The 57,671-nt window shown below is 35.6% G+C and carries 58 protein-coding genes and 1 other annotated feature (1 of these 59 running past the window's edge); of the genes, 36 read left to right on the top strand and 22 right to left on the bottom strand.

What is annotated here, in order from left to right; genetic code table 11:
• The 5 genes in view from P6936_RS00290 to larE are tightly spaced (at most 53 nt apart) and all read right to left on the bottom strand, a layout consistent with a single transcriptional unit that may run on beyond the window.
• Positions 1-972 carry the 5' portion of an ABC transporter substrate-binding protein gene (locus tag P6936_RS00290; RefSeq protein WP_276880529.1) on the bottom strand. Its footprint begins 252 nt before the window's first position, so the window shows 972 of its 1,224 coding nt (coding positions 1-972); the start codon lies at positions 970-972; the stop codon falls past the left edge of the window.
• Positions 959-1,336, bottom strand: coding sequence for a nickel insertion protein (gene larC / locus P6936_RS00285; protein WP_004836588.1), 378 nt, complete (start codon positions 1,334-1,336; stop codon positions 959-961). The genes P6936_RS00290 and larC overlap by 14 nt, the downstream gene beginning before the upstream one ends.
• A gap of 53 nt (positions 1,337-1,389) precedes the next feature.
• The gene (locus P6936_RS00280; protein WP_276862098.1) at positions 1,390-2,214 is read right to left on the bottom strand and encodes a LarC family nickel insertion protein; all 825 of its coding nucleotides are present in this window, start codon (positions 2,212-2,214) and stop codon (positions 1,390-1,392) included.
• Positions 2,215-2,961 (bottom strand): nickel pincer cofactor biosynthesis protein LarB, encoded by a 747-nt coding sequence (larB, locus tag P6936_RS00275; protein WP_060928904.1) that lies wholly within the window; start codon positions 2,959-2,961, stop codon positions 2,215-2,217.
• The gene (gene larE, locus P6936_RS00270; RefSeq protein ID WP_004836591.1) at positions 2,954-3,811 is read right to left on the bottom strand and encodes an ATP-dependent sacrificial sulfur transferase LarE; all 858 of its coding nucleotides are present in this window, start codon (positions 3,809-3,811) and stop codon (positions 2,954-2,956) included. Before larE ends, larB begins: the two co-directional genes overlap by 8 nt.
• Before the next feature lie 171 nt (positions 3,812-3,982).
• On the opposite strand from larE, the gene P6936_RS00265 reads away from it, so the two are divergent.
• From P6936_RS00265 to P6936_RS00250, 4 genes are all read left to right on the top strand, one after another.
• Positions 3,983-4,429 (top strand): DUF3842 family protein, encoded by a 447-nt coding sequence (locus P6936_RS00265; RefSeq protein ID WP_040349381.1) that lies wholly within the window; start codon positions 3,983-3,985, stop codon positions 4,427-4,429.
• Positions 4,430-4,586: 157 nt separating this feature from the next.
• The gene (gene sppA, locus P6936_RS00260; RefSeq protein WP_276862460.1) at positions 4,587-5,570 is read left to right on the top strand and encodes a signal peptide peptidase SppA; all 984 of its coding nucleotides are present in this window, start codon (positions 4,587-4,589) and stop codon (positions 5,568-5,570) included.
• Entirely contained in the window at positions 5,563-6,048 is a 486-nt protein-coding gene (locus P6936_RS00255; protein WP_004836594.1) for an RDD family protein, read from the top strand. Before sppA ends, P6936_RS00255 begins: the two co-directional genes overlap by 8 nt.
• Positions 6,049-6,223: 175 nt before the next feature.
• Positions 6,224-8,752: a ribonucleoside-diphosphate reductase subunit alpha gene (locus tag P6936_RS00250; protein WP_276880528.1), complete on the top strand. Its 2,529-nt coding sequence runs from the start codon at positions 6,224-6,226 to the stop codon at positions 8,750-8,752.
• A gap of 141 nt (positions 8,753-8,893) precedes the next feature.
• Here P6936_RS00250 and P6936_RS00245 read toward each other — a convergent pair whose 3' ends face one another.
• Complete coding sequence (locus P6936_RS00245) at positions 8,894-9,238, bottom strand: hypothetical protein (RefSeq protein ID WP_155811725.1); 345 nt, start codon at positions 9,236-9,238, stop codon at positions 8,894-8,896.
• 96 nt (positions 9,239-9,334) lie between these two features.
• Between P6936_RS00245 and P6936_RS00240 the strand changes: the two genes are divergently transcribed.
• Together P6936_RS00240 and P6936_RS00235 are read left to right on the top strand one after the other, a co-directional pair.
• Positions 9,335-9,661, top strand: coding sequence for a phage holin family protein (locus P6936_RS00240; protein WP_276880527.1), 327 nt, complete (start codon positions 9,335-9,337; stop codon positions 9,659-9,661).
• Positions 9,662-9,671: 10 nt separating this feature from the next.
• On the top strand, positions 9,672-10,730 hold the full coding sequence (locus P6936_RS00235; protein WP_004836598.1) for a ribonucleotide-diphosphate reductase subunit beta: 1,059 nt from the start codon (positions 9,672-9,674) through the stop codon (positions 10,728-10,730).
• A gap of 39 nt (positions 10,731-10,769) precedes the next feature.
• Here the strand turns inward: P6936_RS00235 and P6936_RS00230 are convergent, their stop codons facing one another.
• Together P6936_RS00230 and P6936_RS00225 are read right to left on the bottom strand one after the other, a co-directional pair.
• Positions 10,770-12,146, bottom strand: a complete 1,377-nt coding sequence (locus tag P6936_RS00230) for an alanine/glycine:cation symporter family protein (RefSeq protein ID WP_004836599.1) — start codon at positions 12,144-12,146, stop codon at positions 10,770-10,772.
• A gap of 135 nt (positions 12,147-12,281) precedes the next feature.
• Positions 12,282-13,367: a glycosyltransferase family 1 protein gene (locus P6936_RS00225; protein WP_040349382.1), complete on the bottom strand. Its 1,086-nt coding sequence runs from the start codon at positions 13,365-13,367 to the stop codon at positions 12,282-12,284.
• A gap of 139 nt (positions 13,368-13,506) precedes the next feature.
• Between P6936_RS00225 and P6936_RS00220 the strand changes: the two genes are divergently transcribed.
• Genes P6936_RS00220 through P6936_RS00200 form a run of 5 tightly spaced genes read left to right on the top strand, consistent with a single transcriptional unit; the run spans position 13,507 to position 17,560 of the window.
• On the top strand, positions 13,507-14,481 hold the full coding sequence (locus tag P6936_RS00220; RefSeq protein WP_004836601.1) for a metal ABC transporter solute-binding protein, Zn/Mn family: 975 nt from the start codon (positions 13,507-13,509) through the stop codon (positions 14,479-14,481).
• Positions 14,482-14,489: 8 nt separating this feature from the next.
• Complete coding sequence (locus P6936_RS00215) at positions 14,490-15,197, top strand: metal ABC transporter ATP-binding protein (protein WP_004836602.1); 708 nt, start codon at positions 14,490-14,492, stop codon at positions 15,195-15,197.
• A gap of 1 nt (position 15,198) precedes the next feature.
• The gene (locus P6936_RS00210; protein ID WP_004836603.1) at positions 15,199-16,041 is read left to right on the top strand and encodes a metal ABC transporter permease; all 843 of its coding nucleotides are present in this window, start codon (positions 15,199-15,201) and stop codon (positions 16,039-16,041) included.
• Positions 16,042-16,050: 9 nt separating this feature from the next.
• Entirely contained in the window at positions 16,051-16,920 is an 870-nt protein-coding gene (locus P6936_RS00205) for a metal ABC transporter permease (protein WP_081445717.1), read from the top strand.
• Complete coding sequence (locus P6936_RS00200) at positions 16,901-17,560, top strand: metal-dependent transcriptional regulator (protein WP_004836605.1); 660 nt, start codon at positions 16,901-16,903, stop codon at positions 17,558-17,560. Before P6936_RS00205 ends, P6936_RS00200 begins: the two co-directional genes overlap by 20 nt.
• A gap of 45 nt (positions 17,561-17,605) precedes the next feature.
• Here the strand turns inward: P6936_RS00200 and P6936_RS00195 are convergent, their stop codons facing one another.
• On the bottom strand, positions 17,606-18,757 hold the full coding sequence (locus P6936_RS00195) for a hypothetical protein (protein ID WP_155811726.1): 1,152 nt from the start codon (positions 18,755-18,757) through the stop codon (positions 17,606-17,608).
• A 105-nt stretch (positions 18,758-18,862) separates the two neighbouring features.
• Here P6936_RS00195 and P6936_RS00190 point away from each other — a divergent pair, with 105 nt between their 5' ends.
• From P6936_RS00190 to P6936_RS00145, 10 genes are all read left to right on the top strand, one after another.
• Positions 18,863-19,186, top strand: coding sequence for a hypothetical protein (locus P6936_RS00190; protein ID WP_004836607.1), 324 nt, complete (start codon positions 18,863-18,865; stop codon positions 19,184-19,186).
• Positions 19,173-21,110, top strand: coding sequence for a V-type ATP synthase subunit I (locus P6936_RS00185; protein WP_004836608.1), 1,938 nt, complete (start codon positions 19,173-19,175; stop codon positions 21,108-21,110). The genes P6936_RS00190 and P6936_RS00185 overlap by 14 nt, the downstream gene beginning before the upstream one ends.
• Positions 21,103-21,573, top strand: coding sequence for a V-type ATP synthase subunit K (locus tag P6936_RS00180; protein ID WP_004836609.1), 471 nt, complete (start codon positions 21,103-21,105; stop codon positions 21,571-21,573). The genes P6936_RS00185 and P6936_RS00180 overlap by 8 nt, the downstream gene beginning before the upstream one ends.
• Before the next feature lie 15 nt (positions 21,574-21,588).
• Positions 21,589-22,140 carry a V-type ATP synthase subunit E gene (locus tag P6936_RS00175; protein ID WP_004836610.1) on the top strand — a complete coding sequence of 184 codons (552 nt, stop codon included), beginning with the start codon at positions 21,589-21,591 and terminating at the stop codon, positions 22,138-22,140.
• A 9-nt stretch (positions 22,141-22,149) separates the two neighbouring features.
• Positions 22,150-23,214, top strand: coding sequence for a V-type ATP synthase subunit C (locus P6936_RS00170; RefSeq protein WP_004836611.1), 1,065 nt, complete (start codon positions 22,150-22,152; stop codon positions 23,212-23,214).
• Positions 23,207-23,518 (top strand): V-type ATP synthase subunit F, encoded by a 312-nt coding sequence (locus tag P6936_RS00165; RefSeq protein WP_004836612.1) that lies wholly within the window; start codon positions 23,207-23,209, stop codon positions 23,516-23,518. Before P6936_RS00170 ends, P6936_RS00165 begins: the two co-directional genes overlap by 8 nt.
• A gap of 11 nt (positions 23,519-23,529) precedes the next feature.
• Entirely contained in the window at positions 23,530-25,287 is a 1,758-nt protein-coding gene (locus tag P6936_RS00160; protein WP_276880526.1) for a V-type ATP synthase subunit A, read from the top strand.
• A complete protein-coding gene (locus tag P6936_RS00155; RefSeq protein ID WP_004836614.1) occupies positions 25,287-26,654 on the top strand; it encodes a V-type ATP synthase subunit B in 1,368 nt (455 codons plus the stop codon). Before P6936_RS00160 ends, P6936_RS00155 begins: the two co-directional genes overlap by 1 nt.
• A 9-nt stretch (positions 26,655-26,663) precedes the next feature.
• Positions 26,664-27,302, top strand: a complete 639-nt coding sequence (locus P6936_RS00150) for a V-type ATP synthase subunit D (RefSeq protein WP_004836615.1) — start codon at positions 26,664-26,666, stop codon at positions 27,300-27,302.
• 247 nt (positions 27,303-27,549) lie between these two features.
• Entirely contained in the window at positions 27,550-28,884 is a 1,335-nt protein-coding gene (locus P6936_RS00145) for a hemolysin family protein (RefSeq protein WP_276880525.1), read from the top strand.
• 159 nt (positions 28,885-29,043) lie between these two features.
• Here the strand turns inward: P6936_RS00145 and P6936_RS00140 are convergent, their stop codons facing one another.
• From P6936_RS00140 to galE, 3 genes are all read right to left on the bottom strand, one after another.
• Entirely contained in the window at positions 29,044-29,517 is a 474-nt protein-coding gene (locus P6936_RS00140) for a PTS system mannose/fructose/N-acetylgalactosamine-transporter subunit IIB (RefSeq protein ID WP_004836617.1), read from the bottom strand.
• A gap of 89 nt (positions 29,518-29,606) precedes the next feature.
• Positions 29,607-30,527: a nucleotidyltransferase family protein gene (locus P6936_RS00135; RefSeq protein WP_276880524.1), complete on the bottom strand. Its 921-nt coding sequence runs from the start codon at positions 30,525-30,527 to the stop codon at positions 29,607-29,609.
• Positions 30,527-31,555: a UDP-glucose 4-epimerase GalE gene (gene galE / locus P6936_RS00130; protein ID WP_276880523.1), complete on the bottom strand. Its 1,029-nt coding sequence runs from the start codon at positions 31,553-31,555 to the stop codon at positions 30,527-30,529. Before galE ends, P6936_RS00135 begins: the two co-directional genes overlap by 1 nt.
• Before the next feature lie 369 nt (positions 31,556-31,924).
• Between galE and P6936_RS00125 the strand changes: the two genes are divergently transcribed.
• The 6 genes from P6936_RS00125 to P6936_RS00100 all read left to right on the top strand — a co-directional run bounded on the left by P6936_RS00125 (position 31,925) and on the right by P6936_RS00100 (position 37,727).
• Entirely contained in the window at positions 31,925-33,199 is a 1,275-nt protein-coding gene (locus P6936_RS00125) for an ABC transporter substrate-binding protein (RefSeq protein ID WP_004836620.1), read from the top strand.
• A 26-nt stretch (positions 33,200-33,225) separates the two neighbouring features.
• On the top strand, positions 33,226-34,137 hold the full coding sequence (locus P6936_RS00120; RefSeq protein WP_004836621.1) for a carbohydrate ABC transporter permease: 912 nt from the start codon (positions 33,226-33,228) through the stop codon (positions 34,135-34,137).
• A complete protein-coding gene (locus tag P6936_RS00115; protein ID WP_004836622.1) occupies positions 34,124-34,957 on the top strand; it encodes a carbohydrate ABC transporter permease in 834 nt (277 codons plus the stop codon). Before P6936_RS00120 ends, P6936_RS00115 begins: the two co-directional genes overlap by 14 nt.
• 40 nt (positions 34,958-34,997) lie before the next feature.
• The gene (locus tag P6936_RS00110; RefSeq protein WP_004836623.1) at positions 34,998-36,092 is read left to right on the top strand and encodes an ABC transporter ATP-binding protein; all 1,095 of its coding nucleotides are present in this window, start codon (positions 34,998-35,000) and stop codon (positions 36,090-36,092) included.
• 40 nt (positions 36,093-36,132) lie between these two features.
• Complete coding sequence (locus P6936_RS00105) at positions 36,133-36,426, top strand: PTS sugar transporter subunit IIB (protein WP_004836624.1); 294 nt, start codon at positions 36,133-36,135, stop codon at positions 36,424-36,426.
• Between the two features lie 68 nt (positions 36,427-36,494).
• The gene (locus P6936_RS00100) at positions 36,495-37,727 is read left to right on the top strand and encodes a Gfo/Idh/MocA family protein (RefSeq protein WP_004836625.1); all 1,233 of its coding nucleotides are present in this window, start codon (positions 36,495-36,497) and stop codon (positions 37,725-37,727) included.
• A 168-nt stretch (positions 37,728-37,895) separates the two neighbouring features.
• Here P6936_RS00100 and P6936_RS00095 read toward each other — a convergent pair whose 3' ends face one another.
• Positions 37,896-38,282, bottom strand: coding sequence for a PTS sugar transporter subunit IIA (locus P6936_RS00095; RefSeq protein ID WP_276880522.1), 387 nt, complete (start codon positions 38,280-38,282; stop codon positions 37,896-37,898).
• Positions 38,283-38,659: 377 nt separating this feature from the next.
• Between P6936_RS00095 and thrS the strand changes: the two genes are divergently transcribed.
• The 3 genes from thrS (at position 38,660) to P6936_RS00080 (ending at position 43,188) form a co-directional block, all read left to right on the top strand.
• Positions 38,660-40,582, top strand: coding sequence for a threonine--tRNA ligase (thrS, locus tag P6936_RS00090; RefSeq protein WP_276880521.1), 1,923 nt, complete (start codon positions 38,660-38,662; stop codon positions 40,580-40,582).
• 1 nt (position 40,583) lies between these two features.
• On the top strand, positions 40,584-41,759 hold the full coding sequence (locus P6936_RS00085) for an ATP-grasp domain-containing protein (RefSeq protein WP_276880520.1): 1,176 nt from the start codon (positions 40,584-40,586) through the stop codon (positions 41,757-41,759).
• Between the two features lie 67 nt (positions 41,760-41,826).
• Positions 41,827-43,188 carry an MATE family efflux transporter gene (locus tag P6936_RS00080; protein WP_276880519.1) on the top strand — a complete coding sequence of 454 codons (1,362 nt, stop codon included), beginning with the start codon at positions 41,827-41,829 and terminating at the stop codon, positions 43,186-43,188.
• Positions 43,189-43,245: 57 nt separating this feature from the next.
• On the opposite strand, the gene P6936_RS00075 is transcribed toward P6936_RS00080, so the two are convergent.
• Entirely contained in the window at positions 43,246-44,109 is an 864-nt protein-coding gene (locus tag P6936_RS00075) for a hypothetical protein (protein ID WP_276880518.1), read from the bottom strand.
• A gap of 68 nt (positions 44,110-44,177) precedes the next feature.
• On the opposite strand from P6936_RS00075, the gene P6936_RS00070 reads away from it, so the two are divergent.
• Together P6936_RS00070 and P6936_RS00065 are read left to right on the top strand one after the other, a co-directional pair.
• Positions 44,178-44,792, top strand: a complete 615-nt coding sequence (locus P6936_RS00070; protein ID WP_276880517.1) for a hypothetical protein — start codon at positions 44,178-44,180, stop codon at positions 44,790-44,792.
• The gene (locus P6936_RS00065) at positions 44,782-45,705 is read left to right on the top strand and encodes a CPBP family intramembrane glutamic endopeptidase (RefSeq protein ID WP_276880516.1); all 924 of its coding nucleotides are present in this window, start codon (positions 44,782-44,784) and stop codon (positions 45,703-45,705) included. The genes P6936_RS00070 and P6936_RS00065 overlap by 11 nt, the downstream gene beginning before the upstream one ends.
• A gap of 73 nt (positions 45,706-45,778) precedes the next feature.
• Here the strand turns inward: P6936_RS00065 and ilvD are convergent, their stop codons facing one another.
• From ilvD to P6936_RS00040, 5 genes are all read right to left on the bottom strand, one after another.
• On the bottom strand, positions 45,779-47,440 hold the full coding sequence (ilvD, locus tag P6936_RS00060; protein ID WP_276880515.1) for a dihydroxy-acid dehydratase: 1,662 nt from the start codon (positions 47,438-47,440) through the stop codon (positions 45,779-45,781).
• Positions 47,441-47,449: 9 nt separating this feature from the next.
• Positions 47,450-48,442 (bottom strand): ketol-acid reductoisomerase, encoded by a 993-nt coding sequence (gene ilvC, locus P6936_RS00055; protein WP_211204679.1) that lies wholly within the window; start codon positions 48,440-48,442, stop codon positions 47,450-47,452.
• Positions 48,443-48,455: 13 nt separating this feature from the next.
• Positions 48,456-48,935, bottom strand: a complete 480-nt coding sequence (gene ilvN, locus P6936_RS00050; protein ID WP_004836635.1) for an acetolactate synthase small subunit — start codon at positions 48,933-48,935, stop codon at positions 48,456-48,458.
• Positions 48,936-48,937: 2 nt separating this feature from the next.
• Positions 48,938-50,602 carry a biosynthetic-type acetolactate synthase large subunit gene (ilvB, locus tag P6936_RS00045; RefSeq protein WP_004836636.1) on the bottom strand — a complete coding sequence of 555 codons (1,665 nt, stop codon included), beginning with the start codon at positions 50,600-50,602 and terminating at the stop codon, positions 48,938-48,940.
• A 56-nt stretch (positions 50,603-50,658) separates the two neighbouring features.
• Positions 50,659-50,886, bottom strand: a binding site (T-box leader).
• A gap of 162 nt (positions 50,887-51,048) precedes the next feature.
• A complete protein-coding gene (locus P6936_RS00040) occupies positions 51,049-52,326 on the bottom strand; it encodes a glucose-6-phosphate isomerase (protein WP_276880514.1) in 1,278 nt (425 codons plus the stop codon).
• 315 nt (positions 52,327-52,641) lie between these two features.
• Between P6936_RS00040 and rbr the strand changes: the two genes are divergently transcribed.
• The 4 genes from rbr (at position 52,642) to P6936_RS00020 (ending at position 55,172) form a co-directional block, all read left to right on the top strand.
• On the top strand, positions 52,642-53,232 hold the full coding sequence (gene rbr, locus P6936_RS00035) for a rubrerythrin (protein ID WP_004836638.1): 591 nt from the start codon (positions 52,642-52,644) through the stop codon (positions 53,230-53,232).
• A gap of 204 nt (positions 53,233-53,436) precedes the next feature.
• On the top strand, positions 53,437-54,159 hold the full coding sequence (gene nagB / locus P6936_RS00030; RefSeq protein ID WP_004836639.1) for a glucosamine-6-phosphate deaminase: 723 nt from the start codon (positions 53,437-53,439) through the stop codon (positions 54,157-54,159).
• A gap of 112 nt (positions 54,160-54,271) precedes the next feature.
• Positions 54,272-54,481 (top strand): helix-turn-helix transcriptional regulator, encoded by a 210-nt coding sequence (locus tag P6936_RS00025; protein ID WP_040349456.1) that lies wholly within the window; start codon positions 54,272-54,274, stop codon positions 54,479-54,481.
• Positions 54,474-55,172, top strand: coding sequence for a DUF3169 family protein (locus P6936_RS00020; protein WP_276880513.1), 699 nt, complete (start codon positions 54,474-54,476; stop codon positions 55,170-55,172). Before P6936_RS00025 ends, P6936_RS00020 begins: the two co-directional genes overlap by 8 nt.
• A gap of 197 nt (positions 55,173-55,369) precedes the next feature.
• Here P6936_RS00020 and P6936_RS00015 read toward each other — a convergent pair whose 3' ends face one another.
• From P6936_RS00015 to P6936_RS00005, 3 genes are all read right to left on the bottom strand, one after another.
• A complete protein-coding gene (locus P6936_RS00015; RefSeq protein ID WP_276880512.1) occupies positions 55,370-55,795 on the bottom strand; it encodes a DUF3021 domain-containing protein in 426 nt (141 codons plus the stop codon).
• A gap of 8 nt (positions 55,796-55,803) precedes the next feature.
• On the bottom strand, positions 55,804-56,244 hold the full coding sequence (locus P6936_RS00010; RefSeq protein ID WP_276880511.1) for a LytTR family DNA-binding domain-containing protein: 441 nt from the start codon (positions 56,242-56,244) through the stop codon (positions 55,804-55,806).
• 138 nt (positions 56,245-56,382) lie between these two features.
• Positions 56,383-57,615: an aminopeptidase gene (locus P6936_RS00005; protein WP_276880510.1), complete on the bottom strand. Its 1,233-nt coding sequence runs from the start codon at positions 57,613-57,615 to the stop codon at positions 56,383-56,385.
• Between the last annotated feature and the right edge of the window lie 56 nt (positions 57,616-57,671).

The raw sequence follows: 57,671 nt of genomic DNA, 5'->3' as shown, positions 1-57,671 counted from the left end.
AACTTCTTTTTTGTTGACGTCAAAGCCCATTCTTACTGCATCAGGTTTGTCAACCCATTGAGATCCAGTAACTACAATTATATCTGGGTCCTTGCTTAGGACAAATTCTTCTGAAAGTGGGCTTGCTTGTTTGGCCTCTAGGGCATCACCTGCTAGGTTGTGACCACCACAATCATTTACAATCTTACCCCACATAGTGTTGTTTCCATAAGAGTTGCCGAATTTTACTTCTCCATCTTGGCCACATTCAAGAAATACATTTGGTTTATCTTTTGCTTCCTTTAGAGTGTTTGCAACGTGTTCTCTTTTTTCCTTATAGAAGGAATATAGTTTGTCGAAATTTTTGTCAAGACCTGTAGCCTTTGATATTATCTCAGTTGACTTTAGGTGCTTGTCTAAATCTTGGCTGTGATAGTCTACATAGATAACTGGAAGATTTAACTTATCTTGGATAGAATCTAGTTGAGCCTTGTAAGAAACAGGAGCAATGATACCATCTGCATCGATAGATAGGAGCTCTTCTACTGAAAAGTCGTTGTCTGTAAAATTAGAAACTCTTTTAATCTTATCAAGCTCTGGAATTTGCTTTACTAATCTTTGATACAAGTCATTTCTATTTTTTCTTAGGCCATCATCCATGGCTGCGATTTTCTTGTAGAAATTATCCTTGTCTAGATACATCATTTGCATGAAAGGTCCACCAGAACCAGAGCCTTGGATAATTACCTTATCAAGAGGCTTATCTAGCTCAACTTTTCTACCTAGGACATCTTCTATTACGATTTTTCCTTCAGTCTTCTTGTCGTCTTTCTTTTCAGAAGATTCTTTTTTGCTGTCATCTTTTACATTTTCTTCTACTTTTGTTTCTTCCTTGTCAGTTTTTTCTGACTTTTGATTATTAGAGCCACAAGCACTTAGCATAAGAGCTAATATTGCTATTAGGCTTAAATTTCTTAAATTAAATTTTTTCATAATATTCTCCATAAATCATCTTCATTTTTTCAAATGCTTCTTTTATCGATAATTTTTTTGTCTTTGCCAAACTAAGGGCAGATTCATATTCAGGATAAACATAAGTCTTATCCTTGTGAAAAACTTTTTTGTAGGAAATTTCTAGACCTTCATGGTCTATCTTAATAATCTCTCTTTCAAGAGTAGATCTTTCTACTTCAATTTTTCTAATACCAATTGAGGTCGTGTTTGAAAATATAAGGTCTTCAACTTTTTCTATATTTTCCTTATCGCAAAGGATGGAAAGTTTGTAAGCGGGCCTGTTTTTTTTCATATAGATTGGTGTATAAAAGCAATCTCTAGCGATTTTCATAGCTTCACCCATCACATAGCCTAAAACTTCGCCACTTACATCATCAAGGTTAGTTTCCGCCAGAATTAAGCTTTTTTTTTAGGATTTTCTATCTCCATTACCCTTAGGATGTTGGCGGATTTTTCAAAATCCTTATTGCCAGCACCCAGACCGATTTTCTTTATTGTAAATTCAGAAAGGCTTTCACCTTTAGAAAAATATCTTACGATTGCTGCACCAGTTGGAGTGACGTGCTCTCCATAGTCATCTACAATATTTATGCTGATATCAGAACCCTCAAGGATATTAACAACAGCAGGAACTGGTATTGGCATATAGCCATGGGCACATTTTTGCATGCCACAGCCCTCGAAGAGCTTGGAGAAGTAAATATTATCAACCCCCAAGTCTTCAAGGAGCACACAAACTCCAAGAACATCTATTATAGAGTCGATTGCTCCAACTTCGTGGAAGTGAACTTCTTTTTTGTCAATTCCATGAGCCTTGGCTTCAGCTTCTGCTATGATATTGAAAATTCCTAGGGCATCTTTCTTGACCCTATCGCTAAGAAGGTCTGAAGATGAGATGATTTTTTCGATATCGGAAATATTTCTGTGAAGATGGTGGTGGCAATGATCATGGTCATGATGATGGCCGTGATGGTGGTCGTGGTCCAAGTCACATTCATGATTATGATCATGATCTTTTGAAAGTTCATCTTCTAGGATTACATCAAAGTTATAGGCACAGATTCCCTTCTTATTAACTCTATCAAAGACTAGCTCGTAGCCTTTTATATTAAGAGATTCAATAGCCTTGATTAATTTTTCCTTGGAGGCTCCTAGGTCTAAAAGAGCTCCTATAGTCATGTCTCCAGCTATTCCTGAATACATTTCAAAATATAAATCCATTTACTCCTCCTCTATTAGTTTATTTATTTGACAGCTAGCATAGGCTGCTCCGTAGCCATTGTCGATATTTACTACAGAAATTCCTTCGGCACAGGTTGATAGCATAGTTAAAAGAGCTGATATGCCCTTAAAGCTTGCTCCGTAACCTACTGAGGTAGGAACTGCTATGATTGGTTTATCGACTAGACCTGCAAGGACAGTAGCAAGGGCTCCTTCCATGCCAGCTATGGCTATTATTACATTAGCTTTTTTTATCTCATCAATTTTACTTAACATCCTGTGGATGCCAGATACGCCAATATCATAGTATCTGTTAACCTTGGCTCCGAAAAATTCTGCTGTGAGGGCAGCTTCTTCTGCGACGAATAAGTCAGCTGTTCCTCCAGTGCATACTGCTATATTGCCGATTTTCTCTCTGTTTTCGTATTCTAGGGAGATTATCCTAGCTGTTGGATTATACTTAGCATCAGGCAAGGCTTTCTTTACTAAGTTGTATTGGTCTTTGCTTGCCCTAGTGCCAATTACCGATTCATTTCTTTGGGCGAAGGCTTTAAATATTTCGACTAAGGCGAAGTCCTCCTTGCCTTGGCAGAAGATAGTTTCAGGAAAGCCCCTCCTATTTTTTCTTTGGAAATCTAATTTTGCTATATCTATATCCTTGAAATTAAAATCCTTTAGGTAGGCTAGTCCTTCATCTATGGACATTTTTCCATTTTTGATATTTTCTAAAAATTCTTTATCATTCATAATCTAACCATGGATTAAGCTTTAGCTTATCTTCCTTTTTTATTACTTCATCCATTGACCCTGACCTATAACCTTCCAAATCTAAATTTACATATTTAAAACCGAGCTTTTTTAGGGTCTTTACAATCTCACTTGTATTTTTGAAAACTACATCAAAATCATCCTTATCTACTTCAATCCTGCTATTATCCCCATAGACTCTAACACGAACATTTTTAAGTCCCAAACTTTTAAGGAAGGCTTCAGCCTTATTGATAGAATCGAACTTTTGTGTATCTATTAGTTGGTTATAGGGAAATCTCGTCGCAAGGCAAGGAGCGGATGGTCTCTTGTAAACTTCTAAGCCTAACTCCTTGGCATAGGCTCTAACCATTTTTTTACTAAAGCCAGCGTCTTTTAGTGGGCTTATTACTCCCTTATCATTAAGGGCCCTAACACCAGGTCTAAAAACCTTGTAATCATCTAGGTTCGACCCATCTACTACATGCTTATAACCCAGCTCATCTCTAAGCTTAAAGGCTTGTTCAAATAGAAAGCTCTTGCAGTGATAGCACCTATCTATACTGTTATTTTTGATGTGATCATTATCAAAAACATCTATATTAACAATCCTTAGCTCTACATCCATCTCATCAGCTAAGTTTTGAGCATTTTCTAAGTCGCCATCTGGTGTAGTATTAGTATTATACATAATAGCTACAATGTCGTTTCTTTTCTTTCTAAAATCACTCGCAAGCTTTAAGATGAGGCTTGAATCTACTCCTCCAGAGAAGGCTAGGACAAACTTATCTTCTAATAAGTCTTTGATTATCTTATCTAACTTTTCTTTTTGTGAATTAAAATTTTCCATATTCTTCCTTACTTCAAAACAAAAAAGGGCATAGGATTACCTAGACCCTCATGGTTGTATTTTAGTTTTAGCTAAAAGCCAGCTTCATACTGGCAGTCTTATATTAACACATAAAAAAAACTAGGTCAAGGTGTTGAAATTATGATAAAATATAATGATAAGGAGACATGTATGAAAATTGTAGTGATAGATGGTCAAGGTGGATCAATAGGTGCCAGCCTAATAAGTAAAATTAAAAAGAATAATATAGAAGCTCTTGTCTATGGACTTGGAACAAACTATTTTTCAAGCAAGGCCATGAAAAAAGCAGGGGCGGATGTAATAGCGACCGGAGAAAATGCAATTGTTGTAAATACTAAAGATGCAGACTTTATAATGGGAACAACAGGCATAGTCATAAGCGACTCCCTCCACGGAGAAATCAGCAAAAAAATTTCAAGAGCTATAGGAAAGGCTAAAGCCACAAGGATATTAATCCCCTTTGATTGTTGCAGGACTTATATAGTAACAAAAGAAAAAGCTTCCATAGAAGAGTTACTAGATAGTGCTGTTACAAAACTTGTTTATGAAATGACAAAAGAAAAAGGGCCTTGTGATAGCCCTGATATATGTAAATAGCTCCAAGAGGAGCTATACATAAACATGTATCTAGTGTTAACGATACTTGTAATGCATTAATATTGTACTTAATTTAAAAGAAAAAAGCAATTAATATCTTACTTAACAGATTATAAGCTTTGTGTTAGAATGTTAATAGGAAAACTAAGGAGAATTTATGAAAATTAACGTTAAGAAATTGATAGCCTTGGCTATAACTTTGCTAGTCCTCGTTATGTCGGGCTTTGCCAAAGATAAAGAAAATGAAGCCAAGGAAAGTTTAAGGGGTAAGTACCTAAAAAGCCTTACAGATTTTTCTGATTATACAGAAGAAGTAATCCAAGGTAGCAACCCTAAAGAAAAAATAAAAGTGGTAGATGTCGATGGGGTCATTAAAGCAGATGATGCAAATGACTTTGTAGTAAGTGAACTAAAGGATGCCAAAGATGATCCTTTGGTTAAGGGAGTAATCTTAAATGTAAACTCTCCAGGAGGATCAGTCTATGCCTCAGAGCGTATAGCTAACGCAATCAAGGCCCTAAAGAAGGCTAAAAAACCAGTTTACACTGTAATGGGACAGATGGCAGCAAGCGGTGGATATTATATATCTGCTCCAACTAATAGGATTTATGCTTCAAATGAAACATGGACAGGTTCAATTGGTGTAATCATTCAATCTTATTCCCTCCAAGGTCTTTTTGACAAATACGGAATAAAGGAACAAAATATCACAACTGGCAAGATGAAAGATGCTGGAAGCCAGGGTAGAGATATGAACAAGGAAGAGAAGGAATACTTCCAAGGACTCGTTAATTCTGCCTTTGATAGATTTGTAAAGATAGTTGTAGAAGGCAGGGGACTTTCTGAAAAAGAAGTTAGAAAAATCGCAGATGGTAGGGTCTATGATGGCAGCCAAGCCCTATCCCTAGGTTTAGTTGATAAGATAGGTGATATTGATTCAGCTATTAGCGATATGATTAGTGATAATAAGTTAGATGATCCTATGGTTATAAGAAATGATAATGTAATGGGCTCGCTTTCTTCTTTATTCTCCAAGGCCAGGGACCTAAGAAAGAGTTATTCAGACCTAGCCGTTCTTGAGAAGCTTATGAAGGAAAATAATATAGGTCCAATGTATTTGTATGGAGCTTACCATGACTGAGCTAAAGGAAGTGAGAGCAATGGATGATTTTAGGGAAAGAGATTATCCTTACTCTTATGCTGGATTCTTTTTAAGACTAGTGGCTTTTTTGATAGACATGATGGTAGTCTATGCTTTGTTTAATATCCTAAAGGTCTTTGTCCCTTTTGATATTAAGGCTTCGGTATTTTCCTTTACTATCGAAGAAATTCTAAAGACCCTTCTAACCCTTGCCTATTTTTCTTTGATGACCTTTTTTACAGGGGGAAGAACCCTAGGCAAGATGCTTTTAGGTCTTAGGGTAATATCTCTTAGCTCGGATAAACTTAGCTTTTCACAAGTAGTCCTAAGAGAAATTTGCGGTAGATATGTCCAAAACAAATTTAAGCTTATTTATATAATTGTAGGAATTAGTCCTAAAAAACAAAGCTTATTTGACATCCTTCTTGATACAACAGTAGTTAAGGAAGATTTGTTTAGACATTTGTACGAAAAATAAAATAAAATTTGATAAAAAAATAAATATAAACAGCAAGAATTTATAAGAATCGCTAGTTCTTGCTGTTTTTTCTTGTTTTAAAAAACCACAAGATATGGTATGATAATAAGCGATTGAGATAAAAAAGCACTATATCTAGTATAGATTTATATATAACTAATAGCAAGGAGAGCTTATGGAGATAATTAAAAGAGATGGAACTAGGGCTAGCTTCGAAAGAGTTAAGATAGAAAAGGCAATAGCCAAAGCCTTTAATTCGGTTGACAGTATTATAAGCAAGGATGATTTGGAAAAAATGTCCAAGAGGATAGAAGAAACTATAAGAGAAAAATATCCAAAAGATCATATAGTGAGTGTCGAAGAAATTCAAGACTTGGTGGAACTTACCCTAATTGACGAAAACTATTATAGGGAAGTTAAATCTTTTATCCTCTATCGTGCCAAACACAATATGGACAGGAAAATTATAGGAGATTTTTCCAAGTATATAAGTGATAAAGAGGTTCTAGCCATTATAACAAGGATTCAAACAGAGTTTGATAATCAAAGATATCCTATAGAATCCCTTCTTTTTAAGTTCGAATCCTTCCTTAAAGCTAATATGACAGAAGAAGACATGCTAAAGGCTATAACTAGGGCTGCAAGCGAGCTTACTAGCAAGGAAGCTCCTGATTGGGAAATTATTGCAGCTAGATTTTTGATGTATCAAATAAATCTTGAGATAGAAAAAAGTGAGGAGAGATACGAACTTTTTGACTTTAAAGCTAAGATAGCTTTTCTTACGGAAAATGGACTCTATGGCAAGTATATCCTAGAAAATTACAGCAAAGATGAGATAGACGAGCTAGAAAGCTATATGGACTTTACTAGGGATGATATTTTCACCTACTCTGGTCTAGACTTGGTCAAAAAGAGATATCTAATTACCAACCATCAAGGAGATTTAATTGAAAAGGTTCAAGAGATGTTTATGGGAATAGCCATGCACCTTGCCATTCCTGAGAAAGATAAGATATCTTTTGCGAAAAGACTCTATGATATCCTATCAACCCTCAAAGCAACCATGGCTACACCAACTATGACTAATGCGAGAAAGCCTTTCAACCAACTATCCTCTTGCTTCATAGATACAGTTCCAGACACCTTAAAGGGAATTTATAGATCCATTACCAACTTTGCAGAAGTTTCTAAGCATGGGGGTGGTATGGGCCTTTATTTTGGAAAAGTAAGGGCTAATGGCTCAGATATTCGTGGCTTTGAGGGAGTTGCAGGTGGAGTCATCCGATGGATAAGACTTGCTAACGACACAGCTGTTGCAGTAGATCAACTTGGAGTAAGACAAGGGGCAGTTGCAGTTTATCTTGATATTTGGCATAAAGATATGCCAGAATTTTTGGGGCTAAGGACAAACAACGGAGATGACAGGATGAAGGCTCATGACGTCTTTCCTGGAGTATGCGTGCCAGATCTATTCTGGAGACTAACCCGTGATGATATAAATGCAGATTGGCACATGTTTGACCCTCATGAAGTCGAGAAAAAATACGGCAAGGCCATAGAAGATACCTATGGAGAAGAATTCGAGGACTTTTACAAAAAACTTGTAGAAGATAAGGATATATCAAGAAGAACTATGTCTGTAAAAGATATGGTAAGGCTTTTGATTAAGTCTTGGACTGAAACAGGCACTCCTTTTATCTTTAATAGAGATGCTGTAAATAGATTAAATCCAAACAAGCACATGGGTATGATTTACTCATCAAATCTTTGTACAGAAATTGCCCAAAATATGAGCCCATCAGAGTCAGTTTCAACTGAAATTATAGACGAGAATGGAGATACAATTATAGTAAATAAGACAAGACCTGGAGATTTTGTCGAGTGTAACCTAGCAAGTCTAACCCTAGGAAAAGTCGATGTAAATGACGCCTCAGAGCTTGAAGAAACTGTAAGAACTGTAGTAAGGGCCCTTGATAATGTAATTGACCTAAACTACTATCCAACTCCATATGCTAAGGTAACCAACAAAAAATATAGGGCCATAGGCCTTGGCACAAGCGGTTATCATCATATGCTTGTTAAAAACGACATTAGCTGGCAAAATGAACAAGCTCACGGAGAATTTGTAGATAGGGTTTATGAAGATATAAACTATTATGCTATCAAAGAATCTTTAGAAATCGCTAAGGAAAAAGGAGCCTATTCTTGCTTTGAAGGAAGCGATTGGGAAAGCGGAGCCTACTTCGACCTAAGAGACTATAAGAGCCAAAGATGGGAAGAATTAAGAGGCGAAATTAAGCGACATGGTCTAAGAAATGGTTACCTAATGGCCATAGCCCCAACAGGATCAACTTCGATTATATCTGGTACATCTGCAGGAGTAGACCCAATCATGAGTCGTTACTTCCTAGAAGAAAAAAAGGGTGCAATTGTTCCAAGGGTTGCTCCAGGACTTACCACAAAGACCTTCTGGCTTTACGAAAATGCCCACGACATAGACCAAAATATATCTATGAGAATGGCAGGCATAAGACAAAGACACATCGATCAAGCCCAATCAGTAAATATTTACATCACCACAGAATATTCCATGAGGCAGCTACTAAACATCTATATAAGTGCCTGGGAAAGTGGAGTTAAGTCTATTTATTATGTGAGGGGAAAGAGTCAGGAAGTGGAGGAATGTGATTCCTGTGCAAGTTAGAAAACAAAAAAAGTAGTTAGTAGTATTTCGCAGTTAATGAAATATTGTGAAATTTAAAAATAAATAAGAAAAAGAAAAGACCATTGGAAAGGGCCCAAAGCTAGGCTAAAACTAACTTTGTGCCTATTTCATAGAGGTCTTTTATTTTTCTTTAAGGGCAGATAGGCCATCTAAGATGAAATTTATCACAAAATATCCAAGCCCCAAGTAAATCCTATTGAATTTATATTTATCATTTATAAAGCTAAAGGATTTTATACCGAGTTTTTCTTGGATGATAGATAAAATAAGGATTAGGAAAATCGAAATAAGAAGGGCTATAATCATATTTATCTTAGACTTCTTAGAAAGATGAACCAATCCTCTTTCCCTAAAGATAGCAAATGTAAATAAAAGCATAAAAAATACTAGCAGGCCCCTAGGGATTTCTATAAAAAAACCAACTATTAAAGCCAATAAATACAATATTCCACTTATAAAAATCATGCCGACTCCTTTTTGTTTTATTATATCAAAAACTTTCAATCTTGCCCTTATTTTTTATTCTAATATAATAATATCAAAAGAAAAAAAGGAGATTTTATGGTTCTATTTGTAGCAAATGCCCTAGCCTTATGGCTTATGAGCAATTTTATTTCACATATTTCATTTGATAAACCATCTGCCCTAGTTCTAACGGCAGTGGTATTAACTATATTACAGAAAATTGTCACACCTGTTCTAAAGTTTTTATCATTCCCTATAAGTTTCTTAACTTTGGGCTTGTTTAACCTAGTGATAAATGCTTTTGTCTTGTATCTGGCATTCAAATTTGTAGACGGTGCTAATATTGCTAGCCACCCAGGAAGTCTTGTTGTAGCAAGTGTTATCCTTTCAATAATAGTATCTAGCGTACAATATATTTTATAAGGAGTAAAAAATGGAAGAAAGTAAAAAAAGAGAAGTCGCTAAACGTGGTATCTTCAATGAGGATGGAGATATAGACCTTGGCAAGAGAAAAATCATCCAAGGAAATACTACCAACTTAAATGATTTCAACAACTTAAAATATACATGGACAAGTGATTGGTATAGGCAAGCAATGAATAATTTCTGGATACCGGAGGAGATTAACCTAAACCAAGATATCAAGGATTATAGAAAGCTTGACCAATACGAGAAAAAGGCTTACGACAGGATTCTTTCCTTCCTAACCTATCTTGATTCAATCCAAACAGCCAACCTACCAAACCTACAAACCTACATCACAGCAAACGAGATTAATCTTTGCCTATCAATTCAAACCTACCAAGAATCAATCCATTCTCAATCTTATTCCTATATCTTAGATACAATTTGTTCGCCTGAAGAAAGAACAAGGATCCTTTACCTATGGAAGGAAGATGAACACCTCCTAAAGAGAAATGAATTTATAGGAGAGCAATACAATGAATTTTTGGAAAATGATGATGAATTTAGATTCATGAAAGTCCTTGTGGCCAACTATATTCTAGAAGGAATCTATTTCTATTCAGGCTTCTCCTTCTTCTACAATCTAGGGAGAAACGGCAAAATGCCAGGAACTGTCCAAGAGATAAGATACATCAACAGGGACGAAAACACCCACCTTTGGCTCTTTAGGTCTCTGATAAACGACCTTAAAAAAGAAAGAGAAGACCTCTTTGTACCAGAGCTTCAAAATTATTATAGGAATATGCTAAAAGAGGGTGTAGAACAAGAAATAGCCTGGGGTAAATACGCCATAGGCAATGAAATAGCAGGTCTTAACGAAAAGATGATAGAAGATTATATAAAATATTTAGGCAATCTTAGGGCCAAGGGCCTAGGTCTTGAAGCTCTCTATGAAGGATTCGATGAAATTCCAGAATCTATGAAATGGGTTGACGAATACTCAGATCCAAACGGAGTAAAAACTGACTTCTTCGAAGCCAAGGTAACAGCCTACTCTAAATCATCAATCATAGAAGACGACCTATAAAATAAAGCCGACTTAAGCTAAGCTTAAGTCGGCGATTTTTTATTTTAAGCAAGCCTCATATTCTTTGCTGGACTTTCTTATCCTTTCTGGATCTTGAAAGAAGTCCTTTATAAGCTTAACAAGTATAGGGCTTAGGCCTATAAGAGCTATCAGGTTTGGTAGGGCCATTAGACCATTTAAGATATTCGCTATAGTCCAAACAAGACCTAGGTCTATGTTTGCACCCAAGAATACAAAAATAACATAAACTATCCTATAAGGGATAATTATTTTTCTGCCAAAGATAAAATCAAGGCTGACTTCTCCATAATAAGCCCAACCGAGTATGGTTGATAAGGCAAAGAGGCTAAGACCTATGGTTACTATAATAGGGCCAAAGCTTGAACCACTGGCGAAGGCTTCTGATACAAGAGTACTTGCATCGACATTAGTCTTTGTGTTAGCCCCTGTTGTAAGAATAACTAGGGCTGTCATTGAACAAATTATAATTGTATCGACAAAAACCTCTGCGATTCCCCAGATACCTTGGCGGATGGGGTGATCTGTTTTAGCCGAAGCGTGGGCTATAGGTGATGAGCCAAGGCCTGCCTCGTTGGTAAAGACTCCACGAGCAATTCCCGCACTTATTACTTGTCTTATAGAAAGGCCCACCAGTCCACCACCAAGAGAGCTTGGTCTAAAGGCTCCAACAAAAATAGAAGAAATTGCTGGAAGGATATGAGTCCTATTAATAAAAAGAATACTCAAGCAACCAACTATGTAGAGGATGGACATAAAAGGGACTAACTTTTCTGTAACCTTGCTTATAGAATTTATGCCTCCTACAACTACTACAGCACAGATTATGCTTAAAACAATACCAGTTATTAAGGGATTTATATTGAGGTTTTGCTTTAGGACTCCTGCTATGGCGTTGGATTGGGTAGAATTTCCTATACCAAATACAGCAAGACCTGCAAAAATTGCGAAGGACTTGGCGAGCTTCTCATTTCCAAGACCATTTTTGATATAATACATAGGCCCACCCACAAAACGGTCTCCTTTTTTTTCTCTGAAGGCAACAGCAAGACTTACTTCAGCAAACTTAGTTGCCATACCGAAAATCGCAGCAAGCCACATCCAAAAAATTGCTCCAGGACCTCCTATGAGGATTGCTAGAGAAACACCTACTATGTTTCCAGTTCCGACAGTACCAGCAAGGGCAGTCGCGAGAGCTTGGAAGGATGAAATATCACCTTTTTTGTGGAAAGGATCTTTCTCGAAAACTCTTCCTAGGGTATTTTTTAAGGAATAGGAGAGTTTTCTAAATTGTATAGCTCTGGTTTTTATAGTTATGTACATACCACATCCCAAGATGCCTACTATCAGCGGTAGACCCCAGAGGAATGCTTCAAATGCCTTCAAATAATCTATCATAATTTCCTCCAAATATGTTTATTTATTATTTTATTCCTATAATTATAAATTACAATGCGGAAATAAAGTTTTTTTATGATAAAGAAAAAGAGAATATATAAATTATTTCAAAATAATCCATATATTCTCAGTAAACTACAGATGTAAATAAAAATTAGAAAGCCAATTTGCAGTTTCTTTTATATCAAAGCCTGCTTCTTTGATTTCTTTTCTGGTATCCTTTCTTTCATAAGCTCCAGTAGCTAGGATAGCTCTAAGCCATGGACCTGTCCCCTCATCAATTGGAATAAATTCAACAAGGTCGGTTATCTTTGAATTTTTATCAATTGTATCAGCTAGAAGGCACTTAAGGCCTGCTGCCTGAGCTTCTATTGTTGATACTGCAAGACCTTCATAAAGAGAAGGGAGGATGAAGATATCTATGGCCTGCAAGAGTTCGTTTACATAGCCAATAGAACCCAAAAATCTTACATTTTCCTCTATGCCCAAATCCTTTACCTTTTTTTCTATATCAGCCTTTAACTCTCCAAGACCTGCCATTACTAGGAGGTAGGAATTATCTTCTTTAAGTAAGTCATTGAAAATATCTATGAGAAAGCTGTGGTTTTTCTGCTTATTAAATCTAGCTATGTGGCCTAAGACTTTTTTATCCCCGAAATTTAGCTTTTTTCTTATTTTCTCTCTAACTTCTGGATTGAAAGCAAATTTTTCAAGCTCGATACCATTGTTTAGGACTTTAAAATCAGAGCCTGGGCCAAACATCCACTCACCAGCATCCTTTGAGCAAGCAAATCTGTAGCTTGCCTTATTATCGACATTTTTGTTTAGCATATCCATAATTTTGCCCTTAAAACCTGGTATATTTTGTGTGTTGTGGCTGTGGGCAAGGCCAATACGCTTATTTTTCTTACAAGCATCCATCACAAGGGCTACTATGGATTCCTTATGGCAGTGGACTATCCTATATTCGGGATGACTTTTAAGCAAATCGTCCCAAGCTTTCTTGTAAGCAAAGTGGTTTGTCCCCTTGTAGTTGGGAATCCTAAAAATTTTTCCGCCAAGCTTTCTTACTTCTTCTTCGTAGGCACCTTCCTCCTTGTGATGGACTACGAAGTCAAACTGGATTTTCTCTCTGTCTATATTTCTGTAAATGTTCATAACTAGAGTCTCAGCGCCTCCACGATTGAGAGTGCCAAAGACGTGCAAGATTCTAATGCTCATTATTACCTCCATTTCTATTAATTATATCATAAAGAAGTTTCTTAGCTAGAGGCAATATATTAGGTTAACCTAAAAAAATAATTTGACGAGCAAAATCGATGTGATATAATAAACTTATAAAACTTTAGGAGGATAAGAAATGAAAAAAATTTTCATGCTTCTTGCTCTATCACTAGCCCTCGTTTCTTGTAAGGGAGCTAGCAGTCCTGATACGAACAAAGAAGCTAATGATACAAAAAAAGAAGTTACACAAACAGCTAAGGATGATTCAAAAAAGACTGTTACAGTTACTACATCCTTCATAGCTGATATGGTTAATGAACTTGTTGGCGATAAGGTCAATGTAGAGATGATTATTCCAGCAGGAGAAGATCCACATCTTTATGTTGCAAAGCCAGAAGATTTGACCAAACTTAAAGAGGCCGACCTTGTTTTGTACCACGGACTTCATTTTGAAGGCAAGATGGTTGAAGCACTCGAGGCAGTAGGTTATCCAATCACTCAAAATTTTGATGAATCAAAAATCGGCAAGATGGATGAGGGTGGTACAGAGGTTATCGACCCACACTTTTGGTTTGATATTTCCCTTTATAAGCAAGCTTTCTCAAATACATCAGCCAAGCTTCAAGAGCTTCTAAAGGATGATCCAGAAACTGTAGCTAAGATTAAGGAAAATGAGAAAGCCTACCTAGCTAAATTAGATGATCTTGATTCTTATATCAAAAAGAGAATTGCAGAAATTAATCCTGAATCAAGATACCTAATAACTCCTCATGATGCCTTTAATTATTTCTCAAGAGCTTATGGGATGCAAGTAATGGCTCCACAGGGAGTAAGTACCGATTCTGAAGTTTCTAATAAGGACCTTGAGGATACAGCTAAATTTATAGCTGAAAAGAAAATAAAGGCTATTTTTGCCGAGTCAACAACAAATCCAGAGAGAATGGAAAAGTTAAGAGAAGTTGTAAAGGCAAATGGTTTTGATGTAAAGGTTGTAAGTGGAGATGGTCAAGAACTATTTTCTGACTCCCTCGCTAAGAAGGGCGAGCTTTGCGATAATTACATTGATATGTATAAGCACAATGTTGATTTGATGGTAGAAAACCTAAAGTAGGAGTAGATATGGCCTATGCAATTGATATAAAGAATCTTGACCTATCCTATGGAGAAAATAAGGTCTTGGAAGATATTAATTTACAAATAAAAGCGAATACTAAGACAGCCATAGTTGGAGCCAATGGTGCAGGTAAATCTACCCTCATAAAGGCAGTAATAGGCTTTGCAAAAAAGGATAAGGGAGAGATTAAAGTTTTAGGAAAAGATATCGAACTAGCTAAGACTGATATTGCATATGTTCCACAAAAAGATTCAGTTAATTGGAATTTCCCAATAAGTGTTATGGACGTGGTTTTAATGGGAAGGTACAAAAAGGGCAAGCTCTTTAAAAAATATAGCAATGAAGACAAAGAGCTTGCTATCAAAGCCCTTGAGCAAATCGGCATGCTTGATTTCAAAGATAGGCAAATAGCTTATTTATCTGGAGGTCAAAAGCAGAGGGTCTTTCTTGCCAGAGCACTCGCTCAAGACGCTGAGCTTTATATATTAGATGAGCCTCTTACAGGTGTCGATATCAAGACAGAAGATATAATCGCTAGTGAATTTGATAGATTGAAAGAAAATGGAAAGACTATCGTATGTGTTCACCACAATATTTATTCACTAACAAAATATTTTGACGATATAGTCGTTCTAAATAGAAATGTTAAGTTCCATGGTCCTATCCATACCGACAGCGTATGTAGATATATTGAACAAGGCTTTAGGGGATAGTATGGATGTTTTGATGTCTTATTCTTTCAGAGTTGTACTGATGGGAACGAGCCTGCTCGCCATCGTTGCAGCCCTTGTTGGAAGCATAAATGTTTATAAAAATCAATCCCTCATAGGCGATGCTATGGGCCATTCTAGTTTTTTTGGAATAGTCCTAGCCTTCATTTTAATAAAAGAGAGGAATCCACTCTTTCTCTTGTTTGGAGCTATGTTTGCGGCAGGAATTTGCTTTTATTTGGTGAATTTCGCCAACAAAAATTCAAAAATTGGTGCAGATGCTAATATGGCAATAAGCCTTTCAGGTTTGTTCGGTCTTGGTCTTGTCTTGAAATCATACATTCAAGCTAACCCTTCTTATCAAAAGACTAGCCAAGCCGGTCTAAACAATTATATTTTTGGGCAAGCTGCCTATCTGATGGAAGCTGATGTGAAAGTCATCTTTATAGCCTTGTTGATTTGCCTTTGTATATTTCTTCTTTTCTTTGAAGATTTTAAGGCTTATATCTTTGATAAGAACTTCTCTATGATGATTGGAGTAAATACCAAGCTTCTAGATTATTTGATACTCTTTATGACAATTCTAGTAATTGGTGTGGGTATTAAGGCTGTTGGAGTAATACTTATTTCATCATTTTTGATAATACCAACTGTAAGTGCAAGCAAGTTTGCTAGAAGCTATGAAGGACTCTTAGCTATCTCTTCTATATTTGCCTTGCTTGCTGCCTTCGTTGGAACCTTTATATCGACAGCTTACAAGGGATTCTCTACAGGGCCATCAATAATAATTGCTGCAAGTCTTATAGGCTTTGTATCATTCGTATATGCTATTAGGAAAGGAAAATAAGGAGGGCTAATGTTTGAAACACTATTAATATTAATCACTACAGCTTTATCCTGTTCTCTCTTAGGGGTATTTCTAATTCTAAGGAAGCTTTCTATGCTTACTGATGCCATAAGCCATACTGTACTTTTGGGAATAGTTCTAGGATTTTTTATCACCCATGATTTAAGTTCTCCTTTTCTAATCATAGGTGCAAGCCTTATGGGGATATTTACTGTTTTTATGATTGAAACCATAGGCAAGAAAAAACTATCTAAATATGATGACGCCATAGGCATGGTTTTTCCCTTCCTATTCTCATTGGCAGTCATACTCATAAGTAGGTATTTTAGAAATGTTCACCTTGATACAGATGTAGTACTCTTAGGAGAACTCTTGTTTTCGTCAATAGTAAAGATAAATATACTTGGCTTTCCAATAGCTAAGAGCCTAGTTGAAGCTATATCCATCTTATTTTTGGTAATACTATTTATAGGTCTTTTCTATAAAGGCCTAAAAATATCGACCTTTGATCCGGATTTTGCCAAGCTAGTAGGCATACCTACTGGGCTAATATTTTATATGCTGATGGCCCTTACCTCCCTAACAGCGGTAATCTCCTTTAATAGTTTGGGGGCAATACTTGTTATTTCTTGCTTCATAGGACCTGCAGCTTGCGCTTTGCTTTTAAGTGATTCTCTCCTTAAAGCTCTCTTCTTATCAGCGCTAATATCAATCATTAGTCCAAGCCTTGCCTTCTTTTTGGCTATGAGGCTTAATGTATCCATATCAGGAATGGTATCCTTCTTCAATCTCCTTTTATATTTTGTCCTTCTACTAATCAAGAAGTATATTAATCTAAGCAAAGTAAAGAGGATGAATTATGGAAAAGCCACTAATTAACCCCCAGAGGGAAGAATATCTAGTAACAATTTTCAAATTGATGCGAGATAAGAAAAAAATAACAAACAAACAAATAAGCGAGAGCTTAAATCTATCGCCCCCTTCAGTAACAGAAATGCTAAAAAAACTCAAGGAGGATGGCTTAATCGAAGATGGCAGAAGCAATGCTTTGACCGACCAAGGAATGAAGATTGCTAAACTCATAATCTCCAAGCATAGGCTTTGGGAGTATTTCCTCCAAGAAAAGCTAAAATACAATTGGACAGATATTCATGAAATAGCAAACAATCTTCAGTCAGTTACAACAGATGACCTCTTAAATAAGCTAAATGCATATTTGGGTTATCCTGATTGCTGTCCTCACGGCTCTAGCATATATATAAATAACGAAGAAAAAAACGAGATGCTAATAAAATTAAAGGATGCCACAGTCGGCGATAGCTATATAATAAGAAGAATAGCCGACGATAGGAAACTTTTGAAATATTGTGAATCAATGGGCATAAATATTAGCAAAAAAATTCTAATAGAAGGCTTCGATGACTTTGACAACACAGTTCTTGTAAAAATCGAAGATAAAAATATAAGAATATCACCCCTAGCAAGCAGTGATATATTCCTCAAAAAATTAGATGATTAATAAAGGGAAAGCCTAGTGAAAACTTAATTCATTAGGCTTTTCCTTTTATTTTTCTATAGAATTGATAATAGATGTCGACATAATATTGGTTTGATTATTATCATTAATAGGGCCTAGGACAAAAAGACTTAGATAGCCCTTATCTGTATCTATTACGATTTTATCGCCTTTTAGGCTATAAGAAGGCATATACAACCTTGCCTTGCCCTTCATAAAGGAAACCTTGTTAATCCTACCAAAACTTGCAAGGTCACTTGTTACGATGTTGGCTGGATAAATTATAGAACCTGAGTTAATATCATAGGCATCTTCAAGTTTGATTTCATCCTTATTGTCATATTTCATGATAATCTCTGAAATTACATTTCCGTTTTTCTTGGAGATGAAGGCTTTGATTCCGTTTTTGTCTTGGCTTAGCTTAAAATCTTCAGGTATCCTTATTTTCAAATCATCCAAATCTATTTTCTTACTAGCAAAGACGTTGATATCTTTCGTATAGTCCGTAAAGTCTTTGCCGATTTCTAGGGGATCGTCCGCTTCTTTGTACATAGCGATTAGTAAATCGCTCATAATATCCTTGGACTTATCACTAAGCTTTTTGTTCTCGTTGATTGCAAAATGGATTATTCCATTTGGACTATCAACCAAAAGATGGGTAATCCTTCTATCTTTTTTATCAGTAACAAAGTAGGCAGAGTCTATATTAGTCATTTTATTTCTAATTGGCTTACAAAGTCTAGTTTCTTCATAGTTTATGGTTTTAGAAAAAATTTCGGCTGCCCTTAATATATCCTTGCTTTTTAAGATTTCATCATTTTTTATTTTATCAAAACTTATAAAAATATTGTAAGATTCGCTATAAGGAAAATCTATGTAATATTTATTTCCGTCTGTAAAAATCTTTGACCTTTTCGGTAATCTTATATAGATATTAGAAAATAAAATTTCCTTGTCATAGTCTAGATTAGCTAGTTCATCTTTAGAATAGGCCTTGTCTTGATCTGTTTTTATATCTGAAGGAAGGCTGAAGGAGTTCGATCTAGTATAAAGACTATCATCTTCTTTTACACCATCAATCTGACAGAAGGGATAATTTGTATTTGTTTTTTCTTCTTGGCTAGGAGAATTTTTTTGCTGATTCCCCTTACATCCTAACAAAAAAATAGCTAAAAAAAGTAGGCTAATTTTCTTAATCATAATTTTTTCCTCAAAATGTTGTTTAAAAATCATCTTTGTTGGTTAATTATATCATATATAGGTATTTTATGATATAATTTTAATAAGGCAAATAGGGGGTGAAAGATGGCTGACGATATTTTATTGAAAGTTAAGGAAGCTGAAGATAAGGCAACCGAAACTGTCGATAATGCGAAAATTAAAGCTCGTGATATTATAGAGCAAGCTAAGGCTAAGGCCGAAGAAGAATACAAGGGTATTATTGCGAGTGCCAAAAGTAAAGCTAAGAAGATTCTTGAGGATGCAGAAGATACTGCAAAAAAAGAAAAAGAGCCTATTCTCAAAGAAGCAGAAGCTAAGAGGGAAGAAATCAAGAATCAAAACAGGGATACAATTGATAGTATCGTAGAAAGTTTGGGGGAAAGGATTATAGAAAATGGCAATAGTTAAAATGAATAAGTTTAACTTGCTAGCTTTTAAATCTGAAAGGGATGACCTACTAAATATTCTCCAAGGTTTTAATTATGTTCACTTTAACGACCTAGAAAGGGATGAGGATAAGACTTATCTTTCCGAGGTTAGAAATACAGAAAAATTGCAAAAACTCGACTCAGATATAAACAAAGTTGACTATGTAATCTCTGTAATCGACTCCTATATGAAAGATAGAAATCTTCCCCTTGATACAAGTTTTAGTGAGATGAGCTTAGAAGATGTCAAATCCAGGGGCAAAAACTTCGATTTCAACTTAATCTATGCAAATATGAGAACATTAATTGAAAAAAGAGAAAAAGCCCTAGGTCATAAAAATGAATTGACAAACAAGCTTAATGGCCTTAAACCATGGCAGGATATAGATGTAGACATCAACGAACTTTATAATTCTAAGAGGGTCTTTGTGGAAAGTGGATCTATTTCAGATCAATTCTATGACGAGCTAAAGAAAGCTATAGTCGAGAAAAACCTGGAAAAATCCTTAGTCTACAAGATTTCTGAGGCTGATAAAACAAGCTATATAGTAGCCATATCTAGCAATGAAGAAAAAGAAGACCTAATAGAACTTCTAAGAGAGTTCGGATTTAGCAGGGTTAAAATTAATTCAAGTACAAGGATTGTAGATGAAATTGACGATTTGTCTACTAAACTTGAAGAAAACACAAAAATCATAGATAATCTCGAAAAAGAAATCTTAGATTTTAAGAAATACTTAAAGGACCTATATATCTATAAGGCTTATGTCTTAAACCGTAGAAGAAAAGAAGAATCAAGTGAATATTTCCTTGAAACTGGGCTTATGAATGTCATTGAAGGCTACATTCCAGTTAAAGATACTGAAAGATTTAAAAAAGACATCAAAAGTGTCTTGGGTGATACCTACATACTTGATATCAAAGAAGCTGACAAAGATGACAGCCTGGTACCAATTATACTGAAGAATAACAAGCTGGTAGACCCATATGAGGAAGTAGTCAAAACATATTCCTTACCAAAATACAATGAACTAGACCCAAGCGGGCTTGTAGCGATATTTTATACAATCTTTACAGGCTTCATGATAGGGGATTTAGGATATGGAGCTCTTGCAACTATTGCAATCTTACTTGCTCTTAAACTAAAGAAATTCCCAGAATCCACAGAAAAGAACCTAAGACTATTCCTAAGAATATCAATTTCTGCCTGTGTATTTGGGGCTATTTTCGGTTCAGTCTTTGGTGGAATAATACAAGTGCCATTTGGCTTAATAGATACAGCAAAAGATATAAACGAGCTTATAGTCATGAGTTTGGTAATCGGTGCAATCTCACTTGCCGTTGCCCTAGGAGTTAAGGGCTACATGTATCTAAGAGATGGTAAGCCAATGGATGCTCTCTACGATGTAGGCTTTATGTATATGGCAGTTGGTGGAGCTGTGGGCCTTGCCCTTACAAAAGCACCTCTTGCTAAGTGGATTATGATTATTGGTATGGTGGGCATCTTCTTGTTTGCAGGAAGAGCTGTCAAATCAATAGGTGGAAGAATCGGTTCAGGAGCTTATGAAGTTTATGGTCTAACAAGTTGGATAGGAGATTTTGTATCCTTCCTAAGACTTATGGCCCTAGTTCTCTCAGGAAGTTTCGTAGCCTATTCTGTAAACTTAATTGTAAAATTGGTTGCAGGAGCTGGTCTTGGTGGACTTGTAGCAGGAATCATAATTTTTGTAATATTCCAATTATTTAATATGTTCCTATCCTACCTATCAGCTTATGTTCATGGTCTAAGATTGATATATGTAGAGATGTTTAATAAATTTTATGAAGGTGGCGGAGTTAAGTTCCGTGAAATGATAGAAGATACAAAATTTGTCAAAGTATTAAGAGGAGGAGACAATGAGTAATTTTTTAGTTGAAAATGGTGGTTTGATATTTGCAGTTCTAGGAGCAGCACTTGCTACATTCTTATCAGGAATGGGTTCTGCAAGAGGAACAGGTATGACAGGTGAGGCAACAGCTGCCCTAACAGTAGAAGAACCAGAAAAGTTTGGTAAAGCACTTATCTTGCAACTTCTTCCAGGTACTCAAGGTCTATATGGATTCGTAATCGGATTTTTCATCTACCAACAAATCATAGCTGGAAATGTAGACACAGCTAGGGGCCTATATTTATTAATGGCAGCACTTCCAGTAGGAATAGTTGGTTATTTCTCAGCAATAGCTCAAGGTAGAGTAGCTGTAGCTGGTGTAAATATCCTAGCAAAAAAAGAAGATGAGTTTATCAAGGGTGTAATTTACGCTGTAATGGTTGAGTTATACGCTATCCTTGGATTCGTTATATCCCTATTACTAGTACTAAACGTTTAATATTAGGATAAGATTATGAATAATCTTGATTTAATATTACAAAGCATAAAAGATAAGGCTAACAAAGAAGAAAATCAAATATTAGAAGCTGCCAAAGCAGAAGCTAAGACAATCCTAGAAGATATGAACAAGAAGGCTAAAGCTGAAGCAGAAAAAATCACAGCTGATGCAAAAAAAGAGGCAGAACTAATTCTTTCCAATGAGAAAGTTTCAGCTAAAAGACAAGCAAGAGATATTATAATCTCTGGCAAAAATGAAGTTATAGACGATGTCATAAAAAGACTTGAATATCATCTTAAAAAAATGGACGCAAACTCCTATAAGAAATATGTCCTAAACACAATCAAAAACTCACAAATCAAGAGGGGAGAAGTTCTTCTAGAAGAGAGCTTTAAGGATATCTTTACTTATAAGGAGATGGAAAACTTTACAATCATTGATGAAAGTGTTGACGAAGGCTTCATAGTTAGGGATGGCAAAGTCGAATATGATAATAGATTTTCTTCCTTAATCAAATACAAAATCGACGATATTAAAAAGCAAATATCAGATTCTTTATTTAAGTGAGGTGATTAGATGAATAAAGATGACTATATAAGCGCATCTATTTCAACAAGAATGTATGAAAAAAACCTCCTTACTAGGACAGATTTTGAAAGACTCAATGATTATGATTCTGTAAGAGAAGTCCTAAATCAGCTAAATGATACAATTTATAGAGAATCAATCAATAATCTAGACAGGGCAGAAGAATACGAAAGAATCCTAAAAAATGAATTAAAAAGGGTCTACGATCTTATAAGAGATATTGCTCCAGATAAGGAGATTATCAATTATATGTTAGAAAAATATATCTTCCACAACTTGAAAGTTCTAGTAAAAGAACTTATTCAAGATAAGGACTATTCAAGCTTATACTTGGATATGGGAGATGTTGATCTAGCTTATATCAAGAAAAATCTAATCAAAGAAGATAGGAAGAATGATTTTTTTGATAAGATTTCTAGCTTAAAACCATCAGAAGGTTTAGATATTTCCAAAAACACTGATGATTTATATCTAGACTATGCCCAAAAGGCGCTTTCAGCTTTCAATGAGAGCAATAATCCACAAGATATCGATATTAGCCTTGATAAGTCCTACTATGAAAAACTCTTGTTGGACGCAAGGGCATTAGAACTTGATAGCCTAGTAGACTTCACAAGAGAGAGTATTGACTTGATTAATCTAAAGAGCCTACTTAGGGTTAAAAGCCAAAATGAAGGGATGGATACTCTAGAAAAGGCCCTAGTAGAAGGTGGATTCATAGAAGGGGAAAAGTTTAAAGAATACTTCTCCTATGACCTTAATAAGCTTATAGGAAGCCTTAATAATACTAAAATTGGAAACTATGTAAAAGAAGCATTAAAAGATGATAAGGCACTTGATGATAATATTCTTTCCCTAGAAAAGGCAATAGATGCTCATAGCACAGATTATACTAGGGATGCTAAGATGATAACTTTTGGGCCAGAAGTCTTGATGAATTATGTAATTTCCAAGGAAACAGAGATTAAAAACTTGAGGATTCTCCTTGTATCTAAACTTAATAATCTTGATAAGGAATTTACTTTAGAAAAGTTGAGGAAGTCTTATGTATAAAGTAGCGGTAATAGGAGATAAGGACTCAATCCTTGCTTTCAAGGCTTTGGGTGTTGAAGTATATACAGCGATAGATGGATCTGATGCTGAAAAAAATATAAAAGAATTGGCTAAGGAAAACTTCGGGGTAATTTTCATTACAGAAGATTTAGCCAAAGAGATTCCATCTACAATTGATAAATATAGACAAGAAATGACTCCAGCTATTATCCTAATCCCATCCAACAAGGGATCTATGGGGATTGGCCTTTCTGACATTAACAAGTCAGTCGAAAAGGCAGTTGGAGCAAACATTCTAGATTAAAGGAGCTTAATTTGAACAAAGGTAAAATTACAAAGGTATCTGGACCATTGATAGAGGCAGAGGGCCTATCCGATGCTAATATTTACGATGTGGTCGAGGTATCAAAAGATAAGCTCATCGGCGAAATAATTGAGATGAGAGGTGATGTTGCCAGTATCCAAGTTTACGAAGAAACAACAGGAATTGGCCCTGGTGATGAAGTAATTTCTACAGGACATCCCCTATCAGTAGAACTTGGACCAGGCATGCTTGAAAGAATGTATGATGGTATCCAAAGACCACTTGAAAAACTTCAAGATCTTGCGGGAGAATTTCTAAAAAGAGGTGTAACTAGCAAGGCTCTTGATCGTGACAAAAAATGGGACTTTAAAGCAACAGCTAAGGTTTCTGATAAGGTAAAAGCTGGAGATATCATAGGTGAGGTAGAAGAAACATCAGTTATAACTCACAAGATAATGGTTCCTTATGGTATAGAAGGCGAAATCAAGGATATACTTTCAGGTGAATTTACAGTCGATGATACAATAGCTATAGTAGAAACAAAAGATGGCGACAGAGAAGTAACAATGATGCAAAAATGGCCAGTAAGAAAGCCTCGTCCTGTTACAAGAAAACTTGATCCTAATGAGCCACTTATTACAGGTCAAAGAGTAATAGACACCTTCTTCCCAGTTGCAAAGGGTGGTACTGCTGCAATTCCTGGACCATTTGGTTCTGGAAAAACTGTAGTTCAACACCAAATAGCTAAGTTTGCTGACGCTGACATAGTAATCTACGTTGGTTGTGGTGAGCGTGGAAATGAGATGACAGATGTACTTAACGAATTTCCTGAACTTATAGATCCAAAAACTGGCGAATCAATAATGAAACGTACAGTTCTTATTGCAAACACATCAAATATGCCAGTAGCTGCCCGTGAGGCTTCTATCTATACTGGAGTAACTCTTGCAGAATACTTTAGAGATATGGGCTACAATGTAGCTATGATGGCGGATTCTACATCAAGATGGGCAGAAGCCCTTCGTGAGATGAGTGGTCGTCTTGAAGAGATGCCAGGAGATGAAGGATTCCCAGCATATCTTGCAAGTAGAATTGCAGACTTCTACGAAAGAGCTGGTAAGGTTGAAGTACTTGGATCTAGGGATGATATAGGTTCACTTTCTGTAATTGGAGCTGTAAGCCCTCCAGGAGGAGACTTATCAGAACCTGTTACCCAAGCGACACTTCGTATAGTTAAGGTCTTCTGGGGACTAGATTACGACCTATCCTACCAAAGACACTTCCCAGCTATAAACTGGCTATCCTCATATTCTCTCTACCAAGAGAAGATGGATAAATATATAGACGGAGAAGTTGATGAGGACTTTTCGAAAAATAGAAAGAGATCAATGAGTCTTTTGCAACAAGAATCAGGTCTTCAAGAAGTAGTAAGGCTTGTAGGTCGTGACGCCCTATCTGATGATGACAAGTTAAAACTTGATGTTACTAAGTCAATCAGAGAGGACTACCTCCAACAAAACGCCTTCCACGATGTAGACACCTACTGCTCACTTAACAAGCAAGATAGGATGCTCGATGCTATTTTATACAACTACGATAAGTCCCTAGAAGCCCTAGCAGCTGGAGTAGATCTTGATAAAATTGAGAAACTTCCAGTTCGTGAGAGAATTACAAGACTAAAACTAATTTCGGAAGATGACCTAGGAAGCATCAAAGAAATTAAAGATGAAATTGATAAGCAAATAGATGAGCTTATAAGGGAGGCATAATGTTAAAAGAATATAAAACAGTTTCTGAAGTAGTTGGCCCTCTTATGCTCGTTGAAGGAGTAGAGGGTGTAAGCTTTGATGAGCTTGTAGATATAGAAATGCAAACAGGCGAGCGTCGTCGTGGTCGTGTAATAGAAATAGAAAAAGATCGTGCCATGGTTCAACTTTTTGAAGGCTCTACTGGTATTAACCTTAAATCTACTTCTGTAAGATTTTTAGGTAGACCTCTTGAGCTTGGCGTATCGGAAGATATGATAGGCCGTGCTTTCAATGGTCTAGGAGAGCCAATAGATGATGGCCCTGCAATAATACCTGAAGAAAAAAGAGATGTAAATGGTACAGCTATCAACCCTGTATCAAGAGATTACCCATCAGAGTTTATTCAAACAGGAATTTCCACCATAGATGGTCTTAATACCCTAGTTCGTGGACAAAAGCTTCCAATATTTTCTGGAAACGGACTTCCACACAACCAAGTAGCAGCACAAATTGCAAGACAAGCTAGAGTTTTATCAGATGATGAAGGCTTTGCGGTAGTCTTTGCTGCCATCGGTATTACCTTCGAAGAAGCACAATTCTTCATGAATGACTTTAGAAAAACTGGAGCCTTGGATAGGTCAGTTCTTTTCATGAACCTTGCTGATGACCCAGCTATAGAGCGTCTATCAACACCAAAGATGGCCCTTACAGCTGCAGAATACCTTGCCTTCGAAAAGGATATGCAAGTATTAGTAATCATGACAGATATGACTAACTACGCAGAAGCCCTTCGTGAAGTATCTGCTGCCCGTAAGGAAGTGCCAGGTCGTCGTGGTTATCCAGGTTATCTTTATACAGACCTTTCAACAATTTACGAAAGAGCTGGAAAACTTCGTGGCAAACCAGGAACAATTACACAAATTCCAATCCTATCCATGCCAGAAGATGATATAACTCACCCAATCCCAGACCTAACAGGATATATTACAGAAGGCCAAATCATCCTTAATAGAGAGCTTTATAACCAAGGAGTTGAGCCACCTGTATCAATCCTTCCATCCCTATCAAGACTTAAAGATAAGGGTATAGGTAAGGGAAAAACTAGGGAAGATCACGCAGATACAATGAATCAAATCTATGCAGCCTACGCATCAGGTGTTGATGCAAGAGAGCTTCAAAAGATTTTGGGTGATTCTGCCCTATCAGAAGCTGACCTTGCCTTTGCAAAGTTTGCCAAAGAGTTTGAAGAAAGATACATCAACCAAGGTTACTACACCAACAGAACTATCGAAGATACCCTAAATTTGGGTTGGGAACTTCTAAAGATTATACCAAAATCAGAGCTTAAGAGAATAGATGATAAGCTAATTGAAAAATATTTAGATTAGGAGCGTGCTATGGCAAGATTAAAAGTAACGCCAACGAGGATGAATCTAAATGCATTAAAAGACAGGCTTGCAACTAGCAAACGTGGCTACAAGCTACTAAAAGACAAGCAAGATGAATTAATGAGACAGTTCTTAGAGCTTATTAGAAAAAACAAAAAATTAAGAGAAGAAGTGGAAAAAGAATTAGAGGATTCTTTTTCTGACTTCCTCATAGCAAGTGCCTTTATGAGCCCAGAATTTATGGAGGAAGCAGTAAGCTTTCCTACCCAAAAACTTGGCGTTGATATAAGTATCAAAAATGTCATGAGTGTAAGGATTCCTAAGATGGAATTTAAGCTAGAAGAAAACGAAAATGCCAGTATGTTTCCTTATGGTTATGCAGAAACATCTGCAGGCCTTGATAAGGCTATAAAGGGTCTAAAAGAAGTAATGGAAAGACTCCTAGAGCTTGCTGAGCTAGAAAAAACTACCCAGCTTATGGCAGATGAGATAGAAAGCACAAGAAGAAGAGTTAATGCCCTAGAATATAGGACTATTCCAGATCTAGAAGAAACAATTAAATATATAAGGGCAAAACTAGAAGAAAATGAAAGGGCTACAATATCTAGACTTATGAAGGTTAAGGATATAATAGCTGAAGAAAAATAAGAGGGCCATAAGGTCTTCTTTTTTTATAAAGAAGATAGGTCTAAAGACTTTAAAAAGCAAAAACCTATCTGCATCAATAAGCTTTACTAGAAAAATACGAGTAAGCTCTGGATTAAACTCTTATTTAATGGCCAAGGGAAAGTTTCTTCTCACTTAAAGAGGGTGGCTTTTTTCTCAATGTTTTTGACAATACAAGCTTTATGTATATAGTCAATATTAGATACATAAAGAATGGAGATAAGATATAATGGAAACCGGACCCTACCATAGCTTAATTACAACATTTACTATAATTTTGTTTTTCTTAATAAATGGATTTTTTACTGCAATTCATACAGGGCTAATTACCCTAAATACATCAAAACTCGAAGAAGATAGCGAAAATGGAGATGATGAATCTCAAGCTATCCTAAAGATTTTATCAGACCAAGATAGGCTGAACCAATCATTCGATATTGTAAATATAATTTTTTCCCTCTTGACCATAGCTTATTTTGCTAAAAGATTAAGGGAAGTAAGCTCAGATGGCTATTTATTAGCGGGGAATTTGCCTATTAGATGGGTAACTATAATATCAATTGTAGTTTATACTATATTGAAGGTCATTTTTGTGGACAAAATCCCCCAAAGGATTGGGGTAAGATTTCCTATGGAGATTACTAGTAAGACGGTAGCTCTCACAAGGCTTACTATATTTTTGACAAGGCCTATGGTCGGACTTACCACATCGGTTACCGATCTTTTTATGAAGATTTTTGGTATAGAGGCACAAAACATCCAAAAACAAGTTACAGGTGAGCAAATAAAATCAATTGTCCAAATTGGAGAAGACCAGGGAATCCTTAGGCCTATGGAATCAAAGATGATTCATTCGATTATGACCTTTGATGACCTTCTAGCAGAGGAGATAATGACTGCAAGAACTGATGTCTTTATGATTGATATAAATGATAAGGATAAGGAATTTCTAGAAGAGTTTACCAAGATTAAACATGCAAGGATACCTGTCTATGAAGATGAACTGGACAATATCCTAGGTATTGTCTATACCAAAGACTACCTCCTAGAAGCTACAAAAACAGGGCTAAGGGGAGTAGACATCAAGAAAATTCTTAGACCTGCCTACTTTGCACCAGACAAGATAGAAACTGATAAACTTTTCTCTGATATGCAAAAAAAACACATCCATATGGCTGTGCTTATAGATGAATATGGAGGATTTTCTGGAGTAGTAACTATGGAAGACCTAATAGAAGAAATCGTGGGAGATATTGACGATAGCTTCGATAACGATATACCAGTAATAAAGGAAAATGGCAGGGAAGTATTTGTCGTTAAGGGCTCCATATCTATTAAGGACTTAAATGAAAAGACAAATATAGCCATTGATGAAGAAAATGAAAACTACGACTCCCTCGGTGGATTTATCATAGATAGGCTTGGCTATATACCAGATGAAAATTCTAATGTAACCATAGAATACAATGGATACGAAATAAAGATACTCTACATTGAAGACAATAGAATAAAGGCTGTTAGACTCAGAAAACTTAAAAATAAAGAAAAAGAGAAGGACCAGTAGACATTGACCAGAGCCCTGAAATCCGAAATATGGATTGAGGGGTTTTTTAAACTTCCCAGAGGACTTTTTAATGAAGCTTGTGGCTATCTAAATTCCTAAAGAGCCCTTTTTCTTTTAAATTCCAAATAAAAAGCCCCGACTATAGTCGGGGAAAAGGTCCTAGAATAGGATATTTTCGTCAGCTGCTTGATCAGAATGAATTGTCCTAATATCTAGGCTTACATTTTTATCCTTTAATTTTTTGAAAAATTCTCTATCTTCCTTGCTTACATAGACATTTTCGTTGATTTCGTCTTTGCCAGGAAGTTGTCTCATATTTCCGACATTCACACTTGTAATATCAAGACCAGCTTCTACTAACTTATAAGCATCTTCTGGGCTTTCAACAAGAATGAGTACCTTGTTATCTTCAAATTTGCTTTCGATTTCTGCTATGGTTCTATCGATAGACCAAAAAATAGCTTCAGCAAAAAGTGGTGTTGCAATATTCATGAGTTTTTGGGCTTGTCTATCATCTACTGTCTTGTCATTAGCTACAAGTATAAGATCAGCTCCCTCAGATTTAACCCATTCTCTACCAACTTGGCCATGAAGTAGCCTATCATCAATTCTAGTAAAAACAATCTCTGCCATAAAATCTCCTTATGAATAATATTTTTTATTGTTTCTCTATTTTATAGACTTATTATAATTTTAAAAAAATATTTGTCAAATGTTTAAATTTAGATATTCCAAATGTCTTTTGGGTAAAGTTTTTCCTCAAACATTTCTTTGAAAGCTTCCTTGGCTGGGGCTAGGTCTTCCTTGTAGGTTATACCAATCCATCTTTCATCAGTAGGAAGTATTGTAACACAAGCCTCATCTTCATTAATAAGTTCAGCTATCATATTTGGGAGTACATACTCGGCATTTGCTAAATCGTCCTTGTTCTTTTCTAGATATCCTATGAAATGTTTTTCACAAAGGCTTATAAATTTTGGGTAAGAAGCCCATAAATTCATAGAAACTAGAGCATCTAGCCTAAGTAAATCAGGACTAAGATTTTCCTTGCTTGAAAGAGAACCATCATCTTCTAGCTTTATTTCGTGAGTTTCGATTATAGTTGTAAGCCTGTTATCCTCATCTCCAACCGAAACTCCTCTAGTTACAGTTCCATTATCTGAGAGGGTATTTCTCAGCTTGTAGCCTGCCATAGCTATTTGAAGTTTGCCATCTTCTATTTCTTTGTGATTAACTAAAAACTCGTGAAGATCTTCGAAAACTTCCTTACCATAATAGTCGTCTGCATTAATTATCAAGAAAGGTTCATTTACCAGCCCCTTACAGGTAAGGACAGCATCAACTGTGCCCCAAGGCTTATTTCTTTCCTTTGGACTAATAAAGCCAGCTGGCAAAGTCATATCTTGGTAGGCATATTCTACATCTATTATTTTTTCAATCCTAGAACCAATTATTTCCTTAAAATCCTTCTCGATTTCTTTTCTTATAATAAAAACAACTTTGCTAAAGCCTGCCTTCATTGCATCAAAAATAGAATAATCTATGATTGTATATCCATTATCGTCCATCTTGGCAAGCTGCTTAATGCCTGCCCCATATCTTGAGCCAATACCTGCTGCAAGAACTACAAGAGTTGTCTTCATCATTTCTCCTTTTTCTCGTATCCGTTAGGATTTTGTGATTGCCATCTCCAAGAATCTTCGCACATTTCCTCTATACCATTACAAGCCTTCCAGCCTAAAAGCTTGTAGGCCTTACTAGCATCTGCATAACATTCGGCTATATCGCCGGCCCTTCTTCCTACAATTTTGTAGGCGATTTTTCTAGACGAAGCCTTCTCAAAGGCCTTAACTACATCAAGAACAGAATATCCCCTTCCTGTAGCAAGGTTAATAATCTCAACTCCGGAAAGTTCATCAAGCTTATCTACTGCTAGGACATGGCCCTTGGCAAGGTCGACTACATGGATATAATCCCTAACTCCAGTACCATCGTGGGTATCATAATCATCTCCATAAATACTTAGACAAGCTAGCTTTCCTATAGCAACTTGGCTTATATAAGGAAGAAGGTTATTAGGAATCCCCTTTGGATCCTCACCGATTTTTCCAGACTTGTGAGCGCCTATTGGATTAAAATACCTTAAAAGAATAACCTTCCAAGAAGGATCTGATGTATATAAATCAGTCATAATTTGCTCCATCATAGACTTAGTCCAACCGTAAGGATTGGTGCAAAGGCCCTTTGGAAAATCCTCTGTTATAGGCACACTTTCTGGATCCCCATAAACAGTAGCTGAAGAAGAAAAGATTATATTCCTTAATCCTATATCATTCATAGCCTTTAAAAGTGATAAAGTACCACTTATATTGTTGTGATAATATTGTAAGGGTTTTTCTACAGATTCGCCTACAGCCTTGAGGGCTGCGCAGTGGATGACCACATCGATTTTCTCCTTAGCTAAAACTTCTTTTAGCCTGTCATAATCAAGGACATCAGCCTCGTAAAAGCTAACTGACTTGCCTGTTATTTCCTCAACCCTATCTATACAAATTCTAGATGAATTAGATAAATTGTCATAAAGGACTACTCCATAACCCTTATCTAAAAGTTCGACTGCTATGTGGGAACCTATATATCCAGCCCCCCCGGTTATTAATACATTCTTCATCGAAATTCCTCATTTCCTGTTTAAACTTATATATATTATATAGCAAATCGCTAACAAAGGCTAGTTAGATATTAAAGCATGTGTAAATAATCTTATATAAAAAAATTTATAGGGTTAGAAGATGATTTGATATGGTAGTATCCAATTTATTAAAAGATATAAGTTTTTTCTTGTTAATATTTTATTTAAAAATTCCAATCTCTGTAAGTGCCTTTAATTTACTGATAAATAAAATTAATATTTTACTTGACTAAATAGCAATGAGGGACTATACTATTTACAAGGTAACTACCATTACTGGACATGAAATCGTTTTGAAAATTTCAAAATCCAAAATTTTCTGTCAACTAATAGTTTTAAGGAGGAAATATGAAAGCTATTAAGAAAATGTTATTCGCAGTTGCTGCTGTTACCATGTTAACAGGATGTAGTGGAAATGAGAGCAAGGATAAGGCTGACAATGGCACTAGCAATAATGGTAAAACTGTTGTTAGAATGGCCATGTGGAACCCTGATCAAATTGAAGTTATGAAGGAGATTGAGAAAAAATACGAAGAAAAACATCCTGATATTGATATTCAAATCGAGGAAACAACTTTCAAAGATCACTTCACAAAACTAGAAACACAAGCACAAGGCCAAGTTATGCCAGATATTTTTACTATGAATGGTCCTAACTTTGTTAAGTTTGCTTCTAATGGTGTTCTAGAACCCCTAGATGAACATATGGATAAGTTGAATTTCAAGAAGGAAGATTTCCCAAAGGGTTTGATTGATCTTTATACATACGAAGGTAAGCTATACGGAATCCCTAAGGATTGGGACCTTACTGCCCTATTCTACAATAAAGAAATATTTGATCAAGCAGGTGTAGAATATCCTAATGAAAACTGGACTTGGGATGATTTTGTTAAGGCAGCTGAAAAATTAACAAACAAAGAAAAAGGAATATGGGGAACTTCTGCTAAGTCTATGACTCAAGAAGGAATATATGATACTATTCCTCAATCTGGTGGATACATTATAAGTGAAGATAAGAAAAAATCTGGATACGATAGTCCAGAAGCTGAAGCAGGAGTTAAGAGATGGACAGATTTAATTGAAAAAGGAATTTCTCCTGATCTAAAAACTCTAACAGACACTCCTGATAATGATTTGTTCAAGGCTGGAAAAATAGCTATGGTTTATCTAGGTAGCTGGAGAGTTCCAGAATTTTTCGGAGATGCAAGCTTCAAGGACAAGGTAGATTTACAAATTATGCCTTTAATAAAGAAAAGAGCAGCTACAATCCATGGTCTTTCTTATGCTTTGGCAAAGGATTCAAAAAATAAGGAACAAGCTTTAGACTTTATGGCATACTTAGCTTCTGAAGAAGTAAATGAGCTATGGGCTAGCAAGGGAACAGTAATTCCTGCTCTTAATAAATCACTAAAAACTTGGGAAGCTTCATATCCAGACAAGAACCTAAAAGCTTATGTTGATGAGCTAGAATATTCAGTTCCTTACCCAGTAAGCAAAAATACACCAGTATGGAACCAATATGAAAATGATGCTATTAACGAAATCTTTTCACTAGAAAGACCAGCAAAAGATTCATTAAAGGATTTAGCTGACAAGATGAATGACGCATTGTCTAAAGAATAATTTATCCTAGAATAGCGAGGTGGGTTATGAAAAATAAGAAAACTAATAAAAAAAGGTATAACTCACAGGCGGTAAAATGGGGGTATTTAATGATACTCCCTGTTTTGCTAGGCCTTACTGTGTTTTACATAATACCATTCTTCCAAAATATTTTTTATTCATTTACTGATTTGAACTCTTTTGGAGTATGGAAGCCAATAGGATTGGCTAATTATAAGGAATTGTTCGCTGATGAAAATTTCTATATGGCACTTAAAAATACTTTTACTTACACAATATTTACTGTTCCTTTATCAATAATAATATCAATGACCGTAGCGAACTTGTTGAATAAAAATATTAAGGGAATAGGAGTTTATAGGACCTTATACTTTTTGCCTGCTGTAACAATGCCGGCAGCAGTTGCTATGATTTGGAAATGGATTTATAATGGTCAATACGGCTTATTGAATCAGCTGATTATGAAGTTTGGTGGTCAACCTAAAGCTTGGCTTGCTGATAACAATACTGCCTTAGCTTGTATTATAGTTGTTGGAATATGGATGAGCTTGGGAATGAATATTATATTTTTCTTAGCTGGCATGCAGTCAATACCTAAGCAATACTATGAAGCGGCTAAGCTTGACGGAGCTAGTGGATTTAAACAATTTTTTACTATAACCTTTCCTTTGCTATCGCCAACCCTCTTGTTTGTAATAACAAAAGATTTGATAGGTAGCTTTCAAGTCTTTGATATTATCTTTATGATGATAAATAAGACTAGTCCAGCTTTAAAAAGTAGTCAATCTATTGTTTATTTATTCTATCAAGCTGCGGTTGATTTTGGTAGAAAAGGTTATGGAGCTGCTGTTGCGACCGTTTTATTTGTTATTATAATTGTCATTACCTTTATACAAATGACATTACAAAAAAGGTGGATAAACAATGTTAAAAACTAGTCAATTCAAGAAAATCTTAATACATTTAGTTCTTATAATTGGAGTTATATTTACGGTTTTCCCATTTTTGTGGATGATTTTAACGTCCTTAAAAACCCTAAGCGAATCCATGGCTATACCTCCAGTAATCTTGCCAAGTGCTTTGCAATGGTCTAACTTTAGCGTTGCTTTAAAGAAAATAGACTTCATCTTACTTTACAAGAACACTGCCTTGTATGCTATTTTTACAACCATAGGTCAGGTAGTTATGTGTACTATGGCAGGCTATGCCTTTGCAAGACTTGATTTCCCATTCAAAAACATTATTTTTATATTGATAATGTCAGTCTTGATGGTGCCGGGTCAAATATTTTTAGTTCCTCAATTTCAAATAATGAACAAATTGAGATTACTAAATACTATAACAGCCTTGGTATTGCCAAGCATGTTTTCAGCTATGGGAACATTCTTGATGAGGCAATTTTTCAGTCAAATTCCTAAAGAATTAGAAGAGGCGGCAAGAATTGATGGCTCAGGTCAATTTAAAATATTTTTTGATATATGCTTGCCTATAGTAAAGCCAGGAATAGTTACCCTTGTAATAACTTGTTTATTATATACTTGGAACAACCTAATGTGGCCTTTGATTGTTAACACCCTACCTGCCAAACAAACTCTAGCAGTAGGCTTGGCAAATATGGCATCTACTGGTCAATACACAGTCAATTTCCCTGTATATATGGCTAGTGCCCTATTATCAATATGGCCAATGATATTGCTTTTTGCTATTTTCCAAAAACAATTTATAGAAAGTCTAGCTCAAAGTGGTATGAAGGGTTAATGTAAAATCGGTATTGTAAGGTAAAAATTAAGGAGAACAGATGAGTAGTATTAAGTTTACCAATGTAAATAAAATCTATGATAATGGCTTTCATGCTGTTAAGGATTTTAATTTAGATATAAGAAATAACGAATTTGTTGTATTTGTCGGCCCATCTGGTTGTGGAAAATCGACAACCTTGAGGATGCTGGCAGGACTTGAAGATATATCTTCAGGAGAGATTGAAATAGATGGAAGGGTCATAAATGATGTTGAACCAAAGGATAGAAATATAGCTATGGTTTTTCAAAATTATGCCCTATATCCTCACATGACAGTCTATGATAATATGGCCTACGCCCTCAAGAATCAAAAAATGGATAAGGATAAAATTAAGGAGAAGATTACTAAGGCTTCAAAGATGCTTCAAATCGAAGATTACCTAGATAGAAAACCTAGCCAACTTTCAGGCGGTCAAAATCAGAGGGTTGCCCTTGGTAGGGCTATGGTTAGAAATCCTAAGGTCTTCTTGATGGATGAGCCTTTATCTAATCTTGATGCTAAGCTTAGAACTCAAATGAGAACAGAGATAAATAAGCTTCACAAGGATTTGAATACTACATTCATATATGTAACCCACGATCAAACAGAAGCTATGACTCTAGGTGATAGGATAGTTGTTATGAATAAGGGACTTGTCCAACAGGTAGATACGCCAGTTAACCTTTATAACAATCCTGTCAACGAATTTGTAGCAGGTTTTATAGGATCACCAAGGATTAATATTATCAATATAAAATTGGAGAAAGACGGCTCACAATTATTAGGCTATGTGGGAAGGCAAAAAATTCTTATGCCAGAAGTTTTGGCGGACAAACTCAAGGCCTATGATAAGGATAGCGTAAATGTAGCCACAAGACCAGAGCATATATATGTAGAAAATTATACAGAAGAAGTAATCACCCTAGAGACTAAAATAGAAGTCGTAGAATCTTTGGGTAGTGAGAAAGTTGTATATTCAAGTTGTGAAGATAATGAAATCATAATTAGAGACTTTATGAATTTAGATTATGAATTGGGATCAAGCTTAGAAGTATATTTGAATGCAAATAAATCCTTCTTGTTTGATCCAGATACAGGAAATAAGATATCTTAATATTAGCAAATTTTATAAATTATTAAATTAGGGAGGAGAGATGAAAATACTAGTTCTTTGCGCAAATGGAATAGCAACATCTATTTTAATGAAAGAAGTTATTAAGAAGGCATTTGAAGAATTAAATTATAAGGGTGAGCTTGAAATAGACCATGGGTCTATAAAGGATAGATCTCCTATAGATGAAGATGTTGACCTTATATTTTGTGCTAAAAACTTTGAAGATAACTTTGAAAAAGAAATTGAAAGCGGAATTAAGGTTATAGGTCTACAAAATATACTATCAACCGATGAAGCTAAAGAAAAGATAATTGAGCACTCTCTTAATAAGTGAGGTCTGTGCTGATAAAATAATTATAAGGCAAGAAAGTATTATATAGTTTAGAATATTGAGGAGTAAAAATGAAAGTTGCAGTTGTTGGATGCGGTAATAGAGGACACGAAGCCTATGCTAAGGAATTGATCCAATACGAGGGGGTAGAGATAGTCGCTGCCCTCGATTGGGATCAAAGAAAACTAGATAAGGTAAAAAAAGAATTTAACATATCAGACGAATACATATTTAAAGATGAGAAAGATTTTTTTGATAAATTAGAAAAGGAAAAGTTTGCCGATACTATAATTATAGCTACCTATGATAGGGAGCACTATGATATAACAATGAAAGCCTTGGATATGAATCTAAATATCCTATTGGAAAAACCCATTTCTCCTATAAGAGAAGAGGTGCTAAATATTGCTAACAAGGCAAAAGATTATGAGAAAGTTTTTATGATTTGCCATGTATTGAGGTATTCACCTTTCTTTAGAAAGATAAAAGAATTGATAGATGAAGGAGCCATAGGTGAGCTTATAAATATTAACCATAATGAAAATATTGGATATTTTCACTTCGCCCACTCTTTTGTAAGGGGTAACTGGAGAAATTCTGTTGAGTCATCTCCTCTTATCCTTCAAAAATCCTGCCACGATATGGATATCCTCCTTTACCTAACAGGTAAGATGCCTAAATCAATATCAGCCTATGGATCCTTGACATATTTCAAAGAGGAAAACCAACCAGAAGGAGCAGCCGACAGGTGTCTAAGCTGTAAATATCAAGACTCATGTATATTTTCTGTCAAGGACTTTTATACTATCGGCAGGGGAAGAGGCTGGAGAGCAGTTGTCGATCCAAAAATTACTGATGAAAGTTTGAAGAAAGCTCTCGAAGAAGGTCCTTATGGAAGATGTGTATTCAAATCAGACAACGATGTCTGTGATCACCAATCCATAGCCATCCAATTCGAAGATGAAGTATCAGCAACCTTTAACCTTTCTGCTTTTGCCAAAGATGTCCACAGAAATATCAAAATCCAAGGGACAAAGGGTGAAATCATAGCTGATGATTTAACTCAAGAAATAAGAGTAAATGTATTTGGTAAAGACGAAGATAGGTTGTTTAAGGTAAACAACATGTTTGGTGGCCATGGTGGGTCTGATAGGGCTATTATCAAAGCCTTCTATGATGCTTGCAATGGCAGCGTCGATGAAGTGAAAACTGGAGCGATGGAAAGTTTGGCAAGCCATTTGATGTGCTTTGATGCCGAAAAATCTAGAAAAGAAAAGCTAATGGTCGAATATAACAAGTATTAAGATATAAAAATCCTAAAACTAAGGATATCCTCCCTCCTCCTAAATAAATTAGGTTTATAAATTTAGTTTTAGTGGAAAAAGGCTCTTGCAGAGTGAATGATCATCTCATCTTTAGAAAAAGCTTCTAGGGTTGAGATATTATTCATACTTTTGCAAGGGCCTTTTTTGCTAGTCAAATAAGTAAATCGATTTTTGTGCTGTATCTATCATTTTTTTTAGAAAAGTATTGATATCCTCGCAATCAAAATTTAGGGCTTGATAGACCATCTCAAAATTCATACCCGTTAAGAAATAGACATTCTTATAGCTAGCTAAACTTAGGACAGCTCTATTGAAAGGGCTTCCCCCTCCTATGTCTGCTAGGACTATTATATTTTCGTAAGTTGAAAGTTCTTGGTAGGCTTTTATAAGTTTTATATCAAGATTATCGTAGCTATCTCCTTTTTTGAAATCGCAAACTCTTAAATTATCGAAATTGCCCGCGATCATCTGAATAGCAGAGTAGATACCAGAGGCGATTTGACCATGACCTGTAAGTATAATTCCATTTTTCATAAGTTTTCCTTTTATTGTTTTTTTCTGTTTTTATTATAAATTAGTTCTCAGTTAGGGTCAATTTATCCTTATCGTGCTTTTATATTTTAAAAATAATTTGCAAAGTCTAAATTATATGGTAACATAAGTTTATACTTAATATTGACTTAGATAGGGAGCTTTGATTGGAAAAGTGCTTACAGAAAGAAACGGTAGTTGAGAAGTTTCAGTACATAGATTTAAAGTACCACCCTAGAGTTTTTCATGTAATGTGAAACGTTTGGGCGCGATAAGCCTTCTAATGAGTAACAAATTAGGTGGAACCACGAAACAAAGACGTATCGTCCTATAGCCATGAGGCTTGGGCATACGTCTATTTTTATTTTAAAGGAGAAATTATGATTAAGATTAAATTACCTGATGGATCAGTTAAGGAATACGAAAGTGGAGTCCTAGTAGGAGATGTTACAAAAGACATTTCTATGGGTCTTTATAGGGCAGCACTTGGGGCTGTTGTTAATGGAAAAGTTATGGGCTATGCTGAGCCAATAGAAGAAGACTCTGACTTCAGAGTTGTAAAATTTGAAGATAAGGAAGGAAAAGAAATTTTCTGGCATACTTCTTCTCACTTAATGGCTGCAGCTATTAATGAATTATATCCTAATACTAAATTTGCCATAGGACCTGCTATTAATGATGGTTTCTATTATGATATGGACCTTGAACATAGATTTACTCCAGAAGATTTGGAAAAAATCGAAAAGAAGATGCTAGAACTTGCCAAAAAAGACTTAAAACTTGAAAGAGTAGAAATTTCTAGAAATGAAGCTTTGGAAATGTTTAAAAAAGATAAGCAAGACTACAAGGTTGAGCTTATAGAAGACCTTCCAGAAGATGAAAAGATTACTCTTTACAAGATGGGCGATGTTTTTGTAGACCTTTGTAGGGGACCACACCTTGAATCTACAAAAGTTATCAAGGCTGTTAAGCTAAAAACTATAGCTGGTGCTTATTGGAGGGGAGATTCTGATAGACAAATGCTTCAAAGAATCTACGGAATTTCTTTCGAGAAGGCTAAACAATTAGAAGAGTATGAAGAACTTCAAAAAGAAATTGAAAAGAGAGATCATAGAAAAATCGGTCGTGAAATGAACCTTTTTGCCTTCCACGAAGAAGGACCAGGTTTCCCATTCTTCCATCCAAATGGAATGATTCTTATGAATGAACTTCTAGGTTGGTGGACAGATGTTCTTAACAACAATGGTTATGGAGAAATCAAAACTCCACTTATCCTAAATGAAGCCCTATGGCACAGATCAGGTCACTGGGATCACTACAAAGAAAATATGTACTTTACAAAGATTGATGGGGAAGCTTATGCAGTTAAACCTATGAACTGCCCAGGTTCTGTTCTAACTTATGCAGCTAACCAACACTCTTATAGGGACCTTCCAATAAGACTTGCTGAGTATGGTCAAGTTCACAGACATGAGCTTTCTGGTACCCTACACGGACTTTTCAGAGTAAGAACATTTACTCAAGATGATGCCCACGTTTATTGTATGCCAAGCCAAATCAAAGAAGAAGTTTACAAGATGATAGACCTTGCAGACCTTCTCTATTCAACATTCGGTTTCAAATATACAATAGAGCTATCAACAAGGCCAGATGACTTCATGGGCGAGATTAAGGATTGGGACTTCGCAGAAGACCAACTAAAGAAAGCCCTAGAAGAACGTGGTATTGAATATGAAATCAACCCAGGAGATGGTGCTTTCTACGGACCAAAAATCGACTTCCACTTACTAGATGCTGCTAAGAGAGAATGGCAATGTGGTACAATCCAACTTGACTTCCAACTTCCACAAAACTTTGATTTAACATATATCGATGAAAATGGAGAAAAGAAAAGACCAGTCATGCTCCACAGGGCCCTACTTGGATCAATTGAAAGATTTATCGGAGTTCTAACAGAACATTTCGCAGGAAGATTCCCACTATGGTTAAACCCACAACAAGTTGAAATCATCCCAGTATCTGATAAATATATTCCTTATGCAGAAGAATTAAAAGAAAAAATCAAAAAAGCAGGTTACAGGGTTAATATAGACTACAGAAGTGAAGGAGTAGGCTACAAGATTCGTCAAGCTCAACTTATGAGAACAAATTACATGTTGGTAGTAGGCGAGAAAGAAGAAAATTCTGGTAAACTTACTGTAAGAAATAGAGATGCTAAAGAAACTCCAGATGTTTCTCTAGAAGAATTTATAGAAAAGCTTAATGAAGAAAAAGCTTCTAAATCAATAAAATCAATATTCTAATATGACTTTCAATGCTGTAATTTTGGGGACAGACCATAACAGTTACTCAGTGGCAAGGAGCTTTTATGAGGCTTTTTCTAAAAAGCCCCTTGTCATAGGAGCCGCTGTTCTTGTTCCTTTTTATAAATCAAAAATTGCCGATGTTTATACGACCAAGGGTTTTTCATCAGACGAGGAGATTTTTGCAAACTTTATAAATGAAGTTATCGAAAAAAGAGATGAAGATGAGTTTGTCTTTTTTGCTCCGACAGAAAGATATGTGGAAATTTTACTTAAAAACCAAGCTAAGTTTAATTTTACCTACCATATTCCATATCCTAATTATGAATGGGCAGAGAAACTACTAAAAAAATCTGAGTTCTATTCATATTTAGAAAAAATAGGAGTTTCTTATCCAAAGACCTTGGTTATCAATAAGGATAATATTGATAGCATTGATTTTTCTGGAGAAGTCTTCCTCAAGGCTGACGATTATGATGCTCTCCTTGACTCATCTTGTGAAAATATCCAAAAGGGTTATTATTTAAGGGATTCAGATGAGGCTAAGGCAGTTTTAAGGAAAGTATATGATAGTGATTTTAGGGGAGATTTTATCTGCCAAAACTTTATTAATGGGACTCAAGGTAGTGAGTATTCTCTAAATGGTTATAGGTCAAAAGATGGGAAGATTTCTTTTGTTCTTGCGAGAAACTTATTATCAGACCTCAGACCTATGTGGGTTGGTAACCACCTAGTTCAAGTAGATCACGATGATAACCTCATGTATGCTTTAGCAGAAAAAATTGTTACATCCCTCGACTATCATGGACTCTTTAATATAGACTTCAAGAAAGACTCAAAGACTGGTGAAGTTTTTGTCCTTGAGATGAATATAAGACAAGGAAGGACCTTCTATTATTCAACTCTGGCAGGCGTCAATCTCATAGAGCTTGCGGTAAATGACTTAGTTCTTGGCAAAAGTGAAAGCAAAAAGACCCAAAAAGCTTTTAGGCTCCAAGCTATTTCTAGGAAGGTTGCCTACGAAAATGTAGCAGAAGAGCTAAAAGAAGAGTTTAATAAGAAAGGTCGAGATGAAAACTCAGCTATCCATGTTATAAGCGATTATGATGATAATATGCTTAGAAAACTTAAAGTAAATGAGTCAATAAAAAGACAAGAAAAAGAATTATTTAATTAATCAGAGATATCGGTTTTTTCCGGTATCTCTTATATTGCCAAATTTTTTTAAATAGAAAGGAGAATTTATGGAAAAAACCGAAACAAGAAAAGAAAATATAATGGGGACTATGCCGGTTGGAAATCTCCTTATCAAGATGAGTATTCCTATGGTTATCTCCATGCTAGTCCAATCAGTTTACAATGTGGTAGACTCGATTTTCGTAGCAAGAATTTCAGAAGAGGCCCTTACGGCAGTTTCCCTTGCCTTTCCAGTCCAAAATATCATGATAGCTGTGGCAGTTGGAATTTCTGTAGGAGCCAGTGCCCTATTGAGTAGGTATTTGGGTATGGATGATAAGAAAAGAGTAGGGGTTGTCGCTATGCATGGTATAGCCCTATCAATCCTAGCCTACCTAGTTTTTGCAAGCTTAGGCCTACTCTTTACAAATAATTTTGCTAATAGCCAGTCGACAAACCCTCAAATCATAAAATACACTAAGGACTACTTGTGGATAATAATGGTATTTGGTATAGGAGTTTTCTTCCAAATCTTGGCAGAAAAGCTCCTTCAAGCGACATCCCTTACCTTCTACACCATGATTGTCCAAGTATCGGGCGCTTTGATAAATCTTATCCTCGATCCTATTTTTATCTTTGGTCTTTTTGGTTTTCCAAGATTAGGAGTTAGGGGAGCTGCCCTTGCAACGGTTATCGGTCAAATTGGAGGGTCAATAATTGGACTTGTAATAAATAAGAAGAAGAACACAGACATAGTAGTTGATTTTAAGCATTTTAGTTTTCATGGAGAAATATTAAAGGAAATATTTTGGATTGGCATCCCATCAATAGTGATGAATGCTATATCATCAGTCCTTATCTTTATCTTAAACACCATGCTAAGGGCCTTTGGTCAATCAGCCATAGCAGCCTATGGAGTTATGTTTAAGCTTCAGTCCTTTGCCTTTCTGCCTATTATAGGTATGTCTAACGCCATGATATCTATAATTTCCTTTAACTATGGGGCAAGACATGTGGCAAGGATAAAAAAATCTATAAGGTTAGCCTTGCTATGGGGATTCTTGTTAGTTGGACTAGCTACTATTCTTTTGTGGATATTTCCAAATCAAATCTTTGATATGTTCAATGCAACTGATAGGATGCGTGAGATAGGCGTTCCTATGATAAGAATAGTTTCCTTATCTTATGTAATAGCCTCTGTATCTATAATAGCTGTAGGAGTGTTTCAGGCTTTGGGTAACTGGCAATCAGCTATCCTCCAATCCTTCCTTAGACAATTTATAATCCTCCTACCAACCTTCTATCTATTGTCCCTTACCGGTAATATAGATCTAGTTTGGTGGTCATTTTTCATATCTGAAGTATTAAATACTATAATGTGTATGTATTTTCTAAAAAGAGATATAAAAAATAAGGTAGAAACCCTATAAAAAATCCAGCTTTCAAAGCTTAGTAGATAATTACTAAACTTTGAAAGGCTGGATTTTTTAATTTATTCCCACTAGGAGATAGTTTATATATTTTATCCTAAGATTATAAAGAATTTGGCCTATAAACAAAGTGCTAAGTAGTCCTAACAAGCAAGTAACTAACCTATTTTCGCCGGCAAAAAGTCTAAGGGCGATAAAAATGCTTGGATAGATGTAGAGGTAGGTGAAAATCATAAACTTCTCAAAACTTACTTGGCTAGGGTTAGCTATAGATTTTAGGATTAGGTAGACTAGGGGGATAAAGGATAGGAAATATCCATAGTCAAGTCTATATTTATAGTTAAGAAAAATTTCGACTCCAACAAGACTTGCCGCCAAAATATAGAGGAGGGGGTTGATTTTTTCAGCCTTCCTAATTCTTAAAGCCATAACAAAAATAGAAAAGTATAGAAAAACTTCTTTAAGACTTGTAAAGCGAACAAGAATCCTGCTATAATCAAAGTAAAAGAAGAAGGCAAGCGATAAAAGGCCAACTAGACTTGTAAATTTATTACCGAAAATTTTATTTAAGATAAGCTCTAGGAGGAAAAATATTCCAACTAGGCTTATTAAATCAAACAAATTTCTTACAATAGCATAAGTACCCTGGATGATATCTTTGGATAGTTTTACAGAAAATCCGTTAATTATGAGGTAATTAAGGCTTACATGAAAAAGAAGGGGAAGAAATATTAGGATAACCCTTCTGGTATCCATGAAGGAGATCATGTAGGCTATATAGGCTATCAGATAGGAATTTATGATTCTTGATGCTATTTGAGTATTTAATTTTGTTGAAAGGCCTAGCAAAGGGGTAATAAAACTAATAACAAGTAAAATTAAGCCCAAAAAGCCAGCTATATTTAGTCTGATATTTTTCATACTTAAATCATATCACAAATAAGAAAAATTACTAATAAAATGATATAATACTCATAAGAGGAGTTGACATGGATAGAAGAAGACGATCCAAGATGGACGATAATTACATAAGAGAAAAGAAAAGAGATGCAGAAAGAAGACATAGGAGAAAGATAAGGCGTAGAAGAGAGACTATTATTAGGATTCTTGTCCTACTTTTTATAATATTTGCTGTATTTTTTTCTTATAAGAAGCTAATCTCTTCCAATAAAAAGCAAGTAGGGATGATTCAGACTGCTATCAAAAATGACGATGAAGAATATTTTTCTAAGAAAATGGATAGGATGGCAGTTATAATGGATGTGCTAAAGAAGTCCTACTCCAAGGATGAGAAGGAAAATAAGGAGTTTTACCAAGCAGTTTTTTCTAATTTGTCAATTAATTATATAGAAGAAAAAAGTGTAGAAGGTGGCAAGGAAGTTAGTCTAGAGATTGAAAATGTTAACTATATAGATGTCTACAAGGCTTTGGGAGAAGATAAGAGCCATGAGGCATATATGAAAGCTCTAAAGAATAAAGATGCACCAAGGAAAAAGGCTAGGGTTAGCATATTCATTAGAGATAAGATTTTTTCAAAAAAGATTTATGAGTCAAGACCCTTTGTAAATGCAATTCTGGGAGGGGCGCTCGACTATGCTAAATAAGAGATATATGTTTTTAGAAAATGAGTCAATCAAAGAAACTAGAAGGGTCATGAAGGATAGAAATCCTATCCTCTTTACCCTCTGCCTATTTTTTGTGATGAATCTTATGCCTGCTGTAATAGCCTTTTTACTAGGTCTTATAATCTACCCCCTAGTAAAAGTATTAAAGCTAGGATATGTTCCTAAAATAGCTTATGGAAGTGACTCATTTATGATATTTGATTTACTTTCCACATTTTTCATAAGTCTCGCTATTTATTTTTTCGTAAAAAAATATCAAAATAGAAATGCCAAGTCTCTAGGCCTAGTAGATGATAAAAAGCTCATATCCTACACCAAGGGTATCTTGATTGGTGGGGCTATGCTTACGGCATCTTTCCTTCTTGTCTTCTTATTTGGAGGCTTTAGGATAAGGGTCAATATTAGAAATATCAGTCCTTTTTTATATCTACTTTTTGTTATAGGTTGGATTTTCCAAGGCTTTGAGGAAGAATTAATTACGAGATCAGTGCTTATGAATTATTTTGCTGCTGTTAAGGACGTAAAGACGGGACTTATAGCCAATAGTTTGTTATTTGCTATCCTTCATGTAGGAAACACTTCCTTTAATGCTATAGCCTTTGTCAATTTACTCTTGATGGGTCTAGTATTTTCTATGATTTTTTACATAAACGATAGTATCTACACATCTGCAGCTTGTCATAGCGTATGGAATTTCCTCCAGGGAAATTTCTTTGGTATAAATGTTAGTGGAATAATTGATAGCCAAAATACCATCTTTAAGAGTGAACCTGTCGGCTCTTTCCTAATAAGTGGGGGAGCCTTTGGAATAGAGGCAAGCCTAATAGTAACCCTTGTCGAGCTTTTCGTCTTAGTTATTTTATTTAGGAAATTAAATAAGCCTTGTCATTAAGAATAAAAAAATAATCGTAGCCTATTTAGGGAGTTAAACTTCGTTTTAAGGCTACGATTATTTTTTGAAAAAATTATCTTAGGACAGCTCCTTTATCAGAGCTTGTAACACATCTTCTATACCTATCAAGCCAACCTGATAGCTTATTATTATCAGTTGGAGTAAAATTCTTCATTCTTTCTTCCATTTCCTCGTCGGATATTTTTAGCCTGATAGAATATTTTTCTATATCAATTTCTATAAGATCGCCCTCTTTGATTATGCCGATTTCTCCGCCTAGGGCAGCTTCTGGAGAAACGTGTCCTATTGATGCTCCCCTTGATGCTCCTGAAAATCTTCCATCTGTTATAAGGGCAACACTCTTATCAAGGCCCATTCCTGCCAAGGCTGAAGTTGGATTTAGCATCTCTCTCATACCAGGGCCACCCTTAGGGCCTTCGTATCTTATTACTACTACATCGCCATCCTTTATGTCTCCCTCATATATAGCCTTGATTGCGGTATCTTCACTATCAAATACTCTTGCAGGGCCAGTGTGTTTGATCATGGACTTATCGACTGCACTTCTTTTTACAACAGCACCTTTTCTAGCTATATTGCCAAACAAGATAGCAAGGCCTCCAACTTTTGAGTAAGGCTTATCAATTGGTCTTATAACCTCGTGATTTTCTGGCTTAGCATCTTTAATTTGTTCATAGATACTGATGCCTTGGACAGTCTTACAATCTTTTTCTAGTAAATTAGCCATCATAAGTTCATTTTGGACAGCTGCTATACCACCGCTTAGGTAGAGGTCTTCCATATGAAATGGCCCAGCTGGTGCTAGATGACATAAATTAGGAACTTTTTCGCTAATCTCGTTAAACAAGTTAAGGTTGATATCTATGCCAGCTTCTGTGGCAATGGCAAGTAAGTGTAAGACCGTATTTGTAGAACAACCTAAAGCCATATCAGTTGCGATTGCATTTCTTATGGAAGAAGGAGTGATTATATCCTTAATCCTTACATCATCATTAATCAATTCCATTATCTGATAGCCACTCTCCTTGGCAATCCTATATCTTTCAGCATAAACAGCAGGAGTTGTTCCATTTCCCTTGAGGGCAAGTCCTATAGCTTCTGAAAGACAGTTCATGGAATTTGCAGTGTACATTCCAGCACATGACCCACAAGTTGGACAAACAGCTTTTTCTATTTCGTAGAGTTCATCTTCTGTGATTATATTAGCCTTATTTTGACCGACAGCTTCGAAAGCGTAGGATAAGGAGATTTCTTTTTTCTTATTCTTGCCAGCAAGCATTGGTCCACCGCTAACGAGGATGGTTGGAAGATTTAACCTCAAAGCTCCCATTATCATACCAGGAACGATTTTATCGCAATTTGGTACTAGAACAAGACCGTCAAGACCATGAGCCCTAGCCATGGTTTCGACACTATCAGCTATTAACTCCCTACTGGGAAGGGAGTATTTCATGCCGACATGGCCCATAGCTATTCCATCACAAACACCTATTGATGGGATGAGGATAGGAGTTCCCCCGTTCATCAAGACCCCATCTTTTACAGCTTGGGATACCTTATCTAGGTACATATGGCCTGGCACTATCTCACTATAGGCAGAAATAATTCCTACGAGGGGTCTTTCTAGTTGTCTTTTTGTATATCCAAGGGCGTAAAAGAGAGACCTGTTTGGGGCTCTCTCTACACCCTTTAGGACCTTATCACTATTTAACATCTAAGCTCCTTATTTTTTAAGCCAACTCATCATTGACCTAAGATCCTTGCCTACTTCTTCTAATTGGTGAGAGGCTTCTCTTCTCCTTGTTGTAAGGAATTTAATCTTCCTACCTGCACTAAATTCTTGCATAAACTCACTAGCAAATTCTCCGGATTGGATATCTTCTAAGATTTTTTTCATATTATCTCTTGTTTCCTTACCGATTACCATTTTTGCTGCGTGATAATCACCGTACTCAGCAGTATTAGAAATTGAATTTCTCATATTTGTAAATCCACCTTCGACTATCATATCTACAATTAATTTCATCTCGTGGATACATTCGAAGTAGGCCATTTCTGGTTCATAACCAGCAGCAACTAGGGTTTCAAAACCAGCCTTCATCAATTCAGTAATACCTCCACACAAGACAGCTTGTTCACCGAATAAGTCTGTTTCAGTTTCTTCCTTGAAAGTTGTCTCGAGGATTCCAGCCCTGCCAGCACCTAGAGCCTTGGCATAAGCTAGGGCCAAATCCTTAGCCTTGCCGCTAGCATCTTGATATACAGCAACAAGGGATGGAACTCCCAAGCCCTTTTGGTATTGGCTTCTTACTGTATGACCAGGACCTTTTGGTGCTACCATAGAAACATCTACGCCAGGATTTACTTCAACCAAGTTGTAATGAACATTAAAGCCATGAGCATACATCAAGGTATCTCCTTCTTTTAGATTATCCTTAACTTCTTTGTTGTAGATATCTGCGGATATTTCATCAGGTACAAGCATCATTACAACATCAGCTTTTTTGCTAGCCTCGCTTACGCTTAACACTTCTAAGCCAAAGTCTTGGGCAAGTTTTCTTGATTTTGAAGTTTCTTTAAGACCAACCACAACATTAACGCCACTTTCCTTTAGGTTTAGGGCGTGGGCATGACCTTGAGAACCAAATCCTATTATAGCTACTGTTTTACCTTCTAATAAACTTAAATCGCAATCTTTGTCATAATATTTTTTTATCATTTTTAATCTCCTAATTTCTTTTTATTCCTGTTATTCCTGTTCTTATTACATCTTCTACTTGATATTTTGATATAATCTTTAAAAAATCATCCAAATTATTCTTATATCCTGTCATCTCCAAAAATAAATTATCAGATGAGTAATCTATAATTTTTGCCTTATAAAGACTAGTTAGGGCATTAAGCTCCAAATAATCACTACTGTGAATCTTTAGCTTGACCAAGAGCATCTCTCTTGAGATGAAATTCTCATTATCCATAATCTCAAGGTCGATAACATCTTCTAACTTTTCAATCTGATTTACTACCTGCCTTACCATATCTGGGTCTTCGGAAATTGTTGCAATAATCCTTGTCTTGTTATCATCGCTACTAACAGCAGCATTAATGCTTTCGATATTAAAACCCCTCCTCGAAAATATGGAGGAGATTCTAGTAAGGATACCAGCATTATTGTGGACAAAGACATTAATAGTGCTAAGGTTTTTCATTTTTACTCCATAATAACATCATCTACAGTTCCACCAGCTGGAATCATTGGTAGAACTAACTCATTCTTGTCAATTCTAACTTCTATAATCGATACCTTATTTGAACTTGCAGCCTTATTAAAAGACTCTTTGAAGTCTGAGAGCTTATCACAGCTATAGCCTTCCGCTCCCATAGAATCTGCAAGTTTTACATAATCAATCGTCTTTTCTATATTGGTCCCTGAAAATCTATTGTTATAAAGAAGGTGTTGCCACTGCCTAACCATGCCAAGAGTAGAATTATTCATAATTACACTTATGACCTTTACATTATTATTAACAGCAGTCAAAATCTCATTAAAATTCATATTAAATGAACCATCACCAGTTATATGAACAACAGGCCTATCGGGATTAGCAAGCTTAGCACCAATAGATGCTCCATAGCCAAAGCCCATAGTACCAAGTCCACCACTAGTAAGAAAAGATCTCGGCTTAGTTCTGCCACAATACTGGGCTGTCCACATTTGATGTTGACCAACATCAGTTACAAATATCAAATCTTCACCTAGAAATTCTGAAATATAAGAAATAACTTGATGTGGTTTAATCTTATCTCTACAGTCCTCAGGCTTATAATCATCCTTCTTTAATTCATTGACTCTCCTTATCCACTCCTTTCTATCCTTTTTTTCTATATAATCTAAAAGCTCTGATAAAATCTCTTTCAAATCTCCAACTAGACTAAAGTCTGTGAAAATATTCTTATCAATTTCTGACTTATCAATGTCAATATGTACTATATAAGCATTCTTGGCGAATTTTTTTGTATTAAGAGCTACCCTGTCAGAAAACCTAACTCCGCAAGCTATAAGCAAATCACACTCATCAATAGCATGATTTGTACTATACCTACCATGCATACCTAACATTCCTAAGTTAAGCTCATCCTCATAGCCCAAAACTCCTATGCCCATGATAGTATTGCAAGCAGGAATATTTGATAACTTAATCAACTCTCTAAGTTCCATAAAACTACCAGATGAGGTAAGACCCCCACCACAATAGATGATAGGTCTTTTAGAATTATTTATACATTCTGCTAACTTCTTGATATCTTCAAGGCTTGGCTTATTTTTCAATGAATCATCGACAAGCTTCTCTTTTTTCTCATACTCCCAATAATCACCCATAACATCGCTTGGAATATCAATAAGCACTGGGCCCTTTCTGCCAGAGTTTGCAATCAAAAATGCTCTTCTTATAGTATCTTGCAAGTCTTTTATATCCCTTACTATAAAATTGTGTTTGGTAATTGGCATAGTAATACCTACAATATCAATCTCTTGGAAAGAATCCTTACCCAAAAGTTTCCTTCCAGCATTGCCAGTAATACAAACTAAGGGAATAGAATCCATAAAGGCTGTCGCAATCCCTGTAACTATATTAGTTGCTCCAGGGCCTGATGTAGCCATAACAACTCCGACCTTTCCGCTTGACCTAGCATAACCATCAGCAGCGTGAGATGCTCCTTGTTCGTGACTTGTCCTAATCAGCCTTATCTTATCTGAATAATCATAAAGCGAATCAAAGACTTGGATAACTGATCCGCCTGGATAGGCGAAGAGAGTATCAACTCCCTCATCAATCAGTGTTTTTACTATAATTTCTGATCCTTTTATTCTCATCTTAACCTCTTAATAATATTCGAAAATTTTCTATAAAAAAAGTCCTCTGTCATATGACAAAGGACGAAAGTTCCGCGGTACCACCTTTTTTCTTATAAAAATAAGCTCTCAAGCATCCAACAATGCTGGGTAGTGATAACGCCTACCAATGCGTCAAATCTTACTATAGTTCAGACTTGCATTAGAAAAATGATTTTCGAAAATCAGCTTGAATATAGACTTTCACCAAACGTCTACTCTCTGAAATCCCTACTGAATCTACTCTTTTTTTCTGCTAATTTATTCTTGATAATATATTAATCTCTTTTCAAAGGTTTGTCAAATAAAATTTCAAAATAATTTTTTATTATTCACAAAAGGCCTTGAAACAAAGGCTTTCTAGCTCAAAAAAATATAAAAATATTAATAAAAAATCACTCTGGACTTGAAATCCAGAGTGATGGATATTAATTTTCGTAACCTGGCTTGCCGAGAAGCTTGAACATTTGTGATTTGTACTCTTCAACTCCTGGTTGGTTAAATGGATTTACCCCTAACATGTAACCAGAAACGCCTACAGCTATTTCGAAGAAATAAAATAGTTTGGCAATATTTTTAGCAGAAATCTTATCTAGTTTTATCCTGATATTAGCAACCTCACCCTTTACATGGGCTATAGTTGTTCCTTCCATAGCTTGTTTGTTTACAAAGCTCATGGTCTTTCCTGCTAGGTAGTTTAGGCCATCGAGATTATCTTTTTCTTCTTTGATGGTAAGGTCTTTGTTTGGATTTTCAATCTCTAGGACAGTCTCAAATAGGTTTCTCTTACCCTCTTGAATCATTTGTCCTACTGAGTGAAGGTCGGTTGTATTATTAACAGATACTGGGAAGATTCCCTTGCCATCTTTTCCTTCACTTTCTGCAAAAAGTTGCTTCCACCATTCGGCTATATATTTTAACTTTGCTTCATAGTTTACAAGAACTTCTATATCCTTTCCAGCTTCATTTAACATATTTCTAATTGCAGCGTATTTGATAGCAGGGTTTTCGAAAGATCTTTGAGTGTACTCATCCATACCTTCTTTAAAACCAGCCATAAATTCATCGAGGTCAATTCCAGCTACTGCAAGTGGGAGAAGGCCTACGGCTGATATAACAGAAAATCTTCCGCCGATATCATCTGGTACGACAAAAGTTTCATAGCCTTCTGCAGCGGCAAGTTCTTTTAAAGCTCCCTTAGCCTTATCTGTAGTAGCAAAAATTCTCTTCTTGGCTTCTTCTTTTCCATATTTTTCTTCAATAGCATCTTTTAAGAATCTGAAGGCTATGGCAGGTTCTGTAGTAGTACCTGACTTAGAAATAACATTTAAAGAATAGTCCTTATCCTTTAGATAATCGAGAAGGTCAGACAAATATTCCCCTGAAATTTGATTTCCTGCATAGATTAGCTTAACTTTTCTATTAGAATTAAAATAAGAATCACAAGCCACATCAACAGCCTTGATACCTAGATAGGATCCACCTATACCAATTGAAATCAAAACATCAGAATTCTTGTTGATTTTTTCTGCTGCTTTTTTGATTCTTTCAAACTCTTCCTTGTCATAATCTACAGGTCTTTCAATCCAACCGAGAAAGTCATTACCGGCTCCATCCTTATTCATCAAAGTATCAAAGGCGGAAAGAGCCTTATCCTCATAGCTAGACAAATTGTCTAAGTTTACATTAGTAAAATCTAATTTCATATTCTCCTCCTATATATACCTTTATTATACCCGATAAAATTATTTTCCATTATCAAATAATTATACAGACTTGAAAGTCAGCCATAAAGAATGCTTACGAAAAAGATAAAGTTTTCTCGTGAGATATAGAAAAATCACCTCTTAAAATCAAACGTTGGAAAATAGATGAAGAATAAGAGTTGATTATGTATTTGATAATGATTCTAAGTATCATAATTAGAATGATAAAAACTTTAGAATGATTCTTGACATATGAAATTTATATAATATAATATGAATACAAGTCGAAGAAAGAAATAAAAAAGGAGTGTACATATGACATTAAAAGGAACAAAAACAGCACAAAATCTAATTACATCATTCGCAGGTGAAAGCCAAGCAACAATGAGGTATAACTATGCAGCAAAAGTTGCAAAAAAAGAAGGTTACCAACAAATCGCCGCAATCTTTGAAGAAACAGCAAGAAACGAAGTTGAACACGCTGCAAGATTCTACAAATTCTTAAAAGAAGAATTTAAACTTGAAGCAATTGAACTTAACCCAGAATACACAGCATTCCCAGTTATCTTCCATGACACCCTAACAAACCTACAAGGTGCTATAGATGGTGAAAATGAAGAATGTGAACATATGTATCCATCATTTGCAGATGTTGCAGAAGAAGAAGGATTTGATGAAATTGCTAGAGCATTCAGAAACATCGCAAAAGCTGAAGGAGCTCATAGAGATAGATATCAAAAACTTCATGACAATGTTGAAAATGGAAAAGTATTTGAAAGAGACGAAAAAGTTATTTGGAAATGCGGAAACTGTGGCTTCCTATATGAAGGAAAAGTTGCACCAAAGATTTGTCCAGCTTGTCATCACAAACAAGAATGGTTCGAAATCGCAAACTTTAACTATTAATAAGAAATTTGTGCCAGGGCCTTGGTCCTGGTTTTTTTGTGGGCAATTTTATAAATTTAGAAGTTAAAATCCTAGATGATTATTTTAGATATAGAAAAAGCCCTTATTTGTAGATAATTATTAACCAATAGTCCTAGTCTTGGGGATAGAACTTTTTCTTTCGACTCGTATAATTTAAGTGAAAAATAAGTAAGAGGAGGCAATATGAAAGTAATAGTATGCAAAGACTACGATGATATGAGCAAAAAAGCGGCAGACTTGGTCATATCAAATATTATAGAAAAACCACAAATTAAATTGGGCCTTGCTACAGGGTCTTCTCCAGTGGGCCTTTATCAATATTTAATTAAGGCAAATGATGAGGGAGAGATTAGTTTCAAATATGCAAAATCAATAAATCTTGACGAATATGTAGGTATTGATTCAGAAAATGAACATTCTTATAAGTATTTTATGAAGAAAAACTTCTTCGACCATGTTTCATTTAATGAGGGGACTAATATTCTACCAAAGGCTAAGGATAATGACGAAAAATACGCCAAAGACTATGACAAGATCCTCGATGAATTTGGACAAAGAGATATTCAAATCCTAGGCATAGGTGAAAATGGCCATGTAGCCTTTAATGAGCCAGCCGATAAACTCAATAGGAGAACTTCGATAGTAAAATTAGCTGATAGCACCATTGAGGCTAATTCAAGATTTTTTGCTAGCAAAGAAGACGTTCCTAAATATGCTATCTCTATGGGAATGGCAGATATCTTCAATGCAAAAACTATAATTCTTCTTGCAAATGGCAAGAAAAAACACCAAGCTGTTAAAAGATTATTAGAAGACGAAAGCCTATCGACAGACTTTCCAGCAGGATTCTTATCCCTTCATCCAAATGTCTATATTTATGTAGATGAGGAAGCTTATAGGGGTTAGTATTTATAGCCAGAGCAGATGCTCTGGTTTTTTTATTGCAAGGGTTGACAAGAATACTTGTCAATTATATAATAATGACAAAGATACTTGTCAAGAAAGGAGCTTAGATTTATTGAAATTAGTTAATAAACTTTCTGAAATCAGAAAGGAAAAAGGAATCAATCAGACAGATCTTGGTAATATGGTAGGAGTTTCAAGACAGACCATATCTCTTATAGAAAGAGGAGATTACAATCCTTCAGTTATGGTTGCTCTAAGTCTTGCCAGAGTTTTTGATATGAGAGTCGAGGATATTTTCGGATTGGAGGAAGAATATGAATAAGAAAAGATTTTTGATGTTAATTATAGTAGGGCTTCTAGTTGGGGCTTTTTCTGGATGGATATTTGAAAATGTTGCGCTAAGCGATTTGGGAAAGGCTATTAAGTTCTTCCTAATAAAAAATGTATTTGCGATATCTCTTACAGTAATCGTATTAAGCCTTATAATAGCCTATGCTTTTTATAGGAAGTCTAAAAAAGAAATCGAAAAAGGTCTTAAAGGCGAAGATCCAATTCCAACAAAATACACTAACTATAGCCTTATGGTAAGAGAGGTAAGTATTTTTCTAATCTTTGCTCTTGCGAGCATATGGGCTATGTCTATGGGCGTTTATTCTTACGAATCTTGGATTAATATAAAAGAGGCTTTGATTATAATACTAGGGTTTATAGTTTATATAATCCTTATATCAATGATTTTTCAAAAAAACTACGAGCTTATCAAGAAAGTAGAACCAAATAGAAAAGCCGACACCCTTGATTTTAAGTTTAATAAGAAGTTTATAGAAGAATCTGACGAGATGCTAAAAGCTGATTATTACAAAAAAGGCTACAGGGGCTATAGCGCAACTATTCTTACAAATTTCATAATGCTAGTAGTTCTATCAGGACTTGGCTTTTACACAGATGTAGGGATACTAGCACCAATATTTCTAGCTATTTCTTCTATTATAGGAATTATAGCAGCAAAATAAGGGGTTGTTGCAAAACTATGAATAATCATCGTACCATCGTTAGAAGGTTCTCTTAGGAAATTTTACCTCTCCTTGCCGGTGGGCATATTAGTGCCTGCCGACTGATGGAGGCATTTAGCCCGTCGGCGTTATGAGACTTTCCGTGGAGGCTCTTCTAACGATAATGGTACGATTTATTCATTCTGCAACAGCCCCTTTTAGAGCTTCTTGTTTATTTCGTTAATCATATTTTTTTCGTAGATATAAAAACCAAAGCTAATTAATAAGTAAATTATAACAAAACTTGCAAAGGCAAAGATTATTGTACTATTGTTAGAAAACCATCTTAGGTATAATCCTGCAAAGACAAAATATATTGCTATTATTAGAAAGTGGATAGTGTGATTTAGATAAACTGATCTAGATTTATTCTTAAAAATAATTCCAGAAAGAGTTGATACCACACCAAAGCCGCCATAAACTAAGCATTGGATGATTTTTGCGTGTCCTGTGCTTACACTTGCCACAAAGTCAGGCACACCTACAATATCAGCTCCAACTAATATTGATATGAAAGCTTCGATTAAAGCTCCAATACCAACCCCTGCCAAAAAACCAACTAGTAAATCTTTAAAAGTTTTCATATATCCTCCTATAGGCCCAAGGCCTTCCTAAATTCTTTTAAGTTTCTCCTAGAAACATAAGAAACATCGCCATTTATAAGCTCGACAGCAATTGTTCCAGTAAAGGATAGGTCGAGTTTTCTTACGAAATCCAAATTAACAATCTCAGATCGAGATATTCTGATAAATTTGTTCTTATCAAGTCTATCAGCTAGTTCATAAATAGTTAGCCTTGATGAAAAAGTTCCATCCTTTGTTTTTACAAAGACGTTCTTATCTTGGGCATAAATTCTTATGATATCCTCATGAGATATGATATAAACTTCCTTGTTCTTAAAGACTACTATTTTATCTACCAGCCTATCTGCCAGAAGGTCCTTTAGGTTTTCGACCTCCTTAGAATATTCTTTGGCGAAAATCTTAACCTTAGTTTCTTCGATTGTTTCATCTATAATTATTTCAACCTTCATCGCCACCTCCTATGATTATTATAGACCGAAGTGGAGGATGCTTCATTTGTTTTCTGATAAAAGGTAACTTATCTAGGATAAGTGGACAAAAAAAGGCCTATCGATACAATCGACAGGCAGATTATATTTATATTTTGGCTAAAAGGCCCAGTTTCCCTTTTCAAATATCTTAAATTCTTTATCATCCTTGTAGCCTGTAATTTCTAGGTCTTCTGTTCCTACCATGAAGTCCTCATGGATTAGGGAATCGTTAAGACCAAGAGATCTTACTTGGCTATCATCTAAATCACTTGCTCCCTTTACGGTTGTTGGATAAGCCTTACCTAGGGCGAAGTGGCAAGAGGCATTTTCGTCAAAGAGGGTGTTATAGAAGAGGATGTTTGAGTTTGATATTGGAGAATCGTAAGGAACTAGGGCGATTTCTCCTAAAAACTTACTTCCCTCATCGCTATCTAACATTTCTCTTAGGGTATCTTCCCCTTCCTTGGCAGAAAAAGAAATTACCTTTCCATCCTTAAACTCAAACTCAAAACCGTTGATTACCACACCATTATAGACAAGTGGTTTGCTTGCTACGAGTCTTCCGTCTACTCCATCGTATTGAGGAGAGGTGAAGACTTCTTCTGTTGGCATGTTAGGTATAAATCTATCGCCTTTTTCGTTAGTAGATCCTGCTGACATCCAGATATGATTTTTTGGAAGTTTTACCCAAAGGTCTGTTCCATTACTTGCCTTGTAGTGGACTTTGTCAAACTGATGGTCGTTTAGGAATTTTGCCTTCTCATCAAGATTATCTATGTGTTTTGTCCAATTAGCCTTGGTTTCTTGCCAAGATTCTGATACTCTTGAGACATCTAAAATTACTTCCCACAATTTATCATAGGCTTCTTTTTCTGTGAGGTCTGGGAAGACTTTCTTTGCCCATTTTTTGGTTGGTACTGAAATAACTAGCCAAGATACTATATCATTCATGGTGTATTTTACATAGTCCTTGGTTTTTTTGCTATTTTCTCTTATAGCTTCTGAGATTTTCTCACTATCAAGTCCATTTAGAAGGTCTGGGTCTTCTGCATGGATGGAAATTCTGTTTGATTTTTTCTTAGCTATTTGATAGTCAAGCTTAGCAAGCTTCCAATCTGCCACTTCATTAAGGGTTTCTTGGTCTTGGTATTCATAAGTTAATCTTGTAAGCTCGTCATCTTTCCAGTCTATTGCGACATTTTTTGCCCCGTTTTCGTAGGCAGCTTTTGTGATAAGGCGGCAAAGCTCTGGGCTTTCGACAGGACTTGTTATTAGGACATCTTCTCCTTTTTGAACATTAACGCCAAACTCGACAGCAAGCCTTGCAAAATTTTCTATTCTTTTTCTCATAATTCCTCCTCGTATATTATAGTCGTAGTAATTAATACTACATTTTGTTCTCTATC

Origin of the sequence: Anaerococcus tetradius, from assembly GCF_947087635.1 — a bacterium.
Lineage (GTDB): Bacteria > Bacillota > Clostridia > Tissierellales > Peptoniphilaceae > Anaerococcus > Anaerococcus tetradius.
This window is presented reverse-complemented; position numbering and strand designations above follow the sequence as displayed.

Bases quoted from the DNA above. Each gene is read 5' to 3' on its own strand.
- larC (WP_004836588.1), bottom strand. From the start codon at position 1,336: ATGGGTGAAGCTATGAAAATCGCTAGAGATTGCTTTTATACACCAATC.
- P6936_RS00280 (WP_276862098.1), bottom strand. From the start codon at position 2,214: ATGGATTTATATTTTGAAATGTATTCAGGAATAGCTGGAGACATGACT.
- larB (WP_060928904.1), bottom strand. From the start codon at position 2,961: ATGAATGATAAAGAATTTTTAGAAAATATCAAAAATGGAAAAATGTCC.
- larE (WP_004836591.1), bottom strand. From the start codon at position 3,811: ATGGAAAATTTTAATTCACAAAAAGAAAAGTTAGATAAGATAATCAAA.
- P6936_RS00265 (WP_040349381.1), top strand. From the start codon at position 3,983: ATGAAAATTGTAGTGATAGATGGTCAAGGTGGATCAATAGGTGCCAGC.
- sppA (WP_276862460.1), top strand. From the start codon at position 4,587: ATGAAAATTAACGTTAAGAAATTGATAGCCTTGGCTATAACTTTGCTA.
- P6936_RS00255 (WP_004836594.1), top strand. From the start codon at position 5,563: ATGACTGAGCTAAAGGAAGTGAGAGCAATGGATGATTTTAGGGAAAGA.
- P6936_RS00250 (WP_276880528.1), top strand. From the start codon at position 6,224: ATGGAGATAATTAAAAGAGATGGAACTAGGGCTAGCTTCGAAAGAGTT.
- P6936_RS00245 (WP_155811725.1), bottom strand. From the start codon at position 9,238: ATGATTTTTATAAGTGGAATATTGTATTTATTGGCTTTAATAGTTGGT.
- P6936_RS00240 (WP_276880527.1), top strand. From the start codon at position 9,335: ATGGTTCTATTTGTAGCAAATGCCCTAGCCTTATGGCTTATGAGCAAT.
- P6936_RS00235 (WP_004836598.1), top strand. From the start codon at position 9,672: ATGGAAGAAAGTAAAAAAAGAGAAGTCGCTAAACGTGGTATCTTCAAT.
- P6936_RS00230 (WP_004836599.1), bottom strand. From the start codon at position 12,146: ATGATAGATTATTTGAAGGCATTTGAAGCATTCCTCTGGGGTCTACCG.
- P6936_RS00225 (WP_040349382.1), bottom strand. From the start codon at position 13,367: ATGAGCATTAGAATCTTGCACGTCTTTGGCACTCTCAATCGTGGAGGC.
- P6936_RS00220 (WP_004836601.1), top strand. From the start codon at position 13,507: ATGAAAAAAATTTTCATGCTTCTTGCTCTATCACTAGCCCTCGTTTCT.
- P6936_RS00215 (WP_004836602.1), top strand. From the start codon at position 14,490: ATGGCCTATGCAATTGATATAAAGAATCTTGACCTATCCTATGGAGAA.
- P6936_RS00210 (WP_004836603.1), top strand. From the start codon at position 15,199: ATGGATGTTTTGATGTCTTATTCTTTCAGAGTTGTACTGATGGGAACG.
- P6936_RS00205 (WP_081445717.1), top strand. From the start codon at position 16,051: ATGTTTGAAACACTATTAATATTAATCACTACAGCTTTATCCTGTTCT.
- P6936_RS00200 (WP_004836605.1), top strand. From the start codon at position 16,901: ATGGAAAAGCCACTAATTAACCCCCAGAGGGAAGAATATCTAGTAACA.
- P6936_RS00195 (WP_155811726.1), bottom strand. From the start codon at position 18,757: ATGATTAAGAAAATTAGCCTACTTTTTTTAGCTATTTTTTTGTTAGGA.
- P6936_RS00190 (WP_004836607.1), top strand. From the start codon at position 18,863: ATGGCTGACGATATTTTATTGAAAGTTAAGGAAGCTGAAGATAAGGCA.
- P6936_RS00185 (WP_004836608.1), top strand. From the start codon at position 19,173: ATGGCAATAGTTAAAATGAATAAGTTTAACTTGCTAGCTTTTAAATCT.
- P6936_RS00180 (WP_004836609.1), top strand. From the start codon at position 21,103: ATGAGTAATTTTTTAGTTGAAAATGGTGGTTTGATATTTGCAGTTCTA.
- P6936_RS00175 (WP_004836610.1), top strand. From the start codon at position 21,589: ATGAATAATCTTGATTTAATATTACAAAGCATAAAAGATAAGGCTAAC.
- P6936_RS00170 (WP_004836611.1), top strand. From the start codon at position 22,150: ATGAATAAAGATGACTATATAAGCGCATCTATTTCAACAAGAATGTAT.
- P6936_RS00165 (WP_004836612.1), top strand. From the start codon at position 23,207: ATGTATAAAGTAGCGGTAATAGGAGATAAGGACTCAATCCTTGCTTTC.
- P6936_RS00155 (WP_004836614.1), top strand. From the start codon at position 25,287: ATGTTAAAAGAATATAAAACAGTTTCTGAAGTAGTTGGCCCTCTTATG.
- P6936_RS00150 (WP_004836615.1), top strand. From the start codon at position 26,664: ATGGCAAGATTAAAAGTAACGCCAACGAGGATGAATCTAAATGCATTA.
- P6936_RS00145 (WP_276880525.1), top strand. From the start codon at position 27,550: ATGGAAACCGGACCCTACCATAGCTTAATTACAACATTTACTATAATT.
- P6936_RS00140 (WP_004836617.1), bottom strand. From the start codon at position 29,517: ATGGCAGAGATTGTTTTTACTAGAATTGATGATAGGCTACTTCATGGC.
- P6936_RS00135 (WP_276880524.1), bottom strand. From the start codon at position 30,527: ATGAAGACAACTCTTGTAGTTCTTGCAGCAGGTATTGGCTCAAGATAT.
- galE (WP_276880523.1), bottom strand. From the start codon at position 31,555: ATGAAGAATGTATTAATAACCGGGGGGGCTGGATATATAGGTTCCCAC.
- P6936_RS00125 (WP_004836620.1), top strand. From the start codon at position 31,925: ATGAAAGCTATTAAGAAAATGTTATTCGCAGTTGCTGCTGTTACCATG.
- P6936_RS00120 (WP_004836621.1), top strand. From the start codon at position 33,226: ATGAAAAATAAGAAAACTAATAAAAAAAGGTATAACTCACAGGCGGTA.
- P6936_RS00115 (WP_004836622.1), top strand. From the start codon at position 34,124: ATGTTAAAAACTAGTCAATTCAAGAAAATCTTAATACATTTAGTTCTT.
- P6936_RS00110 (WP_004836623.1), top strand. From the start codon at position 34,998: ATGAGTAGTATTAAGTTTACCAATGTAAATAAAATCTATGATAATGGC.
- P6936_RS00105 (WP_004836624.1), top strand. From the start codon at position 36,133: ATGAAAATACTAGTTCTTTGCGCAAATGGAATAGCAACATCTATTTTA.
- P6936_RS00100 (WP_004836625.1), top strand. From the start codon at position 36,495: ATGAAAGTTGCAGTTGTTGGATGCGGTAATAGAGGACACGAAGCCTAT.
- P6936_RS00095 (WP_276880522.1), bottom strand. From the start codon at position 38,282: ATGAAAAATGGAATTATACTTACAGGTCATGGTCAAATCGCCTCTGGT.
- thrS (WP_276880521.1), top strand. From the start codon at position 38,660: ATGATTAAGATTAAATTACCTGATGGATCAGTTAAGGAATACGAAAGT.
- P6936_RS00085 (WP_276880520.1), top strand. From the start codon at position 40,584: ATGACTTTCAATGCTGTAATTTTGGGGACAGACCATAACAGTTACTCA.
- P6936_RS00080 (WP_276880519.1), top strand. From the start codon at position 41,827: ATGGAAAAAACCGAAACAAGAAAAGAAAATATAATGGGGACTATGCCG.
- P6936_RS00075 (WP_276880518.1), bottom strand. From the start codon at position 44,109: ATGAAAAATATCAGACTAAATATAGCTGGCTTTTTGGGCTTAATTTTA.
- P6936_RS00070 (WP_276880517.1), top strand. From the start codon at position 44,178: ATGGATAGAAGAAGACGATCCAAGATGGACGATAATTACATAAGAGAA.
- P6936_RS00065 (WP_276880516.1), top strand. From the start codon at position 44,782: ATGCTAAATAAGAGATATATGTTTTTAGAAAATGAGTCAATCAAAGAA.
- ilvD (WP_276880515.1), bottom strand. From the start codon at position 47,440: ATGTTAAATAGTGATAAGGTCCTAAAGGGTGTAGAGAGAGCCCCAAAC.
- ilvN (WP_004836635.1), bottom strand. From the start codon at position 48,935: ATGAAAAACCTTAGCACTATTAATGTCTTTGTCCACAATAATGCTGGT.
- ilvB (WP_004836636.1), bottom strand. From the start codon at position 50,602: ATGAGAATAAAAGGATCAGAAATTATAGTAAAAACACTGATTGATGAG.
- P6936_RS00040 (WP_276880514.1), bottom strand. From the start codon at position 52,326: ATGAAATTAGATTTTACTAATGTAAACTTAGACAATTTGTCTAGCTAT.
- rbr (WP_004836638.1), top strand. From the start codon at position 52,642: ATGACATTAAAAGGAACAAAAACAGCACAAAATCTAATTACATCATTC.
- nagB (WP_004836639.1), top strand. From the start codon at position 53,437: ATGAAAGTAATAGTATGCAAAGACTACGATGATATGAGCAAAAAAGCG.
- P6936_RS00020 (WP_276880513.1), top strand. From the start codon at position 54,474: ATGAATAAGAAAAGATTTTTGATGTTAATTATAGTAGGGCTTCTAGTT.
- P6936_RS00015 (WP_276880512.1), bottom strand. From the start codon at position 55,795: ATGAAAACTTTTAAAGATTTACTAGTTGGTTTTTTGGCAGGGGTTGGT.
- P6936_RS00010 (WP_276880511.1), bottom strand. From the start codon at position 56,244: ATGAAGGTTGAAATAATTATAGATGAAACAATCGAAGAAACTAAGGTT.
- P6936_RS00005 (WP_276880510.1), bottom strand. From the start codon at position 57,615: ATGAGAAAAAGAATAGAAAATTTTGCAAGGCTTGCTGTCGAGTTTGGC.